25 protein-coding genes and 4 pseudogenes (1 of these 29 running past the window's edge) are annotated in these 57,671 nt (G+C 56.0%); 14 read left to right on the top strand and 15 right to left on the bottom strand.

Annotated elements, in window-relative coordinates; genetic code table 11:
- From TRM7615_RS21995 to TRM7615_RS21980, 4 genes are all read right to left on the bottom strand, one after another.
- Positions 1-1,692, bottom strand: partial view of a PqqD family peptide modification chaperone gene (locus TRM7615_RS21995; RefSeq protein ID WP_108791799.1) — the 5' portion only. 453 nt of this gene lie to the left of the window's left edge; only the first 1,692 of its 2,145 coding nucleotides appear in the window; the start codon lies at positions 1,690-1,692; the stop codon falls past the left edge of the window.
- Positions 1,693-1,698: 6 nt separating this feature from the next.
- Positions 1,699-3,570, bottom strand: a complete 1,872-nt coding sequence (locus TRM7615_RS21990; protein ID WP_108791797.1) for an efflux RND transporter periplasmic adaptor subunit — start codon at positions 3,568-3,570, stop codon at positions 1,699-1,701.
- A 100-nt stretch (positions 3,571-3,670) separates the two neighbouring features.
- Entirely contained in the window at positions 3,671-34,264 is a 30,594-nt protein-coding gene (locus TRM7615_RS21985) for a matrixin family metalloprotease (RefSeq protein WP_108791795.1), read from the bottom strand.
- A 313-nt stretch (positions 34,265-34,577) separates the two neighbouring features.
- Positions 34,578-35,405: a SapC family protein gene (locus TRM7615_RS21980; protein WP_108791793.1), complete on the bottom strand. Its 828-nt coding sequence runs from the start codon at positions 35,403-35,405 to the stop codon at positions 34,578-34,580.
- Between the two features lie 222 nt (positions 35,406-35,627).
- Here TRM7615_RS21980 and TRM7615_RS26270 point away from each other — a divergent pair, with 222 nt between their 5' ends.
- Complete coding sequence (locus tag TRM7615_RS26270) at positions 35,628-36,032, top strand: GFA family protein (protein ID WP_108791791.1); 405 nt, start codon at positions 35,628-35,630, stop codon at positions 36,030-36,032.
- Between the two features lie 545 nt (positions 36,033-36,577).
- Here TRM7615_RS26270 and TRM7615_RS21965 read toward each other — a convergent pair.
- Positions 36,578-37,129, bottom strand: a pseudogene (locus TRM7615_RS21965) (IS5 family transposase); the annotation flags it as partial.
- On the opposite strand from TRM7615_RS21965, the pseudogene TRM7615_RS21960 reads away from it, so the two are divergent.
- Positions 37,124-37,726 (top strand): annotated as a pseudogene (locus tag TRM7615_RS21960) (tyrosine-type recombinase/integrase); the annotation flags it as partial. The pseudogenes TRM7615_RS21965 and TRM7615_RS21960 sit on opposite strands and share 6 nt — an antisense overlap.
- Positions 37,727-38,063: 337 nt before the next feature.
- Here TRM7615_RS21960 and TRM7615_RS21950 read toward each other — a convergent pair.
- Genes TRM7615_RS21950 through TRM7615_RS21940 form a run of 4 tightly spaced genes read right to left on the bottom strand, consistent with a single transcriptional unit; the run spans position 38,064 to position 39,837 of the window.
- Positions 38,064-38,321: a type II toxin-antitoxin system ParD family antitoxin gene (locus TRM7615_RS21950; RefSeq protein WP_108791787.1), complete on the bottom strand. Its 258-nt coding sequence runs from the start codon at positions 38,319-38,321 to the stop codon at positions 38,064-38,066.
- 55 nt (positions 38,322-38,376) lie between these two features.
- Positions 38,377-38,568: a replication initiation protein RepC gene (gene repC, locus TRM7615_RS26010; RefSeq protein ID WP_235824179.1), complete on the bottom strand. Its 192-nt coding sequence runs from the start codon at positions 38,566-38,568 to the stop codon at positions 38,377-38,379.
- Positions 38,565-39,272, bottom strand: coding sequence for a helix-turn-helix domain-containing protein (locus TRM7615_RS21945; RefSeq protein WP_235824183.1), 708 nt, complete (start codon positions 39,270-39,272; stop codon positions 38,565-38,567). The genes repC and TRM7615_RS21945 overlap by 4 nt, the downstream gene beginning before the upstream one ends.
- Before the next feature lie 34 nt (positions 39,273-39,306).
- Complete coding sequence (locus TRM7615_RS21940) at positions 39,307-39,837, bottom strand: hypothetical protein (protein ID WP_181893221.1); 531 nt, start codon at positions 39,835-39,837, stop codon at positions 39,307-39,309.
- Positions 39,838-40,022: 185 nt separating this feature from the next.
- On the opposite strand from TRM7615_RS21940, the gene TRM7615_RS21935 reads away from it, so the two are divergent.
- The 8 genes from TRM7615_RS21935 (at position 40,023) to TRM7615_RS21900 (ending at position 48,583) form a co-directional block, all read left to right on the top strand.
- On the top strand, positions 40,023-41,123 hold the full coding sequence (locus tag TRM7615_RS21935) for an MHYT domain-containing protein (RefSeq protein ID WP_108791785.1): 1,101 nt from the start codon (positions 40,023-40,025) through the stop codon (positions 41,121-41,123).
- A 136-nt stretch (positions 41,124-41,259) separates the two neighbouring features.
- On the top strand, positions 41,260-42,114 hold the full coding sequence (locus TRM7615_RS21930; RefSeq protein WP_108791782.1) for an FAD binding domain-containing protein: 855 nt from the start codon (positions 41,260-41,262) through the stop codon (positions 42,112-42,114).
- A 13-nt stretch (positions 42,115-42,127) separates the two neighbouring features.
- On the top strand, positions 42,128-42,622 hold the full coding sequence (locus TRM7615_RS21925; RefSeq protein WP_108791780.1) for a (2Fe-2S)-binding protein: 495 nt from the start codon (positions 42,128-42,130) through the stop codon (positions 42,620-42,622).
- A complete protein-coding gene (locus TRM7615_RS21920; RefSeq protein WP_108791778.1) occupies positions 42,619-45,045 on the top strand; it encodes an aerobic carbon-monoxide dehydrogenase large subunit in 2,427 nt (808 codons plus the stop codon). The genes TRM7615_RS21925 and TRM7615_RS21920 overlap by 4 nt, the downstream gene beginning before the upstream one ends.
- Before the next feature lie 134 nt (positions 45,046-45,179).
- Positions 45,180-46,028 carry an AAA family ATPase gene (locus TRM7615_RS21915; RefSeq protein WP_108791937.1) on the top strand — a complete coding sequence of 283 codons (849 nt, stop codon included), beginning with the start codon at positions 45,180-45,182 and terminating at the stop codon, positions 46,026-46,028.
- Entirely contained in the window at positions 46,025-47,209 is a 1,185-nt protein-coding gene (locus TRM7615_RS21910; RefSeq protein WP_108791776.1) for a vWA domain-containing protein, read from the top strand. The genes TRM7615_RS21915 and TRM7615_RS21910 overlap by 4 nt, the downstream gene beginning before the upstream one ends.
- A complete protein-coding gene (locus TRM7615_RS21905; protein ID WP_108791774.1) occupies positions 47,206-47,994 on the top strand; it encodes an XdhC family protein in 789 nt (262 codons plus the stop codon). Before TRM7615_RS21910 ends, TRM7615_RS21905 begins: the two co-directional genes overlap by 4 nt.
- A gap of 136 nt (positions 47,995-48,130) precedes the next feature.
- Positions 48,131-48,583: an SRPBCC family protein gene (locus TRM7615_RS21900; protein WP_108791772.1), complete on the top strand. Its 453-nt coding sequence runs from the start codon at positions 48,131-48,133 to the stop codon at positions 48,581-48,583.
- A gap of 33 nt (positions 48,584-48,616) precedes the next feature.
- Here TRM7615_RS21900 and TRM7615_RS21895 read toward each other — a convergent pair whose 3' ends face one another.
- Positions 48,617-49,567 carry a formylglycine-generating enzyme family protein gene (locus tag TRM7615_RS21895; protein ID WP_108791770.1) on the bottom strand — a complete coding sequence of 317 codons (951 nt, stop codon included), beginning with the start codon at positions 49,565-49,567 and terminating at the stop codon, positions 48,617-48,619.
- A 178-nt stretch (positions 49,568-49,745) separates the two neighbouring features.
- Between TRM7615_RS21895 and TRM7615_RS21890 the strand changes: the two genes are divergently transcribed.
- Complete coding sequence (locus TRM7615_RS21890) at positions 49,746-51,356, top strand: GMC family oxidoreductase (RefSeq protein ID WP_108791935.1); 1,611 nt, start codon at positions 49,746-49,748, stop codon at positions 51,354-51,356.
- Positions 51,357-51,483: 127 nt separating this feature from the next.
- Here TRM7615_RS21890 and TRM7615_RS21885 read toward each other — a convergent pair whose 3' ends face one another.
- The 3 genes and pseudogenes from TRM7615_RS21885 to TRM7615_RS21875 form a co-directional block, all read right to left on the bottom strand.
- Complete coding sequence (locus TRM7615_RS21885) at positions 51,484-52,260, bottom strand: alpha/beta fold hydrolase (protein ID WP_108791768.1); 777 nt, start codon at positions 52,258-52,260, stop codon at positions 51,484-51,486.
- Positions 52,261-52,270: 10 nt separating this feature from the next.
- Positions 52,271-52,468 (bottom strand): annotated as a pseudogene (gene thmT, locus TRM7615_RS21880) (2-hydroxymuconate tautomerase); the annotation flags it as partial.
- 26 nt (positions 52,469-52,494) lie between these two features.
- Positions 52,495-53,535 carry an LLM class flavin-dependent oxidoreductase gene (locus TRM7615_RS21875; RefSeq protein WP_108791764.1) on the bottom strand — a complete coding sequence of 347 codons (1,041 nt, stop codon included), beginning with the start codon at positions 53,533-53,535 and terminating at the stop codon, positions 52,495-52,497.
- A 98-nt stretch (positions 53,536-53,633) separates the two neighbouring features.
- Between TRM7615_RS21875 and TRM7615_RS21870 the strand changes: the two genes are divergently transcribed.
- Positions 53,634-54,455, top strand: a complete 822-nt coding sequence (locus tag TRM7615_RS21870) for a LysR family transcriptional regulator (RefSeq protein WP_125133727.1) — start codon at positions 53,634-53,636, stop codon at positions 54,453-54,455.
- 112 nt (positions 54,456-54,567) lie between these two features.
- Here the strand turns inward: TRM7615_RS21870 and TRM7615_RS21865 are convergent, their stop codons facing one another.
- Both TRM7615_RS21865 and TRM7615_RS21860 read right to left on the bottom strand, forming a co-directional pair.
- Entirely contained in the window at positions 54,568-56,304 is a 1,737-nt protein-coding gene (locus tag TRM7615_RS21865) for a choline dehydrogenase (RefSeq protein WP_108791760.1), read from the bottom strand.
- A gap of 5 nt (positions 56,305-56,309) precedes the next feature.
- Positions 56,310-56,669 (bottom strand): cupin domain-containing protein, encoded by a 360-nt coding sequence (locus tag TRM7615_RS21860; protein WP_108791758.1) that lies wholly within the window; start codon positions 56,667-56,669, stop codon positions 56,310-56,312.
- 148 nt (positions 56,670-56,817) lie between these two features.
- Between TRM7615_RS21860 and TRM7615_RS21855 the strand changes: the two genes are divergently transcribed.
- Both TRM7615_RS21855 and TRM7615_RS26180 read left to right on the top strand, forming a co-directional pair.
- The gene (locus tag TRM7615_RS21855; RefSeq protein ID WP_108791756.1) at positions 56,818-57,396 is read left to right on the top strand and encodes a TetR family transcriptional regulator C-terminal domain-containing protein; all 579 of its coding nucleotides are present in this window, start codon (positions 56,818-56,820) and stop codon (positions 57,394-57,396) included.
- A 151-nt stretch (positions 57,397-57,547) separates the two neighbouring features.
- Positions 57,548-57,671, top strand: a pseudogene (locus TRM7615_RS26180) (sulfopyruvate decarboxylase subunit alpha); the annotation flags it as partial.

Raw genomic sequence — 57,671 nt, 5'->3', positions numbered from 1 at the left:
CAGTGGATGCTGCCAAGCGCCACCTCGTGGCGCTCTAAGCACAAGAGCTTCCTGCCGGTCCCGCATTCGCTCCAACTCATCTTTGGCTCGATTGACTTCTTCTTTCAGAATTCGGGCCGAAACAGGATCCGACACGCCGGCTGCAGCGAGCTGTAACGTTAACCCTCTTAGATGGATTTCCTGTACTTCCAGAGATGCTTCCAATCTCGGGTCTTCCAACCGAACAAGCGGATCACCCGCTTTTACAGGTCTACCCGGTTGCGCGATCACTTCGGCAACAGTACCGGCTGTACCCGCGCGGACCGCACTGTTCTCAGGCAACCAAACTACGCCTTGAGAAACCGTGAAATAAGGAAAAGGTAGTAGAAACAGGCCAGCAACCAAAAGCGCGGCTCCACCAAACGTGACCGTTACTGCACGCGTTCTGTGCCGCGACACAGCGCGTCCTGAGATCACAAACCAAAGCGACTTTAGAATAGGCAGAAGAGCCATGTTGAAGACAACGAGAATGCCAAGCAACACGCCGACGACGAAGAACTTCGTCGCCACAAACAATCCAATCGCGAGCATTACGGTCAGGCGATAAATGAATGCCGAAATCGCGTAGACGACAAACCATGTTCTCTCGCCTCTCGCGACAGCCGGGTTTTCTGCTTCGTCCATGCCAAATGCATACCGCTGCACCAAATACCCCAAGTACTTGTTGGACCTTGTACCCAGATTTGGAATGCCGATGAGATCACAGAATACGTAGTATCCGTCGAACCGAAGCAGAGGGTTACCATTAAAAAGAACCGTAGAAATGGAACCAATCAGAGCCACGTTGAACATTGCCGCCCGGGTCAGTCCGGGCTCCATCTGCGCCCAAATCAAAATCGCTGCTGCAGCCAGAGCAACTTCGACAAGAATGCCAGCGCCGCCAACAATGGCCCGTCGCCACCACTCTCTGAAGCTGAGTGACGCCGAAGCATCGACATACGGTACCGGCAGCAAAACAAGAAACATTATTCCGATTTCGTGAACCTCGCCGCCCCATTTCTTTACGGCATAAGCATGACCTAACTCATGCACAGCCTTCACGATCGGATAAACCAACAACAAGAGCGCAATGTTTTGAACAGAAAGCACCTGATCTGAGAGGTTGTTTGTCAATTCCGGCCAAACGAGAACTGCCTGCACTGTTCCCGCTATGACCAAAAGCAACCACAGAAAACCTCCGATTGGGGAAAACATCCAACCGACCAACGAAAGCGTCGCCGACAAAAACTTATCTGGATCAAAGATCGGCAGGCGAATGGCCATCGGGTTTTTGACGCGCGACATCAAAGTTCGCCGCGAGATATCGGATGCCCGCTTGTCGAGTTCACCAAGGTCGGGCAAGTTTCGACCGATCATAAGATCGGCGCCGTGCAACTGAGCCAACAGATGGATCACTTCGTCCTGAGTGGGACATTCGGAACCAAAGCGTGCTTCGGTCAGGTCCCAGATCTCTCTCATGACCCGCTGACCATCCATCATCGAAACGACGAAATATGCTGATGGCGTCAATCGATGAAACCGCTGCGCTTGGCGGTCTTCGATTATGCGCCAGGTTACGCCGCGATACTGATGATCATGAATTCGAACATGTCCACGCAAGCGAGGCGCCAATTCGGCGACACGATACCAGTTTTGCGAAAACATCGTGCGCATAATGAGTTACCCGAAGAAACGCCAGAATGTCAGTCTTGTCCAATCGATCAGGTTACGAGTCCACGTCCAGATCAATAGTTTTTCTCCGGCATCGACTTTTGCAACACCAACCAGCCCAGGTCGCATCCGATCCGAACTTTGTTCAAGCTTCGCCTCAAGCCTAAACATGTTACGCCCGTTGCGCACTTCGGCAACCGGGGTGACCCGAGAAACTTCAATCGGGAAAAATTCTGTTGGTAGGGCAGCCAGAACCACAACTCCGACTGAGCCAACTTCCAAGTCTTCAATTTGGGCTTCATCCACCCATAGCGCCACGCGGTACTCTCCCTCTGGCGCAATGCGGAACAGCGCGTCGCCTCGTGTCACAGACCCGCCGATGGACTGACTCAAATCACCGGCGACGATCAAACCATCAAACGGAGCTCGAATTTCAGCCCTCTCTATTTGGCCGTCGATAAGGGCGAGTTGCGCGTCAGCCTGTTCAATTCTGGCCCTCAGAATATTCAATCGTGACCTGTTTCGCTCTCCTACCGCGGTTGCATATTCCAGTTCAGCCCGCCGTCTTTCCGCAACCCAGTTCAGCCGTTCCAAAGCAAGATCACGATCGTCCAATCGAGCCAAAATTTCCCCGTGCGAAACTACATCGCCCGCCCGCTTATCGGCGCCAGCCACGAACCCGTCGAATGGGGCGATCAGCGCCCTTTGCGTGCGCCCTTCAAGAACCGCGTCAGCGGCAACTCGGTAAGTGGTGGTAATCTGGCTAAAGGCGACAGCTAGTCCAAGCAGTACAATCGAAGTCAGTTTGAGACCCAGATGCCCCTTTCCAAAGAAAGCTGTGAAAACCCCTAACAAGCTTTCCAGAGACTTTGAGATGAGCCATCTGTCGTTACGTCTCAGTTCTTCTAAGATAGGGCCGGTCAATCCAGCGGCTGCTTCAAGTAAATCGATCGTCGGTTGATCAAATGGATCACCAGCTTGGCGTTCAAAAGTAAAGGCCCCCCGAAACCGCCCACGGGACAGTACCGGTATCGTTAGAATCTGCGCACCATCCGAAACGCGGGACAACGCCTGTTGCGCCCGAGTGATCTGCGAAGTGGCCGGATCGCTGAGCGGCCAAAGAAGCGTGGCTTGTTGTTCCAAAGCTTCATCCATCGCGGCTGCAACACTACGCACAAGATCCATTCGCCGTCCGAATTGCGCGGTATGCGAGATAGCCGCGACCCGAGCTCGACCAGAACGCCTGAAACCGACTGCCGCCCTATCGCATTGCCCAAGATGAGCAATCTCAGTCACAGCCCGGCGCGCCGCTGCATCGAATTTGGCTTCATCCAAAGCCCCGGAAAGCATTTCCATGGCCAATCGGGCACGTTCGAGACTCGGCTTGTCATCCGTGCGCAAGGCATCCAGCGCAAAAGACCGTAACCAACCCGCGCCCCAACGAACGCGGGCAAGCAACGCTTCACTGCTCAAACCTTCCTCGGCAAGAACTGCAACAACCGCATGAACCCGATCATCGACAACCACAGGATAGGCGCCAAGCATGCCTTCGTCTGTCTGTCGGGCTACACCAGATTTGCGAGTAACGGCGGCTTCGACGGATGAGGATAACAACTGGTCATCCTCAAAGGAGTTAAACTCAGCAACGCGGGCCAACCCCTCACCCGGTCGCCGCAGCAGCAACCGGGCTGCGTAAACCTCTGGTGTCGCAGAACAAAAGAGACGCAACCACGCGTCGCCAAATTTTTCTGGGTCCCTGGTGCCCAGGTCCTGCCATGCAGGCGAGGCAGACGCAAAGCTAACAACTTCGACCGCTCCGTTGCCCGTTTGAGTGGTCGTTTCCGTCGTCGACGGAATAGAATTCGGGTCCGGCAAATTCATGCAATGACGCCCTTGTCAGAAAACCAACTGCAAGACTTCGGAATGTCCGTCTCGAAAGCTACCATTTGCTTAGATCTACCCTGCAAAGAGACCCAGCGCCCTATTTTTTGCGCCCATTTCCGTTCCCGCTTCCGCTTCCAGAATTGATCGTAGAAGCAGCACCAATAGCAAATGTTCCAGGAGCCAGTTGTGTACCGTCCGGCAATACTTCCCACACAGGCGCAATCGAGCCATCATCCTCTATCACGGTAAAGGCATCGGACCGAATTCGCGTTGTTTCTTCGATGCTGTCGGGCAAGCCGCCCTCATCCAAGGTGATAAGGTCTAGGCTTCTGGCCAACCGAATCTCCGAAATTGTCGCCTGGATCGCTACCGGATTTGACCCGGGTCTGGGGTTGTCCGGAGCACCGGTATTACGCTGCCAGTCATCATCTTGCTGTAACACCATACCAATTTCACCCGCCGGTTCACCGTTCCGGGCAGGATCGGTACCTTCATCCCCAGCTCGTGTTTGGTCAGCACCCGAAGCCTTGGACAGATCGTACCAAAACTGAATGGAGGCCGGGCTAAGCAACCGGTTGATTGTCGGTGCGCCCTGTTGATTGAAGGGCACAATAAAGGTGTCGAAATTGCCTGTGTGGTCGAACAGTCTGTCACCTTTTTGATTTGCAATCAAAATATCCCGTCCTGCGCCACCAAACACCCAGTCAGCGTATGATCCATCGGTATCTTCGACATTATTGGTACGCGGATCATCATCGGCGTTAATAAGGTCGAGCCCATATCCCCCCATCATGTAGTCACGCCCTGTTCCGCCAACGATCCAGTCATTCCCGAGATCGCCAAAAATCCGATCATCGCCGTCCGTAGGCGCACCTGTTTCACCGTCGACCGGAATGCCCTGCGGTCCACCGTCAAATGGAGCAAAATCCAGAAGGAAGGGCACATCAATTCCATCAGCCGAGTAACTAATACGCGCTTGCGATGCATTTCGGTCATATGCCGCGAACTTGAGCGGACGATCGGGGTCCGTGTCAAAGCCCAACATTCCACCAGCATTGCCCGGCAAGTCGAAACCACTCAGATACAGCACTCCGTTCACTGCAGCACCCACCAGTGGCAGCGCCTCTGCGCCTGAGATCGCATCATCTCCTGCGCCGCCATGCAAGAAGTCATTGCCAAGTCCACCGTAGATAACGTCGTCGGCAAAGTCCGGATCCGAGGCCCATAGCGGCTGGTCGCCAACCGGATCATCCGGGTTGAACGGCGTCAGGTTAACAGATTTCAGCAATTCACCGTCTTCATAGATGGTTACGCCGCCGATCTGGCCTTGGATACTGATCGAAACATCCGTTGCCGTCAGCGGGTCTACTCCGTACAGAGCTTCACCCAATCCAACCAGATTTCGGCTCGTGAAAATGCGACCATCATCGCCCAGAACACCATCCTGACCTGTTCCACCAGAGATCCAGTCGTGGCCCCAGCCACCGATCAGATCATCATTCTGAGCATCTCCGAACAGAATGTCATTACCGGTCATACCGTACGCAAAATCATCGCCACCTTCACCGTGAATTTCATCTGCGGCACCTTGATCCGTTGCAGCTCGTACCGGATCGAAGTCCGCTCCACCCGCGGTGTAATCAAGAAGTTCGGTTGCCCGAACGGCGATTTTCAGACCGGAAACCCCGGTATAGCTGTCATATGCAAAGCTAAGCGGAGTGCCATCTGCAGCTTGCAGCCTGTAAATGTTGCCGTTGTCCCCAAGGATGGTGTCCGCGTCTCTCGCGTGGATCTCGCCGAGCGGGTCATCGTTGAACAGACTCGCACCATCCGCCAGCAATGTCTCATCCCCGAAGTCATTGCGGCCAATTCGCGTACCAGCACCACCGAAGATCAGATCTGAACCGTCACTGCGGCGCGAACTCTCGGTGATGCCAAAGAGTGATGATGTACCACCGACGATGTCGTCCTGACCAAGGTTGCCAAAGATTACGTCAGATCCGCTGTTACCCTCGATATAGTCGTCGCCATCAGTTGACGCTTCGCTTGAGGCCACAACCACGAGCGTCCCGTCTTCGGCTCGATAGGCATCCACCAAAACATCACCAATACTACCATCACCTTGAATGGTATCGTTGCCCAGTTGCCCGAAAATGACATCGTTGTGGCCACCACCCGCGATTTGGTCGTTTCCGGCATCAACGTCGAGGAACTCTATTCCAATACCGCCGGCGCCTTCGCCCAGGAAGGTCGCCCACGATGGCTCTCCTGGCACGTTCCAAGCCGGATCAGCTTGATTGGTTTCGGTGATCTTCACTTCGCCGTCGCGTCCAGGTGCGATCGTCGGATCATAGATTTCACCGTCGGAAAGAGTACGGAACCGAGCCCAGACAGAACTGCCCAGATCTCCTCGCCGATCCAGCGATACATTGTCACCCAGAACAAGATCACGATCGAAACCACCGTCCAACAGGTCATTCCCGCTACCGCCGATAACAATGTCATCACCGGACTGACCGAAAATTCGATCATCAAACGCTAACGCCGTTTCGATTGTTTCGGCAAGCACCAGCACATTTCCGAGCAGCTGCACACGCGCTGCATCGCCAAGAGCCAGATCATCGCCCTGCCCGCCAAAGATTGTGTCGGCCCCAAAGCCACCAATTTGAACATCCGCACCATCACCAGAGATCAATTCGTCTCCATCGCCAATGCCCGGCAAAGCGGTTTCGATTGCGACGCCGGATGCGGTTACCACTACGGTACCATGATCACCCAGATCAATGTCGCTTTGATCTCCGCTACTAATGAAATCGGAGCCAGTACCACCGACATTGATATCGCGATCATTGCCGCTGACGATGGTGTCGTTGCCCGAAACATCACTGTGCTGGCTGCTCACCGAAACGGACGAGGCAGAAATTGTGACAATACCCAGATCACCAAGGTTCAGGTCGTCCCCGTCAGAAGTGATCAGTTGATCTCCGCCTGCGCCACCAAGGACGGTGTCTCCATTCATACCGCCCAGAACAGTATCATTGCCACCGATGGCACCGTCCAGAGTTTGAACGACGGTTTCAGAGGGATTGAACGCTACTTGACCACCATCGCCGATGAAAATGTTCTGACCGGAAACAGAAACCAACTGATCGCCGCCCCCTCCGCCGAATACAACGTCATCTTCGCTACCCGCGAAAACGGTATCATCGCCGGATACATCAACATTTTGGGTTCGAGCGATCTGAACCTGATCGTTTGTAAGCAGCGGATCCACACCAGGACCCTGAACGATTTCACCAAAGTCGCCAAAGATGAAGTCATTGCCAACATTGCCAAACAGTTCATCTGAACCAGCCTGGGTCAGATCATCGCCTGCTACTTCGGTTTGTCCTTCGTTCTCCCAGGTGATGGTTGCGATACGGGCTTCCAGATCAAGATTGATCCCATTGTCCCCGTAAAGGATATCAACACCACCGTTGCCGACCAGCGTGTCATCTCCGGAGCCCCCGGCCAGCTTGTCACCGCTGATGCCGCCAACGATGCTGTCATTTCCAGCCCCGCCGAAAACAATAAGAGTGTCCGTTGGGCCATTTGCAACAATCGTGTCGTTGCCAGCCTGAACACCCGCGCGTCCAAATCCCGGGTTGATTGCAGTGCTTTCGTCAGAATACCGCTCACCGCTCGCCGTCGTATCACCGAACACCACCAAAGGTGCAGCGAGCGTCGCAACCAATTCTCCAAAGCGGTCAAACTTCTGTTCCGTTGTGCCGCGATCCGTGACCGTGATGTGATCGTTTCCGCCGCCACCGTGGACAGCAGTAATAGACCCATTCTGGGTTGTAGTGACTTCAAAGGTATCGTCGCCACTGCCAAGCAGAATTTCCACCGCTTCAAGGGAACCGTAATCGATCCCTTCCGCACCCATTCCAAGCCCGTACACGTTGATCACGTCCGAAGGCGTCAACGAAGTCGAAGCACTTCTAATTCCGCCTGTGCTGCTGAGCGAATTGCCATCGTCGTAGATGGTCAATCGATCGACCGTAAACGCTTCATCAACAAAGAAATTGGCTGACGCCCGTGTGATGGCATAGCTGCTGGTTGCATCCGGCAATTCCGAATTCGCTTCGGTACCAGAAGGCCGTTCCAGAACCAGCGAAGCAATTCCGTTGTCTTCGGAGATTTCAGCAATACGCCAGAACCGTCGCAATCCGGGACCCGCCGAAATCTCAATAGTCAGGCCAACCAGATCAGAGATTTCATCAACACCGTCCGTTGCATTGATGTAGTCATACAGTTCGCTCGCCGGAACCGTCATCGCATCGAAAACAACACTCAAGCTGCCATCAAAGGACAGAACAGACCCCGTGGACGCCAGATCGCTGGTTTCACCGGGCAACATAACCGGTTCACCCAAACCGGTGATTGAACCATCTCCGCCAAATCCATCTAGGATAAGGCGTCCTTGGATCGCAGCAACTGTGTGCGGCCCTTCCCCTTGGAACATCTGCTTGTCAGCGCCTTCTACACCGGCGTAATCCCCACCGATTTCAAAGTTGTCGCTGCCCAGGCCGCCGTACAGTCGTGTTTCCGTCACCGAAGTTCCGGTGGACGTCACGAAGAAGGTGTCGTCGCCCTCTGCCCCATCCACTTCGAGAATTTCAATTTCGTCATATGTAATTTCGCGACCTGCGCCTGTGACCTTGGTCGCCGTGATCAGGTATTCATCGCTGAACTCGGTCCCAATCAAACGCAACGTGTCTATGCCTGCACCGCCGTTCACATTCACGGTGGCATTCGACACGTATTCAACCGTGTCAAATCCTTCACCGGCATCCACATCCGATTCAAAGGATCCTTCTTCAGCAAACGACCGCACGACGAATAGATCGTCATCGTCACCGCCACGAAGCGTCAACTCAGCGGTATTCCGGAAGACGACAAAAACATCTTCTCCCTTCTCGCCTTCAATTACGGTTGCAAAGCTTATGCCGTTGGACAAAAAGCCGCGCGTCGTTGCAATGGTTTCAAATTCGTCCGTAGCGGCAACATTGGCTGCAGCGTCGCGTTCACTCTTGAAGATTTGCCCCACCTGCGAAGTATCAGAACCCTCGCCGAGACGGATGGTTGTTTCCGTCCAGTTGTCATCCACCGAGACGGTATCATCACCGTCCAAGGTTTCCAGAACCAGGTGGTCAAGTGATTTACCGTAGTTAACCCGTTCAACATTATCATTTTCGCGAAGCGCCGCGGCAAAGGCGGTGCCGTTGGTTACGGTATCTTCGGCTGCGCGCAACAAGAAGTTGTCGCCCGCGTCCGCCCGATCAAGACCATAGATTGTCAACAGATCGCTTGTGGCAAACCCATCGCTGACGACATCGATCAGGTAGTTCGAACCCTGATCAGAGATGGTCACGAATACTTCGTCGTCACCCGCCTGACCTTCAACACGCAGGCTGTCACTTGTTTGCTGGGTTTGCAGACGCAACACTGTGATCACATCGTTCGAAGCCCCGCCATACACAGTCGCCGCGCCAGTGAACTCTGGACTATCGAGAGTAATCGAGTCCTCGTCGTCACCTGTTTGTACACTGATCACCGGCGCAGCAATGGAGCCTGCCAATAGAACCGCAGCACCATTGCCCGGATCTGCATCTTCGGACGGAAGGTCAGCGCCGACGAAAACCGAAACACCTGCATCAAGACGTCCGCCATCTGCAAGTGCAAGATCATCACCGGCAACAACAAAAATGTCCGTTCCGGCCTGAATTCTGGTCGCCGGGTCCAGAAGCAGATCGTCGCCAGTCCCCGCATTGTCGCGGACCTGAACCGACGCAACTCCATTTTGAGCTGTTACCGTCCCTGGGCGCAATGGCCCCGAAACTTCGACCAGATAGACATTGTTGGTTGCCTCAATCAGATTCAGGTAGGCGTTTCCTGTGTTGGAATCGATTTCCAGCGGATTCGCCGCCGTCCCGATGGAGTTACCCGCTGAAAGAGTGAGATTGGTTGCTTCGATATCTGTACCGCCATCCACGTCAGCATCCAAAATGGATCCCGTGTCAGAAACAACGGACACATCACCCGTTGTCCGCAACAGTGAGACGGTCACGTTCTGTGGGGCCAATACTTCGATCAAACCTTCTGCGGCATCAACTACGCTACCGTCATCCATCGAAATAGCGCCCTGACCGTCGCTTGTCGGATAACCTACCTGATTTCGCTGCGCGTCAGCCGTCATTCGAACCCCACGCGCACCGTTATTAACAGTAACCAGAGCACCTGCTCCAACGGCGATATCCAAACCGGCTTCTAGGTCGATACCACCTTCAACTGTCAGGATGCGCGACAGCGCTGACAGCGCCAGAGTCCCCGAAGCATGCAAGAGGATCGGAGCATCTGTTCCTGTCGCCTCAACCATTTCGTCTACAGTGATGTTTCCAATTGAAGCAACGTCCACTTCTTCAACGGCCAACAAGCCATTCAGGATTGCTGAAGATCCACCAATCCGCAGATTTCCAACATTCGCTATCCAAATTCCTCCAGTCCGGGCTTCCGCTTCGAGGTTCCCGAGCTGGGTGTTCAACGCGTTGCTGTCCTCACCGATATGAGTAGCATGCAAAGCTGCCCCGGAAGCATCGATGTTCGACAGACTGCCGTTTTCGTCCACAATCGCACCGGACGCCGACACCGTAACCACGCCGAACAACGCTGTAATCAAGCCAAGCCGAGCGTTCCCGGTGACAACCAAGTTCACATTTCCGGTCTCTGACGTGATTTGATCAAGCAGCTGCGCTTCAGTCAGGTTCGCAATACTGATGTGGCTTCCCGCAGTAGCCGATAGTGAATCACTGACCAATGTCTCCAGGAAACCGTCCGCGGCGCCGTTTTGCGCGCCAATTCGATCACTCGCCGAAAGATGCAAAACCGGTGTCTGTATGTTGAGCACCGCATCATCCAGCCCGTCCACAATGCTGCCTGACAGAGCCGTCAAAGTGGCACTGTTCTTAGCAAAAACAAAATCCAACCGCATATCACCGGTGGTTTCCGTCAGCCAGATATTGTCGGCTCTTGCGGTAAGCAGGCCGGTTCCAACCAAATTGGATTTGAGGGCATCGCTTACGGTACCAATATTGTTCCCGTCAGCCGCTTCCAGAATAATTCCATCACCTTGAACCAGCCCTGTGCCCACAGCATAAATTGCGCCATCGCCTTTGATCCGCAACGCTTCGCCTGCAACCACTGACTCTACATTGATGTCGACTTCGGAGCCCAAGAAGACCTTGTCAGTCGCATCGACAGTGACCGTGCCTCCTTCGAGTTTGATGTCGACATCTTCTCTCAAACTAACGACGAGTGTCACCGCAGGAACCACCGAGTCATTGCTCAACTCGTTGCCGTTGATGTCCAGGAACGTCAGGTCGTCGCGTTCAGCAGACGCCAAAGCGATTTTACCCGCCTCGCTGATTGTTCCAATGTTCGTTAGGTCAATTACAACTTCACCTTCGCTGATGCCGATATTCCCGTCTTGAGCAACCAGAGAAATCGATTGTCCGGTGACATTGGGTTCTTCTTCAGCAGCTGTGGTGTCAGTTACCGTCTTGAGGACGATGGATTTAGTGATCGAGTTCTTAAGCTCACTATCCGTCCACGTTGCACCTTCCGTAAGGTTCTGCCGCAGGGGATCGTTTGACGCCAATACGAAAGAGTAATCTGGGTTGTAGAGTTGATTGTCTGCGGACAAGGCCAATTCCGTCTCGATATCGGCCAATTCAGACGCTTCCTGAGCTTCAAGAGCGTCAATTTCAGCTGTGGTCAGCCCCGCATCCAGAAGTTGCTGCACCTTATCTGCGCTGAACTCGTAACTTCCTTGGTCAAACGCATCGGTCGAATATCTGGCGATCTGATGCTCGCTTAGGATTGTGAACTGCGGAGAACCAGATGGTGTTAAGCCCGAAGCATCGAGAGCGATAAATCCAATACCTGCAATGGCATCGTCGCTGGATGTTGCCAACTTGACTATCTGGTCTGTCACGCGATGAACGTAGTAAGTTTCACCCGCAACCAGCCCGAAGTCGGGAGCCCCTCCTCCACTGTAGATCACGGCATCACCACTCAGGAGCTGGTGTGCTGTGGAGAAGGAAAGAGTGCTGTCAATTCTGGTAAGTGTTCCACCGGTCGCCGTCGGATCGTCAACGGCGGTTGTGACAGCAGCCACGAAATTGTTTCCGCTCAGAGCATCGGCACGAGAAGCCGTCAACTTGAATGAAGCGTCGTTGATCACGTGAACGTAGTATGTGGTCGCGTCGGAAAGGTCGCCGACCGGTGATGAGCCCGCAACATCATCGTAACGCAGGCGGTCCCCGTCCTGCAGCTTGTGACCGCCGTTAAACACAAAGGTTTCACCGTCGCTCAAAACGTTCGCTTCGCTGATCGCGTAAGGCGTGAACTCCGCGTTGTCGACGGCGGCGGACACGTTCGTAATATCGATCGAACGGCGCTCGTTTGTTCCAAGGTCAACCAGGTTCGTTCCGGCAAGTGCATCGGCACGGGTATCAGCCAGCGAAATTGTGGTGCTGTTTACCACATGGACATAGTAATCTGTCCCATCCTGAACCCCAGACACCCCAGCCGGACCAGATGCAAGACGATAAGTTACCGCTTCGCCCGTCACAAACCCATGTTCATAACCCAGGTCAATCTGTTCAGCATTTGTATCCAGTGTTTCAGGTGCAGGCGTGAACAAACCAACCCCCATGTGGAACTTGGTGACGGCGTCGGTACCCGAAGGGGCCAGCGCTACGTCAGTAGTGCCGGACAAGGCAGCACTTCGCGTGGACGCGAATCCAATCGTCGTACCGTCCTGAACAACCACGTAGTAAACTGTGTCAGCGTTCAGGCCGACTGTTCCTTCGCCACCAGACAAAGCAACGCGTACAGCTTCACCGCTGGACAGGTTATGCTCCAGACCAAGGTCAACCGTGTCTCCCTGGATGTCTGCGGCTGCAAACTCGTAGCTGGCCTGAGCCTGCCGCAGATTCCGAGCTTCGCTCCAGTAACGTGAATAGGCAAAGTTTTTGCTGGCTTCATAAGCGATGATGGTGTTCTGACCGGAAACCGAGAATTCGTCGGCGACCACATCCACCAAGTCCATATCATTCCAGAGGTCTGTCAGAGTCGAAATCGCCCTTTCATCGCGCTGCTGAGCCGAGTTCTGGTCGCGGATACCGCCATCCGACACGATTGTGACATCGCCGCCCGCCCGCACAGTGATAAGGCCAAGATCACCGTCAATTTCTTCGACGTGAACACCACCCGAGGCAATCGCGACAAGGCCGTCATCCGCCTGGAAGTCTTCGCCGGTATCGATCAGCAATCGGTTCCCCACCGTACCGATGCGGCCCGAGTTTGAAACAATCTCGACACGTCCACCCTTAACGACGTTGCCCAAAGACTCGTTTCCAATGAAATTCACATTTCCTTCTGCCGTGATGAAAACATCTCCGTTGGATGCAACGGCTCTTTCGACATCGACCTTTGTATTCGAAACAAAGTTGATGTCCCCGCTTCCAACGGTTGCTGATAGCGTCGACCCGGTGAACGACACATTGAGCGGACGCTCGTTTCCGACACCATTTGCAGCGTTCGTCGTCAGGTTACGAGCAGTGATGAGTGCGGCTTCGTTGATCTGTTCGATTTCACCTGCAGTGGACGTAAGAGAGACATCCCCGCTAGCATTGGTAATGTTCGACGCGATGCGAATATCGCCGCCCGAAGTTACATTGATATCACCAGTCTCGTAGCCGGAGAACTCGATGTTAACGTCATAGTCCGCTTTCACAGAATGCCGGAAGTAGTCCGAATATCCGCTCTGGAACACGAAGTAGTACGTGTATGTGGTTTTCGAGAAGACCCACCAGCCGGTTGTTTTCTTGGTCGTATAGTTACCAATCTGACGCTCGGGTGAATCCAGGCTTGCCGTGTAGCCGAACTCATATCCTGCAGGCACAGCCGTCAGGTCATCGCCACGTGAATCGTTCGACTGAATATCGGCTATCGTCGCAACTATCTCGCCGTCAGGTGACAGGGGTCTCGGGTCAGACGGCGACACCGAGATGTTATCAGGATTTCCGCTGGGAGGAGTATTAATGAATCCGAGGTAAGTCGAACGCTCCCAGGACTTCGTGGTCGTTACGGTACGATCCTGACCTCGGTTCCAACGATAGATTTGACCATCGGAAATATCATACGTCGTACTGCGGCCACTGGTCTGTGTTGTCGTGGTGTTTCCGTCAGCTTCGACCCGTTTAAAGATCGTGTTGCCTACGCGGGTAAAGGTCGTCTTTATAGGAGCTCCGCCGGCGTCAAGCTTGGAAACATCCTGAATGACGATCTCACCCTCGATACCGTCCGCGCCACCAGTATCCAGGTTGTTGAGACGCATGGCGTAGTTGGTTTGGTTATCAATTGAAATGCGACCAAAGCCGTCAACCGCACGAATGGTTCCCCGATTGTTCGCGCCATTGCTGTCCCCTGTGGAAAGCATATGACCAAAGAGAGAGATGTAGCCCCCTGAAAGAGCGACGTTGTTTACAACAATCTCGCGCTCCTGTGCATCCCAAACCGCCGTGATGGTTGTGTCGTCGACAAGCGACGCAGCATCCAGTCGCAGAACACCATCTTCGTCCAAAGTCGGTTCCAGAACGAGATCGGTATAGCGGAACCGGGCTTTATTGGCGGCAGAGTCATAAGTACTTTGCGCGGAAGCAATTGTAGCATTGAGCGATGTCCCAAGCGTCAATACCCGATCCGGGCGGCCGCTTTGAATTGTTCCGTTGATGTTCAGGAATTCAGCATTGATGAAAACGTTACCGCCTGCAGAAATCGAACCACCGGATTTGGGGCCGGAAACCGTCGGCGTGGCTACGTTGACAGCGCGGTTCGCGGACAAATCGCCCAAGGCGTCGGCTTCAGCCGCGTTCCATTCGGTGAACCACTGGCCACGTGGATCGCCACCGATATGAGTGACACCGGTTTCAGTCAAAACAAAGTCCTGTCCGGCGTTGATATCGATGTTCGCAGCAATCAACTCGCCAGTGACATAGATGCTCCCCTCAAGGTTGGTCAGGAACAAGTCGCCAGTCAGGACATCAATCGTTCCGGCGATGTTGATCGACGGAGGCAAGGCATTCGCGAATTCCGCCTGCGCCGCAAAGGCAGGCTCAAAGGTCGAAATGACCGAGATACTTGGCGTTGCTGACGTTGCATCCGTCTCGATGGTGCCGAAAGACGCAGTGCGAATGTTGTTAATCTGATTGATCTCGGCGTTCGATGTTACGCTTACGCCATTGAAGAAGAGCTTACCGCCCTCCTCCGTCGGAATTGTCAGATCTCCGATCTGCAGATAGTACGGGCTGTCGTTGACAACGCTGATCTCGGCGTCACCTGGCGCAGAAATATTGCCACTGCCATAGAACTCATCAGCTTTTACAACCACATTGCCAACTCGTGCAGTAATCGAGTCGATCACAATTACGGCGACATCCAATCCTTCAAGGATCGCACCATCTGATCCCAAGAGCCCCAAGCTCTGTGCCTGTCGCTCGAGGTTGGAGATCTGCTGCTCAAGACTTGCCGACACAACCGGATCTCCGGCATTGGACGTCAACTGGCTTCTCAGTTCCGCCACGCGCGCGGCCAGATCGGCGCCCACGTTCTGACGTTCCAGCCTTGGGATATCGACACCTTCTGAAATCAACGGCAGACCGCTGTTCAGATCATTTGAGATCTGGAAGGGATAAGGATCGCCATTCTGAAGCGTAAAGAGGCCAACGGAATGGGAATTTCCTGTGAAGCCGGTGCTGATCAGATCCAGAACCTCAGGCGTACTCACCGACGGGTCGGAGTTTTCCTTTGCGAGTTGCAGCGTACCGGCAACTGTATCGACATTGACTGCGAAATAGACGCTACCATCTACTAGGAACCCTTGACTGGTTGTTTCCAGCGGGTCGCCTCCGTTGGCTCGGTAGACGACTTCGGCCCCTTCGGTTACGCCGTTCGGAACCCCGCCCGCAAAGGTGATCGTATTGGTATCAAAATCGATAGCAGAGGAAGGATCGAACGTTTTGGGAGGCTGGAAACCAGTGTTAGTCGGGATGCCTACGAATTCGTCGATCGTGATAAACTGCGTATTCTGAATACCTGCTTCGAGAACACCATCGTTCTGCACCTCGGCAACGCTGCTCTTGTTCGACGATCCATCCTTGATATCAAAGGACACTTCCTCGGCTCCGACCAACGAACCAAGACCGTTCACGATATCTTCACCGAGCTGTCTATAAAGGTCTTTGCCAATGCCTTGGCCAAACGGGGTCAAGGTTCCGGCGACTGCTTCGACTTCAACGTCTCCGACGCTGCGAAGCGCGCCGGTTCCGCTGATCAACACCTTGTTGACTGTGTTTGTGTAGGCGTCGGCATCCGGATCAGTTTGAACGGGGAATGCTGTCTTGTTCCAAAGATCAGTTCGCGCAGTGGCAATCAGCGAATTTGCCGTTCCACTGGCACTCCGCCCCGCGCTGACGGTTACCTTCTCATCAGAGCGCACTTCGCCGTTTACGGTGATCAGATGATCCGCTTCAACCCGAGATACAGAAGCGCCTTGTGCAGCACCAGCAAGGCCGTAGGTCTTCGAGTTGGCCGAGCTGGACACATCCGTGGTCGTATGTGCTGCGATGATGACATTTCCGGTCGAGTCAATCAGTGCACCCGCACCGATTGTGACATCTGCATCCATTGCGTCTGCAGTGGTGCCGGCCTGCACAACTGATGTGGCCTTGGCGATGGCAATTGCGCCACCTGAATCCAACTTGGCCCGATCCCGGGCAGTTACTGCGTTGGTAGACGCGATACGGACTGATCCCGGTGCAACCGAGGATCCGGCAAGAGTCAGAACGGCACCCGCGCCGATCACAACCTCGGTGTCTTTCAAAATCGTCGACGTGCTGCGCGTTGCCGGCAGATCGATTACGCCTCCGGACCCGGACTGAACGTTATATCCGCCACCGATTTGATTTTTGTCACTTCGGTTGATCGCTTCGATGACGATGTCGCCAGTACTCAGAACAATCGTATTGGCGGCCACAGTTGATGCGACGGTCGTGTTTGACGTGTTCGTCGCGTAGGCGCCTGACTTACCGGCGAGCGCTGCACTTGTGGAATCCGCTTGCCCGTCAAAGTCAGCGTCATGCGTCGAGCGCAACGTCAAGCCGCCTGCCACAACAGACGCAGCCGACAGAGTTGCTCTTGTCTGTCCGGTACTCCGTGTTTCGGCGTCAGCTGCAGATCCTACGATAATTCCGCCGGAACCCGACCGTGCTCTTGCGCGGACTTCATCGGATGCGGTCGCCTCCACGGCAAGTGCACCGCCGGCATTGATAACGACACCCGTTGCAATGCTGGCGTTTGTGGTGATCGAAGAAACAGCATCTGCCGGGTTAGCCCCGGCCGCCAACAGACCAATTGCAATACCAGTTGCCTCTGCAAACGACGTAGACGTGCTGAAAGCACTTACGTTTACATTACCGACGGACCCGATCTGCACATTGTCAGAAATGTAGGCATCGACAACACTGTCGGTCAGAGTATCGACGTTGGTTCCGTTGATTCCAACAAGACCCCCAGCGACACCCGATGCAAATGCCTGAGCGGAACGACCCGACGTCGGCTTGGACAGGATACCTTGTATGTTTAGGCTCCCAACAGTCAGTTGTGCACCTGAGCCTACAAACGCATCCACGTTTGCACCGGTGCGAGCGTAGGACTTTTGAACGCCAACAGTCACGCCACCAATCGCAAACCCACCCACATCGGACAGAGCTTGTGGCGTTGCATTGGCCGAAACTGTAAGGGCTCCTGTGACGTTGGCAGTCCGGTTCGCCGCAATGTAGGCCGAGGTTGTTGGCGTCGCGCGCGCGTCCCCATCGGCGCCAGAACCGGAAACAATGCCGCCTGCAGCAGCCGTTACATCAGTTCGAGCCGTATCAAGTGAAATTGCTTCGACGGTAGCATTGCCACCCGCTAGCAATGTCCCGTCCACTGATGCAGTCGTGATCCCTTCTGAGCGCGCGTCAGCCAAGGAAACTCCAATTGCAACACCGCCAATGGCAAGACCAAAGGCATCGGCCTCAGCGGTATTATCGGACACCGCACGAACAACGATGTTGCCACCGGCATCCAGTATCGCCCCGCTTCGGATTTCCGCGCTTACAACTGCCGCAGCCCGCGCATCGGCGTCGGCACCGGATCCTGCACCGAACAGTGCGCCGGACGAACTTTCCGCTGTCGCATATGCACCCCCGCCATTCGGCCTAAAGTCACGACCCACATTGTGCAGCGTTTCGATCGTGATGTTGCCTGCGGCATTGATCCTCGCGTTTTCACCAACGTAGGTTGTAATTGTCGGCGCAACTTCTGCATTCGCCAGAGCGACGCCAATGGAGGCGGCATAAGAGCCTGCAATGCCTGTGGAAACTGCTGTGGCGTTGGCCGTTGAAAGGGTTCTTAGAGTGAAGTCACCGCCAGTTGTGATCACCGAGTTGTTGTTAACAAAAACGTTTACCGTCGGATTGACCACCGCGTTGCTGCTGACACCAAATCCGGCAATACCGCCGACGGTCAAGGCAGCGCCCTTGGCGCTTGCCGAGCCAACGTTCGCCACTTCGAGAGTCAGCCCCTTGGGATAAGAGATCGTTCCGTCGAAACTGATGTTGACGGTGCCGCCGACATGCGCGTTTGCATCAATGACACCAACAGACGCGACGCCGATGCTGACACCGCCGCCTTCAGCGCGCGCAGTATGGCGGTTCAGTACGCCGATATACAGGTCTCCATTGGCGTTCTGTTCTCCAACCGACAACAGCGATCCTGCACCGAAGCTCAAATTCACGTTGGATTGGGAAACGGCGTTGAGTTCCTTGATCATCGACAGGCCAATCGAAGCCGCCTGATCACTCTTGTCTTCCTCGCCGCCAATAACAGTCGAACCGCCAGCACCCTGGAATGCAACATTGGCTACCGCGGTATGAATTTCATTGGGGTTGGACACCGCGCCTGCAGCGAGGCTGGTCGCAGGCAGCAAACGCTCACCTCGAGCAATGCCTTCGCCCATCAGATCATCGCCTTCGCTATGCTCAAGACCAAGCACGTGCCCCATCTCATGCATAAGCACGGTCAAAAGATCGATGCGAGACTTTGGCAGCCCGACAGTTGCCGTCAGCTCATTGCCGCTGCCCTCGTACTCTTCATCCTCATCCGGTGTCAGATCGATGAACCATCCGGTCGATGCAGCTGTTGGGTCCACCTGAATACGTTGCTGGGATGCCAGCGCCAAAATTTGGCCTGGCTGATCAACGACCTGAAAATCCATGCCATCCAGCAGCAACTCTTGCTCGACCGACAGTCCTGAGTTCCGCCAGCGATCCTTTGCAGCGGCAGCAATTGTCTGCAATTCCCCGTCAGTCAGGACAACCGACGAAACGATACCAATCTCTCCGTCCAGAAGTGCAGTCGTCGATACAATTGATACCGTCAGTGTTTTTTCAACGATGCCACCATTCAAATCGGCAACCGAGACTGTCACGTCATAGACACCTGTATTTCCGGCATCACCGGGATTGTTCAGGTCGGCAGCGGTCAGCAGCGTCAGGGTTGATCCAACGAACTCAAAGGCACCAGCATCTGCACCACCTGTCACCGAATAGACGAAATCAGTGTCACCATCCGCGTCGGTCACGTCCGAAGCAAAGTCCCGAACTGCAGTCTGCCCGTCTTGAACAGTAAGAGCAGCAGGCGTCGACAACGCGGGGCCTGTATTGGAGATAATCGTTTCCATCCGCGTTATCACAGCGTCGATGGTTGTTGGTGTGGTATTGAGGTTATTGTCTGACGTGAGGAAAGGCAGCACGTCCAATTTGTTTGGGGTCGCTACAATGGCTGAACCGCCGACATTGAGCTGCGCGCCTGCATCCAGGCCCGCGTTGTGATTGGCTTCATCCTCGTAGTCTTGAGGCTCCTTCGAAGCGATACCCCAACTCTTGGCATCTGCTGTCGCGGTCTCTTCCGCAATTGAAAGGAGAGCTACGTCTCCGTCAACATCGACATCTGCCGTGCCACCAAGCTTAGCTGTGATTGTCGGACGCGTGTATCCATTTGCCTTGCCGCGTGTGGTTCCCAGAGAAAGAGCAAAAGCATCTGCCACTGCGTTTGCTTTGTGGGTTGCACCACCGATCACGCGAAGGTCCGAGCCAACCATAACATCGGTCGCAGACACCTGCGCGGTCATGGTCCCGCTGGCCACGGCTTCAGAGACGGCGTCACCAACACCAATCAAGGCAACAACGTCACTTTCCGCGTCCGATTTGATGTTGGCTGCAGACAGCGCCAGAACATCAAGATCTCCGCTTACATCAATATCTGCATGTTCTTCGAGGTCAGCATCAACGGTCGGAGTGACACTCACGGTAGCAACCGCTCCGTCTGGATCATCTCCCCCCAACGGATTGAACGCAAACAACCCACCCGACGGTGCGTCCGAAACCGCTTCGCTCTTCACTTCGGCCTGCGCGAAGTTCAGCCCGTTCTGGCGCCAGTTGCTGAGGCCAGCAAGCACGACGCCACCGGTTGCATCAATCGTGGCTTTTTTCGAACTCGTTCCGCCAATTGACGCGCGTATTGTCGGTGATTGGGTGATTTTTGCGGTCGATGACGACACTGAGACACCCAACAACGTGAAAGCTCCACCAAAGCTTTCAGCATTTGCGGCCAAAATCGACCCTGCTCGCACGATTACGTTGCCGTCAATCGGTGCCAAATCGCTGCCGACCTGGCCTGACAAATCTGCGGTAACAGTTGGAGTGGCGGTTGTAATCGCATCCGAACCCGCAACATTAACCGACAAAAGCGCCAAACCGCCGGCCAACGCAAAACTCTTCGTCTTCAATGTTCCATCAAGCTCGCCAGACACGGTGACATCTGACGCATCAAGCACAACGCCTGCCATGCTTGCGTTTACCGTGCGCGTCAACGTGCTTTCAGCTTTGCTCGAGCCAACGGCCACCGCAGCCAGCGTTCCCGCCGCGACTGAAACACCCGTCGATCGGGCTTCGGCTTCTGCAGATGTGAACGCCGCAACAGTTAGGTCACCGTTGGTCGCGTGATCCAGATCAATACGCGAGTTTGCCGCAATCGTCGCCTGCACCGAGCCAGCAATGGTTGCTGTCGCCTTGGCACCCGCTACGGCAACCCCGCCACCGAACAACGCCACGGCAACCGCAACCGACGTTGCCAGACCTTTAGTGTAGATGAAACCCGCACCGTCGGCAGTTACTTCCATTCCTCCTAAGGTAACCCTGGCATCGCCTTCAAAATACGATGTCACAGACGTCTTAATGTCATTGATGTTCTCGGTCAGCCCGACGCTTGCCGAGAAGCCAAACTTACCTCCAGCAGCCGCCACTGCGATCGAATCCGTGTCTGACGTGATCGTGCTTTCATCGCGCGCTGTGACCGCGATACCACCGGATGCCAGAATATCCGCTGCAGCATTGCCAAGAATGCCACCGGTAGACGCAGAGCTTGTGTTCACAATGCGGGACAGAACTGAATTTGCGACTTCGTTATCGGCATACGCACCACCGCCAGAGAAACTCACGCCTCCCTTACCAGCAGCAACGCCGACCGACACCGCAATCGCCTCGCTGTCGATGAACATCCCAGACGGCGTCGACGCAGAAACTGTAATCTGGCCTGACGACGCGTCGAGCGTGCTGTCCAGAACTTCGGCCGACACCCTGTTTTTGATGATGTTGTCCGAGTTCACCCCGGCAATCGCGACGGCGACACCGACTTTGCCAAACCCGGCCGCGACAGCGCCACCATGCGCCTTACTTTCGATACGGCTTTGGTCCTGAGCGGAAACCGTGATGTTCTGCCCGGCTGTAATAGCATGCCCGGAACTGCCGTCTGTTTGCGCGTTATCGATCTGAGCCGATACCACACTCGTCACAGTGTTGGCAGAGCCAGCCCCGGCTCCAGCCACGCCACCGCCACCATCAGAGCCAACCGCAAGCGCACCCGCGCCACCAAACGAGAACGATTTGATATCGCTGGCAGAATCCGCTGTCACATTCACATCTGTTCCAGCAGAAACGACGGCATCTTCGACAACCGCAACGGTATGATTCCCAACAGTGTTTTCACTGAGAGCGAACCCAACAGAGATACCAACCCCTACACCACCCGTCGCGATACCCACGCTGATCGCAAAGCCGCCGGAATCTGAAACAATTGTACTGTCGTCCTCGGCTGAAACAGTTACGCCGCCAGAGGTCGCAATCACGTTCGAACCACCACCAATAGCGGCCAGAGCATCTACAGCAACCGTGTTCAGCGAACCGGCCCCAACGAAAGTTAAGCCAAGTGCAAATCCGGAGCCACCTGAGCCACCCAGCCCGCCAACCAACGTGAAGGAATCCACGCCCATCGAATTTTTGGCCGCAACATTTACGTCTTGATTTGCGGTAACATCCGCGTCTTCGATAAATGCACGGATGACAGAACCACCTGTTTCCAGGGCATATTTCGTAGACCCGTCAATGCCGGTGTCTGACAGCAAGATCGCGTTGCTGTTGTCGTTCAGAGAACCAAGTTCCGCGTCGGACTTAGAACGCGCCAGCTTGACCATATTGTCGTTGACACGAATGGCGTAATAATCTTGTCCGGAGTCAAGTCCACCAAGATCCGCTTTGTTGTTTGCCAGATCCAGATTTGTGAACCTCACCCTGTCTCCGGTGTTCAATCCGTGGCCGGATACATTGAGTGAATAGTTGTCACTGGACAGATTCGCTGCCGTAAACTCACGTTTGGTGGAACTGTCGCCGATCTTGTTTTCGGAAACGGAACCACCGACAGCAACGCCGATCCCTGCACCATCCAAAGAGATCCCTGCAGCAATCGAATATCCACCAGAATCCGTCAGGTGAATGCCTTCTTCCGTCGCCGACACTGTAACCGACCCAGATACCGCCTCGACATCAACGCCAGGCGCAGCACTGCGACCACCTCGAATGAAAGACTCTGTCTGCATGTCAGACAGATTTCGGGCCTCAGACCCGGCACCGGATATTCCAAGTGCGAACGTGGACTGGCTACTACCCGCAATTGCAACCGCCAAACCAAGCGCTTTCGCATTGGTTTTTTCAATAACAACCAACTTATGAGCAGCGGAAGTTGCTCCGCCAGTTATGTCCACGATATTTGCATCGCGGAAAAACACCTTGGACGTTATCGTCGCGTCGGCCAAAACCGGCGTGGACGCGGAAACGGTAATCTCCGATCCATCGTCACTAATATCTGTGACCAGATACGTCCCGGTTGTTCCACCGGAAAGGCGCACACGGTTGCCCACCGTCAGATCATCAAAGAACCCTTCAATTCCGCCACTGCTGTTCTTGGCCTTGATCGTGTTCTTTTCGGCGTTGAACACGACATCCTGTGTTGCCGGTGATGTCTCGTTCTCAAACACGACACCACCCGGCACCGTTTTCAGAAGTTTGATAGAATTATCACCGTTCTTGTAAACGATGTATTTTTCACCGTCGACCAACCCGCCGATGGCGGCCTGGCCGTCGGCCTGTCGATAGACAACTTGATCGCCAGATTTGAAACCGTGACCAGAGCTTTGCAACGTATCAAGAGTTGCTGAGTTGGCATTGGTTCCGATGGTTTTGGACTTGGTTTCTTGGCCGGTTGTCAGAGCATCAACCGTGACCCCCGAACTCCCTTCGACTTCAGAGCCGTCTATGTTGGCGGTGTTCAGTCCACCCAGATCGTTTTTGGCAAATGCAGCACCAATCGAAGCGCCGACGGTCGCCAGGCTTGCGCCACTCAGAGCCAATGCCAAGCTTACGCCGTATCCACCGGCATCCGTATCCAGGCTAGTGTAGTCTCTCGACAGAACGTTTACCGCGCCGCCCGTGCTGGTTACGTTGGCAGCACTCACAATGCTTGCTGACGTATTCTGTGTGACGACGTTGTTCGAAACTGCGAAAGCACCGGCGAAAGCACCGGTAAACACACCTTGGCTGGTCGAAACGCCGCCCGATCCCGCTCCGGCCAAAGACCATGCTTTAAAGCGTGTCTGATCGCTCTTTCCTGCCTGCGCAACAACGGAAACGTCACCTGACGCAGTGACATTTGCGGCGCTGATCTTGGCTGACGTATTATTCTCAACTGTATTCTCAGCGACACCGACGCCAATCGAAATTGCGCCTGCGCCCCCACCGTTCTGTGTCGCAACCGCAATCGCAAGCGCCACTCCGCCCGCGTCAGCATTCATACGGGACATATCTCGCGCAGTAATGCTTGCGGCCCCTGATGTCGCGGAAATCGTACCGCTACCGGTGATTTGGGCTGTCGTGTTTATCTTAGATCGGTTGATCGAAACGGCACCGGCACCGCCGAAAGCAAACGCAACTGAGGAATTGCCAAAGCCGCCAGCACCAAGCGCCCCGCCAATTGAAAGTGTGTCAACATAAAACTCGGACTCGGACGTCAGCGAAACGCTGTCGCCTACAACGTTGGACCCCTCGATCGACGCAGTCGTTGAATGCCCCGTACCATAGCCAACATCGGTCCGACTGAGAGACCAGCCAACGGCGAAACCCAAAGAGGCGCTGTTGCCACTCCCCGCCCCAACAGCGGCGAAGATTGCGACACCGCCGCCATCCGTTCGAACACGTCCTTGATCTTTGGCGATCAGATTAACTGCGCCGTCAGAGTGTATCGCAACATCATCGACGTTATCGCCATTGTTGTCGCGCACTGCAGTGGAGTTGGTGATCTTTGCACTGATACGTACGTCAATCTTTGCGGTCGCAAAAGCACCTGCGAAAGCCAGTCCACCGGATAAGGCCGACCCCTTGGCAACGCCAAGCGCGCCCGAGAATGCAACTGTATCATATTTGTCGTCAGAGCCTGGGTTATCTTCGGTGGTCGATATTGCCTCGACCGTGATGTCCCCCGTCGAATGAACCGTCGAGTTGTCAACCAATGCCATGACCGTTACATCGAAATTGGTTTCTGCAACCCCTGCGCCAACTGCGAGCGAGCCGGAACCACCATTGCCGGTCAAAGCTATCGCGAACGCCAATCCACCTGCATCCGCATCCGTTTCTATCCAATCACGTGCACGCACAGTTACAGGCGCGCTGGCATCTGTCGTCCGAAGCGCAGCATCATCACGTACTTCGGCCTCAACATCCATTCGAACGGTATTGTAAACGCCAGCACCTGCACCAGTCAGTGTAACGGCGGTTCCATTGGACGATTTTGCGCCAGATGCAGCTACCGAAATGGCCACGCCAGTCAGTTCACTGGACGCTGTTGCAAGAACATTGATCCCCGTACCAGCCGTCACCGGCATTCCCGAGATGAAGGCCTCAACACCAGCTCGCTTGTCGCTCCCTCCAAGCTCTCCCAACTCGTTGATTGTAACGGATGCACCGACGGATAAGGCAAACGCCCCTTTGCCACTGGCTGCCGAGACCCCAAGCGCGGCGGCGACCGCCGTCAGGTTCGATTCTTCGACCGCCTTGACCGTGACCGTACCGGTTGCAGCAACGGTTTCGGTTCTCGCGCTCCCCCTCTGAATTGATGCGGTACTTGTGTTGATGACCCGATTAACCGCGGCCGAACCGGCACCTGTGACCGCGGCCGTGCCTCCCTTGCCAAAGGCAAGTCCAATCGCGATCCCGACACCAACAGACAGAGCATTGGTTGAAGCGCGCGCTTCAACGGTCGGTGACCCTTTTACATCAACCGTGGTGTTCTTGATCCGGGCATCCAGAGTTTGGCGAACATCATTGAGTCCGATGCCAATGCCAATGGAAACTCCGACCGTGTTTGAAGACGGGTTCCCGAAGGCGTCCGCATAGGCGACCGCGGCCCCGAAACCCCATGCCGCAACTGACGACGATAGATCGAGAGCCTGAACGTTCAGCGCTCCGCCATTCTGCGATACTGGCGTGACAACTGTGCTGTTATCAATGAAGCCGTCGATGTCCCGGGTAATGATATTGATCGCAAAGCCGCCCGCGACGGCAATCGAGGTAGACGCACCGGTAGACACGGCAGTTCCCGCACTCTGCCGCGCCAATGCTCCGGCGACGGAAACAGCCAGAACTTCTGAATTCGCTCCAACGCTTCCCTTGACGGTCAATGCTCCGCCAACGTTCAGGACTGCATCTTGAACCCAAGCCTTGACGTCATGTTTATCCAGGGCCTCAGCATCGATCCACGTGGTCTGAACTGCCCCCCCAGACCCATCGCCGATTGTACCAATGGCATTGATCGCCAAAGAAATCCCCAGTGAGAACGAGGTATTTGAACCATTGTTAGTGCTGCCGCCACCCCAACTTACGGCAAGGGCTCCAGCGCCCGCAGTTACGCGCGCGTCATCGGTTGCTCGAACAGTAAAACTGTTGGTCGTGCTGATGCCACGTGTGTTCTTGCTGTCTACCGCGAAGGCCAAAATCTGATCGTTCAGCAGATTAACTGCGAACGCGCCCGCGATTCCAACGGCGCTCCCTTCACCTTTGGCAAGGGCGCCACCGACACTGACGGCCAGGACATCAGGAGTGAAAATCGAATCCACAACCACGTCGCTGGCACTGAGGTCCACGTTTCGCAAATATGCCCGGCTGTCATCCGTTACAGAGTTCAAAGCCAACGACACCGCGAAACTGACGCGCGTCTCTTCTGGCTCATCATCGTCTGGCGCGTCTGGCGTGGGCACCGTAGGTGTTGCTCCGGCTACCGAAATAGATCGGATATTGCCTGCTACTTTGCCTTCCACGGTGACCTGGCCACCAGCAGAGAACGTTCCAGTCCCATTGGGAGTTGCTTCATCCCACGCCGCGCCAATACGCGCATCCACATCACGATCAATAAAGTTCAGTGCGAAGGACCCGCCAATCCCGGTACGACGGGACATTGCAAGCGAACCCGCAACGTTCCAGATTTTGGTTGTGTCTGACGCCTTTACGTTGGCAGCTCCGGTGACTGTGACATTGGCATTGTCTTCGACATAGGCCGTTGCATCGTTCGACAGGATATGAGCAAGGACCACACCATTGCCGCTTGCCTCTTTCGATGCCCCACCAGACGCGGCTACGACAACCTGGACACCATCGTTTTCTGCCTCTACATCAAGGGTATCGGCAAAAACCACCGCCCCATCGGCGATCCCTGCCGTGGACTGATCTCGCAAATTATTTACCAATGCGGCGATTCCGACCGCGGTTTCGGTATCAGAGCTACCAGTCCCTAGAAGGGTGAATCCTTTTGCAGGATTTTGAAAACCCCAACTATTGATGCTTGTCCCGCTCCGCAGCAAAATATTGGGATTGGGGATGGTGAAATTACCACCAAGCTGCACTAGATCGTTTACGGTTCGCGCAAAGACGCTGACATTCTGCGTCCCCGATCGCGAGATGGAGGCAGTATCCTGATTGATCCGCGCACCCGATCTGATTTCCGCCGTTGCACTGTGGTTCGTTAAAAACAGCCCGGTAGCGATTGCGACAGCCGTTTCCTTCTGCCCTTGCGCCGTTGCCTGGCTCCAGGCATCAATCAGATTGTTGTCCAGACCCATGTTGTCGTCGAGATATGTCATCAGCTGTGAAAACGCTGCCGACGACCCTGACTCTTTGAGATTGACTACGCGCCAATTCGTTTTGTCCGAGTAATCTTCCTCGTCGAGCTTTCGCATGACGCCAGTCGCACCGACATACTCATAAGTCGTACCCACGTCGCCCCCGGCGGCGTGATTTTCAGATACTTTGACGACGTCGTCTTCCTTAAGCGTAACCTCTCCTGCCGAACCTGACTGATAGTCGGGAGTACGTTCAGCAAATGTTTTGACGAGGTTTGCACCGTACAAATCACTTGGCGTGATCTGATTGAGCGACAAGGCATTGACCGACAGGGTCCCGCCCGCATCAACGGACGCGTCGTCGATGAATGCAGTTGTTTGATTGTTGTACGACCCGACGTAGACAGAAATCGAAACACCGGTATCGACATCGCCTTTCACCTGTCGACCAGAAATGGATCGAACCGTGTTTCCGTCAGAGACATCCTCAGCAGTCGCACTCGCACTGGCTGTTACATCTGGGCGAGCTTCGACCTGGGCCAGCACTGTAATGTCACCGCCAGCTTCAACATCGGTGACAAATGCATCATTAGGATTGCCTATGCGCGCTTTCACCGTGTTGGAATCAACTTCAATCGACAAGGCGCCCGAGAATTGCCAGGACGCCCGTTGGCTGTCCTCACCACGAGCTGCAAACGTATCCCATTGCTTTCCACGCGCGTTCTGAATAACGCCTATCAGCAGATACAGCCCCGTGGTTCCTGTATTGACTGCACTCCCCCGAATGTCAGCTTCAAGGCTTCCAGTGGAGTTTGTCCCGACACCCGAGTTGGCCGCTGTACCGTTCGCAATCCCGGGGAAAATAAAGAAGTTCGAAGCGGAAACCGGCTGTCGTTGCTGCGTTGCGCGAACAATAACATTCTGCGCCGCACTTACGGTTCCATCCACGTAGGCTTCGGTGTTTCCGGTCTCAACACTGATCGCGATAGCGATGCCAATTTTACCATCTGTTCCCGTGGTGGATCGCGCCAGCGTTCTGTTGCGATCCTCGGTATCGGCCTGAACAATCACCGATCCTTGGGTCGAGGTGATTTGAGCGTCAGATCCAACATGGACGTGATTGACCGAGTTCACCCGGCTGATAGCCAGAGCATAAGCCTGCCGCTTCACCTTTTCAGAAGCAAACGCGAAATCAAATGGTCCAACGTCCGCAACAATGTCGGCAATATTGTCGACCGTGGATCGCAGGATCGTATCATTTGTCGACGTTATCTTGACCTGCCCGACATCCACCGTGGATTTCGAGTCCAGAACACCAACTGCGACACCAAACAAATACGAGTACGGAGCTGACTTTACGATCCCGGCTGCGCTGGAAATGATATCAACACTTTCAGCTTCAATGACCAAATCGCCAGCAGGGCTATCGCCCGCATTCAGGTTGATACTCGCTTCGGGCAAAGAGACGTGGACACCGACCCAGGCGCTCAACCCTTCGAGCCAGGACATCAGCTTTGACGCAACCGAAGAAGAATTGGTTGAAAGATGTATCGTTTCAGCTTCGGATCTGATCTCGACCCGACCGCCTTTGATTGTCGCGGCCCCAATATCGATCTCGGTCTTGTTGATGTCGACGTTGGCGAACCCAAAGGCGGTAAAGTCAGCTAAATCATCGATGGCTTCAATTGTGATAGCGCCACCTGCGACGCCTCCAACACTGGACGAGGCATCCAGAATGGTTCCATCCCCAATCGTGACTTTGCGCGGCCCGCTGAAGTCAGACTTCATGCTGATGGCGCCAACGTCAGTTTTCTTGGTTTCGGCCTTGATTTTGATATCACCGGGGTTCGACCCCGCAGTTGTGATGTCGTAACCCCGTGTGTCTATGCTTTCGGCGGCAAGGGTAATGTCACCATTAACGTTCGTCAGATCAGACGTAAGTATGATCTTGTTGTCGGAATCCTCGTCCGGAGTAAGCGTTGTCGAAACGGTGCCACTCACACTGACCCAGCCGGTCAGATCCGATTGGCTCACATTACCGCTGCTAAGTACAATCTGTACTTCATCTTTGTCGACAGTACCCGCATTCACGTTCACCGGCGGTGTAATTGTGTTCCGCGAAATATTGGAGGTATCAATCCGATAAACGTTCTCGACGGTTCCTCCGCTGAGAGTGTCGCCGCCACCGCCAGTTTCGAGAACCACTAGGCCAGATGAGAATGCGCTCGCGTCAATCGCTTCTGCCGCCTGAGTGCCGATCAACCAGGCTTGCTCGACTCCCGTCAGGGAATCGACGCCTTCGCTGCCAATCGTCAATCTGCTATTGGTAAGCGTGATAGACTTGGCAGTGCTTTCCGTAGAGCGATCCTCGACGATCGTATCAGTGCCAAGGCCGCCAATGATACTATCCGCCCCTTCGCCTCCGCTCAAAAGGTCACGTCCAGACGTACCGGTGATAGTATCGCTGCCGGCAGCACCATCAATCGTAACGAACCCAACCGCTAGCGGGGATCCAGTCAAAACGCGCGTTGCCCCAACGACAGTGCCGGTATTGCTGGCCTCAAAGCCCAGATCGGCCGCTGTATCAACACGGCTGTCAGGCTCGTTGGGTACGTCCACCTTGTTCAAAGAAGTAAGTGTCAGCGTTCCGGATCCATTGGAACTGTCGGTGACAACGATTGATCCAGCCGAGAAAGACGCCGTCAGATTTGCGTCGGCAGCGGAAATCGCATCCAACACATCCTGAATTGTCGCTTTGGCGCCCTGCGCTCCAAAATCGATGTCGATACGTCGACCATCGGTCGTTGTTATCCTGACGTCGCTGGCACCGTCAGCCAGATTGTTGCCTCGCAACACATTTGCTGAGACCCCTACCCCGACATTCAGAATGCCCAACGTATCGGCCGCGAGAGACCCGTTGAGCGCAGCAACCGAAAAAGCTCCGTTGCCACCACTGCTGTCGGTTAATTCAATCGCCAGTCCATCTGAAGACAAGGCTGCACTTAACTGCGCATCCGCACTCAGCAGTGTCAGTACGTCTTGCAAGGTGACTGCGCTGCTGAGATCGATATCAACGTCAACGCCGTCAGAACGAGTGACGCGAATATCCGCGCTGAGCGCTGCAGTAGCACCCTGGACGGCCTGCAGACCATTTTGGCCAAACAGGGTATTCAACAGGGTCGTTGCTTCTTGTCCGTTCAGGCTGGTCAGCTCACCTTCGGCAAAGGTCACGCCTCCGAAGCCATTTGCCGGGTCATAATTGAGGAAGCGCAATTCAGTTGTCGCAGCGGTACCAGCACCCGAGAATCCCGAGGCTGTGATTGTTTGCGCCGCGTTGCCCCCCGTTAATTCGGCGGTTTCAAATCCCGACAGACTATCAACCTGACTGCCACGCGTCAGAGTACTGTCTGTCAGAGTAATAGTCGTCTCATTTCCTTCCTCGATCAGAACGTCGTAGTCACTGCCGCCATCCAGCGAGTCATTTCCACCGGCACCGGTTATCCGGTCGAACCCAGCTCCGCCCAAAATCGTATCTGCATTCGACGTACCAACGACAACATCGTTGCCTTCATTCGCCGTGATTTTAACCGCTCCGGAGAAGCCGCTCGCATCAAAAGTATTCGCCCCCGAACCGCCGGTCAGATCCGCAAACTCTATTGAGGACAAGGTGTTGGGGCTTTCGGCTCCGTCAACTGTAGTTACATTTACAGTCACTCCGGTTGAAGCAGCTTCCTGCAAACGGGAACCGTCAACTGTAATCGCCTGGGTGATGTCTTTGCCTGCCAGATCACCTATGAAGGTAATCGTAAATGTGCCCGCCGAGGCGCCGTCAACAACATCAATGGTTTGGTCGTTCAAAAGGCCGTCGCTCAAGCCATACAGGCTGGCTTTGATCGTGGCGCTGTCGGCATCCCACGCGATATCACGGGAAACATCCGATCCAAAACTGATCGTATAGAATCCACCAACGACCGACGCCGGAATACTGAACGTTGCCGTTTCTGTGGCGCCTTCGCCTTGATCAATACTTGTATCGTCAAGAATAAAGCGCGAATTGCCCAGCTCAACAAGGCTATCGTCGCCCATACCGCCCACAATGGAGTCGATACCGCGATTTCCGGTAAACTGGTCATTTCCTGATCCACCGATCAGCGTATCATCACCAATTCCACCGTCCATTGTCACGCTGCCTGTAAACATGGACGCGTCAAATTCGTTGTCTGAATCCCCACCTGTCAGGTTGGCTGCGACGATACCGGACAAGCTATCATTTTCACCGACACTTGCGACAGTCATCGACGAGTCGGTGAGTACAATATCATCGTCTCTGAGAGCGAATACGGTGTCGTCACCCGAGCCGCCAACGATAGAGTCGCTGCCGCCACCGCCAATGAAGACGTCGGCCATGACTGTGCCTAACAGCGTGTCGTCGTCACTACGCCCATCCAACTCGGACCCAGCCGCCACAATCTGCGTTCCGGTGAGTACCCCTGCCGCCCCGGTGCCAGCAATTCCCAGAACAGTACCTGCGGTGCTGTTGTTGGCGTTTGCGATAGTAAATGACCCCAGGCCACCCGAATTATCTGTCAGAACAAATCCCCGACCATCGGATCTGAGTTCCATCTCAAGATCGTTGGACAAATCGGAGATCGTGGTCATCAACTCCCGAACTGTCGCTTCGGAGCTGAGGTTGACATCAAATACTGTCCCGTCAGACAGAGTGATCGTAACATCCGCGTCGACGCGTGATATTTCATCCCCAACCAATCCTGGTGAGAACGACCCGTCGTCAAGCACGGGGATGTTAACCGAAACCACGGACGGATCCGGTATCAGACCCAGATCATAGGCTGCACGGCTGCTTCCGGCGACTACGGTCATGTCCCGTGTCAGCGTCGCGCCTGTAGAATCCGCAAAGGAAATCCCGGTCCCATTGGCATTCAGCTCAACCCGGAAACGACTGTCGAAATTTTCGCTCGCCGCAGCTTCACGGATTTTTGTGAACACTTCCGCAACCGTCGTGGCACCATCAAGGTCTACTGCAAATTCATCTGATCCGCCCGTTGCCAATTGGATCGTGAAGTCAGTGCCCGTTTGAATGTCGACACCCCGACCCTGATTCAGGCTTGTCAGCGGTGTGTCGAAGGCGGTCGCCAAGTTTATTGTGTCTTCGTCAGTTGTCCCAAGCCCGGAACCACCATTAAGTTGATCCAAGTAAACATTGAAACCACCGTCCAGCGTTACGCCACCCAGCGTGAAAGCAGACGCCGACAGAACATTTTCCGAGAGGCCGCCAATCAATTCCGCAGTTTCAATCGAGGCTAGCGTCGAAACCGTCGACCCGATTGTGATCTGCGTATCCGTGAGGGTCATGCTGGCGTCGGACCGCTCAACCAAGCGGTCGATCTCGTCACCACCCATCAAAGTGTCGGTTCCACCCCCGGATCCCAATGTGTCGGACGCGCTACCGCCAATCAGGAAGTTTGCGCCACTGTCGCCATAGATCTCGTTGGCGGCCGTACTTGAACCGATAACGTGGTCAAATCCGCGAACAGTCCCAAGTCCCTCTGCGATCTCCTGCCCAAGGCTGACGGAAACCCCGGTTGTAAATGCGGCGTAGTCTAAAATGTTTTCTTGGGCAGCATTGACGAGAATATTTTCGACACCAATCGTCGTCAGCCCGAAACCATTCGCCTGCGAAGTCACAGTCGTCCCCGAGACTGTCACTTCGTCAAAGACCAACGTGCCGGAATCCGCCATGGTCAAGCGAACACCAAAACCAGTTGAGGACAGATCAATGGTGTCGATCTCGCCCTGCAAGGCCGCGTCGTTTTCCTGGATCGTTACCGCGCCAACGGTAGCTCCGAACTCATAGGTGTCCCGACCTGCGCCACCGGACAGACTGTCGTCGCCTCCACCGCTGACCAGCGTATTATCCAAAGCATCGCCGATAAGCGTATCGGCTCCGGAGGTGCCCAGAACAGCATCAAATTTGAAAACCTCAAATTCGGAACCGTCGTCAGCCCCCGGATCGATGTCAGCTGTGTTTTGCGTCAAATCAACACTGACCGCCGAGAAACCAGATATGTCGAGCGACGCGTAGCCCGCTCCACCTTCCAAACGTTCGACTTGGGTTACATTCGCCAGCAACGACTTGCTGGTCGTACGATCACCGTCGAAGATTGAAACTGCACCTTCTCCGGTCACCTCAACAGTCGAACGGTCCGAAGCTGGAGCGATAACCATATCGTCTCCGTCACCCGCGTCGATCCCCAGAGAGAAGTCCGCTGCAGCCGAAAAGGTGAAAACATCGTCAGCAGTGCCACCCTCGACACACTCTGCTCCAGAGAACGTGACATCGACCACGTTGTCGTTAACACCACCTGCCCCGACACCGTTTAGCTCGAAAGCTCCATCAAATGAGCCGGTCATGGCAAAAACGTCACCAGAGCCGTTGCCCATTGTCGCAGTAATCGTTGGCTCGAACGCTCCAGACAGGACCGTGTTGATAGACGTTGAATCGATTTCTATGCGATCGCTGCCTTCACCTGTCTCTATTGTCAGATCCAGGCTTAGAATGGAATCGGTCGGCGCATCTGTTGCCTCAAACAGAACGGTATCAGCGCCTCCTCCAGTCACCAGACTGACGGTATTGTTGGGGCCGAGTTCCCCCTGGGCCAGCAATGTTTCGCTGTCGTCATTTTCAATGCGCAGGATCTGAATGACTGCCACATCGGGAGTCAAATCATCGTTGTCGGTATCATCTGACGCGATGCGAACGGTGATTTCTTCGTCCGCAGATGTGGCAGTATAATTCAGAGCCAGATCAGCAGCCAAAAGAATGCGAGGCTCCATTGGCTCCAGAGCTGCGCGGGATGTACTGTCAACCGACCGTCTGAACAATCGATACAACGCTCTCCTAAACCTCCGGGACGGAGATGTATCGAAGACTGCACGTTCCTCACGCGTTGCAAACGGATAGGCCATTGTTCATCACCTGGGGTCATCGGTGCGAAGAAACGCTACACACCTAAAAGCGTAGATGAAATTTATGTTATCCGAAGATCGCCAAAACGAAAAATGAACCATTTCACACAACGTCGAAACATACTGTTTTCAGATCAAAGGCAATCCGCGGAGAACAAGAAAAAATCGTAAAATTTCAGATTCTTATGCCGCCTGAGCCGAGGTTAATTGATCACTGACCATCACAAATAACCGGCTCAAATCATCAATCATCTTTAGCCAGCGTGTGTTTCGTCAGTGATTCGCAAGTTAACTAGTTGGCCGGAGGCGGCACTTACCCCTCGTCTTCACCGGGTTCGATAGCAACGTCACCTTGTTCAGCAACATCCATTATTTTCCCCAGTGCCTGAGCAACAGTAGGCTCCTCCGGGGCTTCGCTGCCTCGGTCCGCAGCACGCTGCGCGATCGCCTCAATGTGACGTAGGGACGCGAGATGGAGATACACGCATTCCAGTTCGTCATTTGCGAACATTTCCCGCAGCTCGCCGTCATCAATGTTTTTGAGGGCCTCCCGATCAACGGTCAGGAATCCGCCGAGACGCTGCCCTTCTCCGTCAGGGTTTCGCCAATTGGCCTCGGCTGGACGAAGCAGCCCCAAGCGAGAAAGCCGACTACAGAATGCTTGCGTTCTGGCAAACGACGCCTGGTATTCCTGCAAGAAACCCAGAACTGTTTTCAGATAGCCCGTGTGATTGCCTTCAACATCAAAAAGCCTTTCACCACGCCCCTCAAAGTTGCAGCCTTCAAAAGCTTGATCAACAAAAAGTATGAGCTGCCCATCCTTTGTCTCGTCGCTGAAGACGAACGGGTATCGACGCAGAAAAGCCGGAACATAACTTCCTGTCCAACCTCCTTCAGCATCAACGAAAACATTCTCTTCTTTTCCGAAGCCAAGTATAGCAGCAGGAACGATGTTGTCTCCTTCACCGGTGAAAACGATTGGATAGCTGGCTGATGCCTGTGCAAATTCCGCGGCGGTCAAGGGCACCGAATTGATACTGGCGGCAAACTGAAAACTGGTTCCTGGCTTAATGCAAAGTTCTGCATGGTTCTGCGCGTTTAGCGGAACTGGGTCTTTGTAGATCAAAACCTGTGTTGGCATCTGCTCGTATCCTTTCCTTGTCCCTAGAAAACCTGTAAATTCACAGTTTGTCAGCTACCCAAACCGTTTGTCGCAGCATATGCAACAGAATATCTTTGTATAAGGCGCGCCAGAGCAGCCCAGCTTGCGACTTCCAAACAAAGAAACCAATCCCGTAATTGCTTTCTTTTTAGTCACATAGTCACCATGGCCGACAGGTTTCGCTGAAAGGGAGGATGCGCAATGGCAGAGATCATGCACCGTGGAGGATGCCTGTGTGGTTCAATCCGATTTGAGACAACCGCCAAGGCTGAAAACCCACACACTTGTTCTTGCAAAATGTGTCAACGACACACCGGATCTCTTAGCGCCGCTTGGGTCGAATTCCCAAAATCTGCTGTGTCCTGGACGGGAGAAGGTGGCCCCCCTTCGACGTACCGCTCATCCGCGATTTCCAGCCGCGCTTTTTGCCCGGCTTGCGGTAGTACAATCGGTGCAATTGATGACCAACCAACGATTGCCCTTTTGGTTGGGTGTTTCGACACAACGGAACACGACGATCTGATTGCCTCTTCACACAGCTTTCAATCCTATCAGCCGAAGTGGTGGAACATCAAAACTCAGCTGGCACAAGACCAGCCGGACTAAGCCCAATAGAGGCTGCAACAGGGAAACGATGTAGCAACAAGTTGCTAGAACCGCTCCTATTGATCAGAGTGTCAGCGATTGGGTTTGCGTGGTGGAACTAGTTTATCGATGAGACACAGCAAGAGTCTGACGCGAGCCTGATTGCCCTGGCAATCCGATCTGTCGGCACGCCCGTATTCATTCAGCATCTATTGGATTTCATGCGCAACGCTGCTTCATTTCATGGCGTTTTTGGGGTCTGATCCGGCTGGAGGCAGAATGCCACCCTAAGAATTTTCGCGATGACGTTTCATAATGTCGAGAACAGTGGTTTTGCTGTTGCCCAGATCGCGGGCAATTCATCAGTACGATCACCCAGCCAACAGGCTAGATTCTCAGGATCACTCGCAGCCTCAGCCTCCTTGATAATCTCACCATGCTCGCTGATCACCCAGATCGCAGTCTTGGCGAGTGATACATCCAATCTAAGGAACGGTCTCATCCCGTCGTCTTCCATATAGGTTCAATACGGGAATGGCGGCAGCGCGGTGCGGATCTGACAAATGCTAACGGCGGTGTGTGACGCAGGCCCCGTTACGGCATCTCATTGCGTTTCTTAGCCAGTAGATGACGGTTGCCACGAGAGCGATGGCTGACAGGAATACCTTCAGGCGCCTGTCGTAACCTGTAGCCACACGCCACCAGTTCTGGAGCCTTCCGAACATGAACTCGATCTGATTACGCCGCTTATAGCGTCGCTTATCGTATTTCACGGTCTTTACGCGTTGTTTTCGCCTTGGAATACATGCGCGTATCCCTTTGTCTTGCAACGCTTCTCTGAACCATTCGGCATCGTAGCCGCGATCCCCGAGTAGCTAATCGACCTTTGGGAGGCTAATGAGCAAAGCTCGCACGCCGATGTAATCGCTCACCTGGCCGGCGGTCACGAACAGATCAAGCAATCGCCCTGGGCTATCGCAGATGGCGTGCAGCTTGGAGTTCATGCCGCCTTTGGTTCGCCCGATCAGGTGTTCACGCCCCCCCTTTTTTACGACCATACTGGCCGCTGTGCGGTTTGCCTTCAGACAGGTTACGTCGATCATAACGGTCTTCTCTTCGCCATGGTGGCCACCCTGCCCTTTGACCTGCGCGGGTTGCGGGACCGGGCGATCCAGCTGCTGGGTTATGCCGGTGATCTCAGACGCTCGGAAATTGTCAACCTGGATGCGGGCAAGGACGACACCTTTGACAGCGGCGGCTGAATCGACATCCTCGATGATGGCGCCGTGCTGACCCTGAACGCCAAAACCGGCTGGCGCGAGGTCGAAATCGGACGCGGTTCCTCGGACCAGACCTGCCCCGTCCAAGCCCTAGAACAGTGGCTGCACTTAGCCAAGATCGACTTTGGCCCGGTTTTTGTGCGCACCTGCCGTGACGGCAAACGCGCGCTGGACACCCGCCTGTCAGACAAACACGTCGCCCGCCTGATCAATCAATCCGTCCTGAAATCCGGCATCCGGTCAAAGCTGCCAGAGCAGGAGCGCCTCGCGCTCTTCTCAGGCCACTCCCTGCGCGCCGGTCTCGCCACGTCGGCCGAGGTCGACGAACGCTATGTGCAAAAACAACTCGGTCACGCCTCAGCCGAAATGACCCGCCGCTACCAACGCCAACGCAACAGATTCCGCGTCAACCTCACCAAAGCCGCAGGGCTGTGAGGCGATCAGCCATCGCCTTTTCGGAGCGCTTCGAGAGCTGCAATATGGCGCGGAAGGTCACTGCGGGAATGCAGGATATCAACAAAGACGATGTATTCGAGCCGACCCAGGAACACCACAAAATGCTCCCCTACCCTGAAATACCTGAGGTCTGTGACCCCATCGACCAGAACCGAACAACTTCGGCTATAGGCCTGACCATTCACAAGCGCTTCGCAACGGGAAGTGAACTCTACCTCATAGATATCCCGCTAACGTGCTCCGAACGTTTCCACCGTCCAGCGTGCGATTTCGCCCAAGCTCGCTTCGGCGCGGCGGGTCAGCCGAAAGGGTCGGCTCATGACGTCGTTCGCGCCCTCGCAAAGGCCCTGCGAACCGCATCTGCGCCGCTACCGTCGGCCAGATCACCCGTGTCGGCCTGCCTGAGACCTTCAATCAGCCCGTTCCGAATGTCGGCAAGCTGTGCTTCTTCCTGCTCCATAAGCCGCAATCCAGCGCGCATCGCTTCGCTCACATTCTGATAGCGACCAGACGCGACCAAAGCCTGTACCAATTGATCCTGCGTATCAGTCAGGACAACGTTGCGAGTAACCATGTGATCTGCCTACTCCTTGGCAGTACATGGCAATGTCAGTCGCCCTTCAAAATCCTTACGCTGCTTGTTCACTCAATCGACCGTAGAAGCTACGCTCGAGATGCAACTCCCCTGCCCCAGCTTTTTGCACCATGCCACGCAGGTATCCGCCAGGAGAGGCAACTTCGTCGGCGCAATGCTTATCGCAGGTCAAAACCAGCGCTGCCGTCGCGATTTGAGGTCCAAGCCGGTCTTGCGCGACGTTCAAGGCATGCTGAGAACGCCGATCATTGGCCCGAGTTTTCCCGCCACCCGGTGAAGATCGCTCCAATCCTTCAGATATCCACCCATATTGCGCGCCCAGGATGCGGTTTCAGGAAAAGCCTGCATCACTGACGGCAAATCAAGCGCCGTTTCGCGCTTTTTGCGTGTTTCTTCCACCCATTCTTCCAACTCACTATCCGCCGGATCTTTGGTTTGAGACTTCGGCGCTGCGTCGGCCCTATGTTCATCTATTGAGCGAATACAGATTACAGGATTAAGTTGATTAGTAGTTAGTATGTGAGGTTCGGGAATGACCTCCGTGGGGTCCATTTCTTGAGTCTTACTAGGCACTTGTTCCTTGATTTCAGCGGGGTTATCCACAACTTCATCCGTTCCTTGTGCTTCGAAATACGTAGCCTCCACACGGTCCTGAAGCTCTTTGAACCCTGCCAATAGCTTTGAGAGTGTCTCAGAGGTCGTATTTCGGCGCGGAAGGCGTTTCAAAAGGTCTTCAAACAACTCGGCGAGATACGTCCAGGAGCCGCTCAGCGCTGCTTCAATCCGCGCGTGGATCATTCGGCGCGCAACCGTGATCTGACACTTCAGACGCATGCAGAGCTCACGTTCGCCTTGCAATACGGCCTGAAGCTGTTCGACCTCAGCAGCGCGTGCTGAAAGCGGCGAAAGGTCGAAGCCATAAGCCTCGATGATCGCTCCATTCTCGTCCCGACGCCCTCATCGCTTAGGCCATTGCGCCCATGGTGAACTTGGAAATCAGCTGACCCCTGTCATAGCCGTTGGCCGCATCATAGCCACCTTCGGACAGTGCTGCATGTTTGATCATGTGGGTCGGGACTTCGTGGCCGGTCATGACGCCGGGCCATGCAGGCATCGCACCGTCATAGAACTTGCCCGAGATGTTCTTGCCTTTGGAAATTTCGTTTAGCGTGGTCTGCTTGATCTTGAAATCGCCCTTGGAGGTCGGGGCGACAATGTCCAGATCACCTTCGGCGCCGTTGAAGTAGGACAGCAGAGCGCCCTCAACTTCTGCCGCGTTTGCGCCACCGTCACCTTTGCCGGCCAGTTTCTTCAAGCTGTCGTGCAGAAGATGGCGCGCCGCTTGACCGGAATAGGAAACCGATTTGGTTTTGTCGCCCGCATAGCCTTTGACCGTGATCGGGAACGGGCCATAGGTTTCAGCAGCGTAAGTGGCGCCGGCAAACAGGGTTGTTGCGACAAGCGCGGTTGTCAGTTTCAAAGACGTGCGGGGCATTTTTTTGCCCTTTGTGAATGCTTGAGTGATTTGCTCAAGACATAATTACCGAGTGAAACACTAAATTTTTACCCCTGCTATCAAGTCCGAATTCGATGCATGATGAAATTCATCGCGTTTTGTCATCCTCGAACCCGTGACTTCCTGAGTTTGCAAAGCCGCCTGTGGTGCTGCATTGTCCCGGGATGGAATTTCTGAACGTCGGACATAACCCCTGGCTGGTGGCCGTATCGCTGGTTGTTGCCTTGGTGGCTGGTGCCACCGGTCTGACCTTGACCAAGGACCTGTCGAGTAAATCCGTACCGCAGCGCAAGCTGGCTGTTTCTCTGGCCGCCATTGCGCTTGGAGGTGGCATCTGGTCGATGCATTTCGTGGCGATGCTGGGGATGCAGTTGCCGATCCTGTTCTACTACGATGCGGCGATCACGCTGACATCGGCCTTGATTGCGATCCTGATGGTGGGCTTTGCGCTGGTGCTGTTGCATTTCACCACGCGCAGCAAAGCGGTCATCGTGTCTGCCGGGGCAATCGTTGGTGCTGGCATCCTGGCGATGCATTATGTCGGCATGGCCGGTATGCAGTTGTGCCGCGCGGTTTACACACCCTTTGGTGTCCTCAGTTCGTCAGCGCTGGCCATCGGGCTTTGCATCCTGGCCTTTGGCACCGCCTATGGTGTGCGGTCGAACCGCAACATCATCATCGGTACGTTGTGTTTCGGATTTGCCGTGTTCTCGGTGCATTTCCTGGCGATGGAGACGACCAATTTCGTCGCTCTGCCCGAGATCCGCGAGTTTGGCCCTTTGATCAGCAACGAGGTCATGGCAATCGGCGTCATCCTGTCGAGCTTTGTGATCTTTGGCGCATTCCTGTGGGTGGGCTCGACCTATCTGATGCCCGCCCCTGCCCGGCCTGAAATCACTGATCCCCCGTTGGCTCCCGCTCCAGATCCGCTCCCGCATGACACGCGCATCCCCTGCGAGCGTGATGGGGGCAAGGTGTTCATTCCAGCCGCTGACGTGGCCTTTGTCCGGGCCGACGGGCACTACACCCAAGTCTACACCGACACTGAACGCCATTTCTGCGTTTGGCCGATCACCGAGGCCACCAAGCGCCTGACCTCGAACGGATTCATCAAGGTGCATCGCAGCTACATCGTGAACCCCAACAAGGTTTCCCGGTTCGAACGGGCCAAGGACAAAGGGCGCTGCACCTTTGAACCCGCCAGCTTGCCGCCCGTCCCCGTTAGCCGCTCGCATCTGAAAGAAGCGCAAGACGCCTTTCAGTGATCCAGCGGCGCAACTCGTGCAACCGACGGCGCATTTCGTGCAAAACACGCGAAAACAAAGCGTTATTTAAAGCCTTCTGCAGTTGCGCCATGCAGCCTTTCGCTCAGCCAGAAAATTGCTGAAGGGAGGAGAGGCAATGATTCCAGCGGCCTTTGAATACCATCGACCCAAGGATCTAGAGGGTGTTTTGTCCGTGCTTGTTGAGCATGGCGACGACGCCCGCGTCCTTGCGGGGGGGCACAGCCTGATCCCGATGATGAAACTGCGCATGGCAGACGTCGAACATCTGATCGACCTGCAGGATGTCGCCGGAATGTCCGGCATTGCCGTTGACGGCGGTTCGGTGCGCATCGGTGCGATGACGACGCAAAATGACATCATCACCAGTGACGCGCTCGCGGGTGCTGCTCCGATCATGCACGAAGCCGCTCTTCAGATCGCGGACCCACAGGTCCGGTACATGGGCACCGTCGGTGGTAACGTTGCTAACGGTGATCCCGGCAACGACATGCCAGGGCTGATGCAGTGTCTGGATGCGACATTCACATTGGTGGGTCCGGACGGGGAGCGCACGGTGGCGGCGCGTGAATTCTACGAAGCCGCTTATATGACCGACCGTGATGATGCAGAGGTTTTGACGGCCGTCAGCTTCGCAGCGCAAGCTGGTGGTTATGCCTATGAGAAACAGAAACGCAAAATTGGTGATTACGCGACAGCCGCCGCAGCCGTGCTGCTGACCAAAGAAGGCGGCGTGTGCACTTCTGCCTCGATCGCGATGACCAATCTCAGCGACACGCCGATCTGGTCTGAAGCAGCTGGCGCTGCGCTCGCCGGGACATCGGTCGATGACGCTGCAATCTCGGCCGCGGTCGGCGCCATGCTGGGCGACATCGACCCGACCGAAGACAACCGCGGGCCCATCGAATTCAAACGCCACGCTGCATCTGTCGTCTTGGGCCGCGCCATCGCGCGCGCCTGGTCGCGAGCCTGAGGGAGAGGACACCATGTCAGGTAAGAAACATATCACCATGACCGTGAACGGCGAAGCGCAAGAGTTTCTGGCCGAACCGCGCGAGTTGCTCATTCACACCCTGCGTGAACGGTTGAACATAACCGGGCCGCACATCGGTTGCGAGACCTCGCATTGTGGGGCGTGCACCGTGACGCTCGACGGAAAATCCGTGAAATCCTGCACTGTCTTTGTGGCGCAGGCCGATGGCGCGGACATCACGACCATCGAAGGTTTGGGTAATCCCGACAGCCTGCATGTGCTGCAAGAGGCATTCAAGGAACATCACGGGCTGCAATGCGGCTTCTGTACGCCGGGGATGATTACACGTGCGTCCAAGTTGTTGGAAGAAAATCCGTCCCCGACTGAAGAAGAAGTTCGCTTTGGCATGGCTGGCAACATCTGCCGCTGCACCGGTTATCAGAACATCGTCAAGTCCATCCTCGCCGCCGCGACCGAGATGAACGCAGCCAAGGAGGCCGCAGAATGAACAAGGAGCTTACACGCGAAGAACGCACTGACGCACTCGGCGGGATGGGTTGCAAACGCAAACGCGTCGAAGATGCCAGGTTCACCCAAGGCAAGGGTAACTATGTCGACGACATCAAGCTGCCGGGTATGCTGCACGGCGATTTCGTGCGCTCGCCCTATGCCCACGCAAAGGTCGTATCGATCAACACAGACGCCGCCATGGCGCTGGACGGGGTGGTCGCAGTTCTGACCGCGGCCGATTTGGCCCCACTAGGTTTGCATTGGATGCCGACGCTTGCGGGCGACAAGCAGATGGTTCTGGCCGACGGCAAGGTTCTGTTTCAGGGGCAAGAGGTTGCCTATGTTGTCGCCAAGGACCGCTACATCGCCGCTGATGCCGTGGAATTGGTCGAGGTCGAATATGAGGAACTGCCGGTTCTGACCGATCCCTTTGCCGCCATGGAGTCGGACGTGGTGCTGCGAGAGGATCTGATGGGCGAAGGCGGTGCGTTGCCGGACGGTGCCCATGGGCCACGCAAACATCACAACCACATCTTCACCTGGGAAGTCGGTGAAAAAGAAGCGACCCAACAAGTGCTGGATGAGGCTGATGTCGTCGCTGAAGAAATGGTCTATTACCACCGCACCCACCCCTGCCCGCTGGAAACCTGCGGCTGCGTGGCGTCGATGGACAAGGTCAACGGCAAACTGACCCTGCACGGCACCTTTCAGGCACCGCACGCGATCCGCACGGTCGTGTCGCTGATCTCAGGGATAGAAGAGCACAACATCCGCGTGATTTCGCCCGACATCGGCGGGGGCTTTGGCAACAAGGTGGGGGCTTATCCCGGCTATGTCTGCTCGGTCGTTGCGTCCATCGTGACCGGCGTGCCGGTGAAATGGGTCGAAGATCGGATGGAAAATCTGATGACCACGGCCTTTGCCCGCGATTATCACATGCACGGCAAGATCAGCGCCACCAAAGAAGGCAAGATCACCGGCTTGTGGTGTCACACCACTGCAGATCACGGCGGGTTCGACGCCTGTGCTGACCCGACCAAGTTCCCGGCCGGCTTCATGAACATCTGCACCGGATCTTACGACATCCCGACCGCCTATCTGGCTGTTGATGGTGTCTATACCAACAAGGCGCCGGGCGGTGTATCCTATCGCTGTTCGTTCCGCGTGACTGAGGCCGCGTATTTCATCGAACGCATGGTCGAAATCCTTGCGATCGAGCTGAACATGGACGCAGCCGAGTTGCGCCGGATCAACTTCATCAAAAAAGATCAGTTCCCCTATCAGTCCGCTTTGGGATGGGAATACGATTCAGGCGACTATCACACCGCTTGGGACAAGGCGCTGAAAGCTGTCGACTACGATGGTCTGCGAGCAGAACAGGCGCAGCGGGTCGAGGACTTCAAAGCGGGCAAAACCCGCAAGCTGATGGGTATTGGCCTGACGCATTTCACGGAAATCGTTGGAGCCGGGCCGGTCAAGAACTGTGACATCCTGGGTCTTGGCATGTTCGACAGCTGTGAGATCCGTATTCACCCGACCGGGTCAGCGATTGCACGGCTTGGCACCATCAGCCAGGGCCAGGGGCACGCCACGACATTTGCTCAGATCCTGGCAACCGAGATTGGCCTGCCCGCCGACAGCATCACCATCGAAGAAGGTGACACCGATACCGCGCCTTATGGTCTGGGTACTTATGGCTCGCGGTCGACCCCGGTTGCGGGTGCTGCCACGGCGATGGCCGGGCGCAAGATCCGCGCCAAGGCGCAGATGATCGCGGCCTATCTGCTGGAGGTGCACGACGATGACGTGGAATTCGACGTCGACCGGTTCGTGGTCAAAGGCGCACCCGAGAAGTTCAAGACGATGAAAGAGATCGCCTTTGCCGCCTACAATCAGGCCATCCCCGGGATCGAACCTGGTCTGGAAGCGGTGAGCTACTACGATCCGCCCAACATGACCTATCCCTTTGGCGCCTATGTCTGTGTGATGGACATCGATGTGGACACGGGCGTGACGGACATCCGCCGTTTTTATGCGCTGGATGACTGTGGCACCCGGATCAACCCGATGATCATCGAGGGGCAGGTGCATGGTGGGCTGACCGAAGCGCTGGCCGTCGCCCTAGGGCAGGAGATCGCCTATGACGACATGGGCAACGTGAAGACCGGCACGCTCATGGACTTCTTCCTGCCAACTGCGTGGGAGGTGCCCAACTATGAGACCGACCACACCGTCACCCCCAGCCCGCACCATCCCATTGGGGCCAAGGGCGTGGGTGAGAGCCCCCATGTTGGCGGTGTACCGTGCTTTTCGAACGCGGTGAACGATGCATTCCGTGCATTCGGACTGCGTCACACCCATATGCCGCATGATCATTGGCGGATCTGGAAGACTGCCAATGAATTGGGGCTGCACGGCTAAAGAAAGGGTTTCGGATCGGCAAAGCCGATCCGACCAATGCGGAGGGGGAGACCCCCTCCGCACCTCCCCCCTTTTTTGTCGCAGAACGAAACCTTGGGAAAAGCATTGTGACCTATTTGGACCTGAAACGGGACATGGCGAAGGCCGGTTATGTCGCCTCGGATGATCTGGCCATGGCGCTACATCTGTCGCTTTCACTGAGGCGACCCTTGCTCCTGGAAGGGGCCGCGGGCGTTGGCAAAACCGAAGTGGCCAAGGTTCTGGCCAGCTTGCGTGACACGCGACTGATCCGGTTGCAATGCTACGAGGGACTGGATGCAGCGCAGGCAATCTACGAATGGAATTATCAACGTCAATTGCTGGCCATCCGGACAGCGTCGGAGGCCGGAGAAACCGGGCAAACGGTCGAGGACCGCATTTTCTCACGAGAGTATCTGCTGGAGCGACCGCTGCTTGCGGCTATCTCCCAATCTGTCGCTCCAGTCCTGCTGATCGACGAGATTGACCGGGCCGACGAAGAATTCGAAGCCTTTCTGTTGGAAATCCTGGCCGACTATCAGGTGACTGTCCCTGAGCTTGGAACGATAACAGCTACCGCCACACCGCACGTCATCTTGACCTCGAACGGCACCCGCGACCTGTCGGATGCGCTGCGGCGCCGCTGCTTGTTTGCTTATGTCGATTATCCCGATCGCGATACCGAGCTTGCGATCCTGAATGCGCGCTGCGGGGGGATCGAGGCGCGATTGGCACAACAAATCATCGGGTTCGTGCAGACCTTGCGAAAAGAGGAACTTGAAAAAGTGCCTGGCGTCGCAGAGACGCTGGATTTTGCCGCTGCGCTGATGGGGCTAGGAATTGCCGATCTGACCGATGATCCGGCAGCCTTGCAGGCCAGCCTGACAACACTGCTGAAAACCCAATCCGATCGCGCCCACATCACCACCGAGGTGGCGCAGCGCATCGCGGGGAAAGCGGCATGAGCCGGGTCACCAAATTTGCGGGCCGCGATCCCGGCGCCACGGCGCGAATGGCGGGGTTTCTTGCGCATCTGCGTCACAACGGGATGCGCTTGGGTGTTCGGGAAACCGAGACAGCCATGTCCGCGTTGATCCATGTTGACGCCGCCCAGCCGAGCGAGGCGCGCGGGGCACTGAAGGCAGTTTGCACGGGCTGCAAGGAAGATGCTCGCCGATTCGACGACTTGTTCAACAGTTACTGGATGGACGGCGGTCGGGTGCATCAGAAAATCGTGGCAAAGCCCAAGCCACAAACCGGCAATGACGCGGTACATTCGTCCCGCGAGGCGGGTGGTCAGGATGGCTCTGGTGCGGGCCAATCCACCGCGCCAGAGGGTGGTCAAGGCGAGGCCGAAAGCGATGGTGAAGGCAAGCTGATCGCCAGCGAGGTGCGCAACCTGACCCGCAAGGATCTGCGTGATCTGGTCCGACCCGACGACATTGCTCAGGCCGAAGCCGTGGCGCGGCGACTTGGTGCGGCCCTCCGTGACAAGCGTTCGCGGCGGCGGATCGCGGCGCGCAAGGGGGACCGGTTGCATTTCCGCAAGACCATCCGCAGGAGCTTGGCAACAGGGGGCGAGCCTCTGCGTCTGTTCCGCAAATCCCGCCCCGATCGCGACCGCAAGATTGTTGCCTTGTGCGATGTGTCCGGTTCGATGAGCGTTTACGCGCAGGTGTTTCTGGCCTTTCTGGCCGGCTTGATGCGCGGCGATCCCAACGCCGATGCCTATCTGTTTCACACACGGCTTGTTCGGATCACCGACGCGTTGCGAGATCGTGATGCCATGCGGGCCATTGGGCGCATGTCGCTGATGGCCGACGGGTTCGGGGGCGGGTCCAAGATCGGCGAAAGCCTGGACCGTTTTGCCGGAACTTATGCCAAACGCTTTGTTGATGGCCGCTCGGTCGTGATGATCCTGTCGGATGGCTATGACACCTCTGATCCCGCGCGTCTGGACACGGCCCTGACCAAGCTGCGCAAGCGGGGATGCCGGATCATCTGGCTCAACCCGCTCAAAGGATGGCAAGATTACGCGCCTGTTGCCGCCGGAATGGCCGCAGCCTTACCGCATCTCGATCTGTTTGCATCGGCCAACACGCTGGATGATCTGGCGGCGTTGGAACGCGAGGTTGTCAAGCTATGACCCCGGCCGAGATCCTGTCCACCGAACTGGCCGAAGTCGCTCAATCCCTGCGCGACCGCGAAGAGCCGTTTGCCTTTGCCACCATCGTGCGAACCGCAGGGGTCACTGCTGCCAAGCCGGGCGCCAAGGCGTTGATCGGATCGGACGGCACCATCCTGCACGGGTTCCTGGGCGGTGGATGCACCCGAGGTGCGGTCAAACGGGCGGCTCTTGAGGCGTTGGCAACCGGGTCGCCCGCCCTGATCTCGGTAGCGCCCGAAGAGCTGCTGTCCGAGATGGGCGTTTCACCCGGTGAAGAAACCGACGGTGTAAAATACGCGCGAAACGGTTGCCCGTCGCGTGGCACCGTAGACATTTTTATCGAACCCTGCCTGCCGATGCCCGAGTTGGTTGTTCTGGGCACATCCCCGGTGGCCGAAGCCCTGGCGGAACTGGCCCCCCAATTTCATTGGTCAATCGCCCGAGACGTAGACAGCAACGCACGCGCACCCCGTACGCGCGCCATTGTAGTCGCCACGCAAGGACAAGGTGATCTTGCCGCACTGAAATCTGCCCTTGGGGTCGATGTCGTGCATCTGGCCTTTGTCGGCAGCAAACGAAAGTTCGCAACACTGGCCGACAAACTGCGAGGTGACACGCCACAAGACCGGATTAATCGGATTTCAGCCCCCGCAGGGTTGGATATCGGGGCTGTCACACCCGAAGAGATCGCATTGTCAATCCTGGCCGAATTGATCCAGGTGCGCCGGAGCGCCATCACGCGGGGGGCCAATGATGATCTCTGACCTCTTGCACCGGTGCACCCTGACTCTGGCTCGCGTGCTTACCCGTCTGAAACGACGTTGCGCACTGAGCCCCGAACAGGCGGACCAACTGGCCCGCATCAAATTTCCCTGCTGCTAAAGACAAGAAAGGAACCCCATGGAACTCTCTGATGAGATAAGGATCAGTGCGCCCAAAGACGTGGTGTATGCCGCCCTGAACAACCCCGAGGTGCTGCAGAAATGCATCCCAGGCTGTGAGGAATTGATCAAACATTCGGACGCTGAGCTTGAGGCCAAGGTTGTGCTCAAGGTTGGACCGGTGAAGGCACGGTTCAACGGTGACGTACAGCTGGACACCGCAGGCGCGCCGGATCAGTTTTCGCTGACCGGAAAAGGCAACGGTGGTGCGGCTGGTCACGCCAAGGGCGGCGCGGATGTGACGCTGACGGCAGACGGGGACGAGACGATATTGCGCTACGAGGCCAAGGCCCAGATCGGCGGCAAGCTGGCGCAATTGGGCAGCCGATTGATCCAGAGCACCGCCAAGAAGTTGGCCGCGAAATTCTTCAAGTCCTTCGCCGATGTCATGGCCGAAGATGGGGTCGCTTGATCCCCTGAATTAAGGCGTCTGGCCTGGTGGCGATCACTCAGCCATGGGCCAGACGATACGAAACCCGTGGTGGGTGGTGGCGCTGTCCGGCGACGTGCCCGAGCGTGCGGCCACCCGGTACCGATAGCAATAAGATCGGTGGCACAGGTAAGATCCGCCCTTGGACAGTTTGAACCCCTTCATCCCCGCCAGCCTTTGCCGGACGTGCTTTTTCAGGGACTTGATGCGAAACGGCTCGGATGTCCATTCCCAGACATTGCCGACGACGTTGTACAGGCCATAGCCGTTAGGTTCGAAACTACGCGCCGGCGCCGTGGCCAGATAGCCGTCGGCCCCAGTGTTAATCTTCGGAAACTGTCCTTGCCAGATGTTGCAAGGCATGAAGTCGGTGTCGTTGGGCTCTTGATCGCCCCAGGGAAACATCACTTCGCCCAAACCTCCGCGGGCTGCATGTTCCCATTCGGCCTCGGTCGGAAGCCGTCCGCCCACCCAAGCGGCATAAGCCTGTGCATCATTCCACGACACCTGAACAACCGGGTGATCCGGGAACCAGGCGTCTTTCTGCGTGCCTGGCCCGTTTATATCGCGCCAGTTCGCACCATCTTCGCGCCGCCACCATTCGGCACCTGGGACCGCTTGTTTGGGACCCACCCCAGCAGGCAGTTGTGACCAGAAGACAAACGACCAGCCGATCCTCTCGGCCTCGGTCACGTATCCCGTCGCCTCGACAAAGGCTTGGAATTGCGCGTTTGTCACGGCCGTTGCGGCCACGCGGAACGGTTTGACCTTAGCCTTGCGCAGCGGGTCTTCGCCATCATCGCGGATGATTGGCGTGTTGGTTCCGACCAAGGCTGTTCCGCCGGGGATCGATACAGCATCTTCGACGCGCAGCTGACCTTTGATTGGGCGGGTTTGAGATTTCGCCGTCTGTCGCTGTTCGGTCGCAGGCGGACAACATCGCGATTTTGGTAATTCTTGGGCCATACCAGTTCCTTATTGGCGCAAGCCGCCACGGTCCAGTCCGATTGCGTGTGTTTCCATGTCGCAATGGCGACCAAAACTTGGACAGAATGACGCGTGATGCTGGTAGCGGAACCTGTTGCGAAACCAAAGGGGCACGGTGATACTTGTCATGACAACTCCAATGGAAACAGGCAGGCGGATGACAGAACACAGTGTGCTGGACGGTGAATACGACTATGTCATCGTGGGGGCCGGGACAGCGGGGTGTGTGCTGGCCAACCGCCTGAGCGAAGACCCCGGCATTCGGGTTTTGCTGCTGGAGGCGGGGAAATCCGACAATTATCACTGGGTTCATATCCCGGTTGGATACCTTTATTGCATTGGCAATCCGCGCACCGATTGGATGATGAAAACGGCTGCCGAGCCCGGCTTGAACGGGCGCTCGCTTGTTTATCCGCGGGGCAAGGTCCTGGGCGGCTGCAGCTCGGTCAACGGGATGATCTACATGCGTGGTCAAGCGGCGGATTATGACGGCTGGCGGCAGATGGGGAATGCGGGATGGGGCTGGGACGATGTGCTACCCTACTTTCTGAAATCCGAAGATCACCACGAAGGCGACAGCGACATGCATCGCAAGGGTGGTGAGTGGAAGGTTCAGAAACAAAAGCTGAGCTGGGACATCCTGAAGGCGGTGCAAGAGGGCGCCAAGGAGTTCGGGATCACTCCGCGCGGTGACTTTAACGATGGCAACAACGAAGGGTCGGGTTTCTTCGAGGTCAACCAGAATAACGGCGTGCGTTGGAATACAGCCAAGGGGTTTCTAAGGCCGGCAATGAAACGCCCGAACTTACGGGTGCTGACCGAGGCCACGACCGACAGCCTGATCCTTGAGGGAAAGACCGTGCGCGGCATCCGCTTCCGCCGCAAGGGCCAGATGCTTGAGGCGCGGGCAAACCGCGAGGTATTGTTGGCGGCGGGTGCAATCAACTCGCCCAAGCTGCTCGAACTGTCAGGTATTGGTCGGGGCGATGTGTTGAACGCGCAGGGAATCGAGGTGCAGCACGAAAGCCCCGGCGTGGGCGAGAACCTGCAGGACCATTTGCAGATCCGCACCGTGTTCAAGGTGAAGAACGCGCAGACGCTGAACACTTTGGCCAATTCGATGTGGGGCAAGGCGCGGATCGCGTTGCAATACGGGCTGACCCAATCGGGGCCGATGTCGATGGCGCCCAGTCAGTTCGGCATGTTTACCAAATCAGACCCCTCACTGGCCACGCCTGATCTGGAATACCACGTACAACCGCTGTCGACGGACAAGCTGGGCGATCCGCTGCATCCGTTCCCGGCCATCACCGTCTCGGTTTGCAACCTACGCCCTGAAAGCGTCGGTCACTGCCACATCACAACCGCTGATCGCGATGCGCAACCCGACATCCGGCTCAACTATCTCTCGGCGCCGAGAGATCGGATGGTGGCGGCGAAATCGGTGCAGCAGGCCCGCCAGATCATGACCGCCGCCGCCCTTGAGCAATATGAGCCAGAAGAGATCCTGCCCGGTCCAACCGTTCAGAGCGACGCGGATCTCGTCAAAGCCGTAGGGGACATTGCAACCACCATTTTCCATCCCGTCGGCACGTGCAAAATGGGCACGGATGATTTGGCAGTGGTCGACCCAGAACTGCGGGTGCGTGGGTTGGACGGGCTACGTGTTGTGGATGCATCGATCATGCCCAAAATCGTCTCGGGCAACACTGCATCCCCTGTCATCATGATTGCTGAAAAAGCCGCAGACGTCATTCGGAAAGCGTAGACGCATCGTTTCAATCTCAGTTGACCGGTAAAATGCGGTTTTTCGCTCGGTCGAAATCGGAATGTCGACCACACACATGATCCCGCTTTCCGGCCCCACTCTGTGAAGCACACTGATCTTAAATCAACTAACGCAATGAGTTGACGAACCGGATCAGGTGTTCGGCCACAACCTCGCCCGCTTCCAGCAAGATCGAATGCCGCAACTCGGGCAGGATCACCAGGTCCGAGTGCGGCAGAGCCGCATTGATCAATCGGTTGAGGCGCGGATTGCAGCCACCATCGTTCTCTCCGGTCAGGACCAACGAAGGTGCGGAAACCTGATCCAGCCAAGGCGCCATTTCCGTCCCTGCATAGATGCGAAAGACGTTCAGAAAGACATCCGGATCGGTGTCCACGACCTGCTTCAGCCGGTTGCGTACGACATCCGGGTGAGAGGTCAGGAAATCATCGGTAAACCACCGCGCGGTCAGTGTTTCCAGCACTTGGGGAATGCCCTTCTCTTCCATCGCGTGGACAACACCCCAGACCTTGACGCTGTCATCATCGGTGCGGAAGGCGGCCGTAGACAACAGCCCCAGCGACAAAACCCGGTCGGGGTGCTTCAACGCGTACGCCGGACCGATCATTCCGCCCAGGGAATGCCCGGCGAAATGTGCCTGCTCAAACCCGGTGCGAGCGCGCAGAGCCTCGAGGTCGTTGACCAGCTCATCCAATCCGAATTCCCCATCAGGCATGGGAGAGGCCCCGTGCCCGCGCAGATCATAGGTGATCACGGTGAAATGACGTGTCAGCTCGGGCAACGCCCGTCTCCACGTATTGCGTGCGGCCCCGATCCCGTGGATCAGAAACAACGGCGGGCCGTCGCCCTGCACCGTGTATTCGCAGTCAATCACATCCATCATGATCACCCCACTAGTCCGGGAACTTTTCTGAACACAGTTGCCCACCCGATCCCCAGTTTCCCTTATCTACATCCGTAATCACCACATGGACACTGTCGGGGTTGCCTCCTGCCGCGCCCACAAAGGCCTCTGTCAGATCCTGGACCAGCGCGCGTTTTTGCTCTTCGCTACGGCCGGTGAACATTTCAACACGGATGATGGGCATAGTTGCCTTCCTTTTTCTTCAATACTCGATCACTCGGCGGCGACCGCTGGACGCCCGGTAAAATGGGGCATGACCTCTTCGCCGAAACATTGGATCGCCTCCAGTGTTTCCTGCGCATCGCAGCCAAAGTTGACGTTCAAGATAACCCGGTCAATGCCCAGATCAGCGTAAGGCGCCAGTTTGTCCACGATCTCTTGCGGTGTACCGATCAGCAGGCTTTCAGCCAACTCATCCATCGTCTGCTTGCGCGGCAGTTCACGGATCATGCCGCCGTCAACCTGCCCCGGCCCGGTGAAGACGTTGTCGAACCGGCTATAGTAACGGTGCGCAGCCTCGATCTTGGCTTGCCGGTCCGCCTGCGAGTGCGCGACAAATCCCACACGTGACAACGAGAGCGTCAGGTCACGCCCCGCGTCTCCCATCTCGTCCTTGGCACGATTGAACCCGCCCACCTGATCCAGCAGCAACTGATGATTGCCCGCAAGAGGCGTTGTCTGGATGTGAAATCCCCGTTTGGTGCAAGAATAGATCCCTTCGGGGTTCATCACCGCCATCATCATCTGCGGACCACCAGAGCGCAGCGGACGCGGCATGATGGTGATCGGCTCGAACTGATAGAACTCTCCATCCCAACTGACTTCTTCGCGGCTTAGAAGCGCCTGCAGCACATCCAGCGATTCATTGAACCGGGCCTGGGTCTCATCCATCGGGACGCCCAACCGCTCCATCTCGTACTTGAAGGCCCCTCGCCCGACTCCCAGCATCAGACGCCCCTCAGTAAAGATGTCGGCCACGACCACCTCACCCGCGTAGGTGCGCATATCATGCAGCGGCAGCACCACGATCGACGTCATGATCTTGATCCGCTGCGTATGCGCCGCAATCTTGACTGCAAATTGCAAGGGCGCGGGCATCATGAGGCAGTTGATCAGGTGATGTTCGGTGACAGACACCGCGTCGAACCCCAACCGGTCGGCCAGCTTGGCCTGCTCTAACATATCTGCATAGACCCGATCCCCGCCATAAGCCTTATCCGGATAATCGGCGGACAACTGAATGCTGAATTCCAATGTGAGGCCTCCCTTTCGCCCAAGGGTGCCAGAGATCTTTAAATCAGGAAAACGGATTTATTCTATCCTGTAATTCGAAATTATTGCACTATCGGCATATGAATATCACTGCAATCCAAACCTTTCTCAGCGTTGTGCGCACCAGAAACCTGAACCGTGCAGCAGAAGAGATGAACATTACCCAATCCGCCGTATCCGCCCGGCTGGACGGCTTGGAACACGCACTTGGCGCACAGCTTCTGATCCGGTCGCGCAAGGGGGCGACGCTTACGAAAGAAGGGTTTTCCTTTCTAGAACAGGCGCAGGTGATCGCGCGCGCATGGGACAATGCGCGCGCCCGGATCAGCCTGCCGCATGGCGTGACGACTGTTTTTAGCTTGGCATGTGATCCGGGCCTGTGGACTGGGTTGGGGCAGAGCTGGATTGACGACCTACGCAACCGCAACCCGGACACCGCGTTTGAAGTGTGGACAGCAGGAACAAGTGATGCTCGATCATGGTTGCAAAGCGGGATGAGCGATGCCGCTTTGCTGCCCGAGCCAATTACTGGACCCGATCTGAAAAGCCGCGTCTTCGACACGTACGAGCTGATGCAGGTTTCGACCCGCCCCCGCAAGGCAGTCGAGTGGCATCCAGATTATATCTATGTCAACTATGGCGAGGGTTTTCGGGCTCAACACGCAGAAACATGGCCCAGCGACGAAACCGCATCTGCATCCTTTTCCAACCCAGACTGGGCGTTGTCGCATCTTTTGGCGCACGGTGGCTCCGCTTACCTTCCCGAGCCGTTGATCACCTCGCATTTGCGCGATGGAACCCTGTACCAGGTTGAAAATGCCATAGCCTTTGAACGCCACTGCCACCTGTCTTGGCGTCTGGATCGTCAGGCCAGGTTTGCGTGGTTACCACAGGCGACATGACTACACCCAACACGTGCCGCTTGGGTGTGAGTCGCTTGCAATCGATGCGGATCTTCGGCCACGGCAAGGCGTTCATCGGCTTCGGCAGGTTCGGGGACATTGGGTCACCTGCTCACGAGTATGTAATGCCCCCTGTCATGGCCCTCTCCCGGGCAAAGATCGCCGCAGTGTCCGCTCCGTTCAAATCAAGCGCAATCTTGGCCGAGCGCTGCTGACCCTGCCAATCCCCATCCACCATTACAGGCGCTGTTTCGGCAACTGGCAGATGGGTGCCCAAGATCAAATCAGAAGCCCGTTCAGCCAACATCAGCGTGGGCACGTTAAGATCCCCTGCCGTGGCTTGCGGCATGACTGAGGCATCGACAACCCGCAGCCCGTCCACCCCATAGACACGCATGGTTTCGGGATTGACGACGGCCTGCGCGTCCGAACCCATCCGACAGGTGCCGCAAGGGTGATAGGCGCTTTCGACCTTGTCCTTGATGAACTGATCAATTTGGTCATTGCTGGTGCAGTCCGCCCCCGGCGCCAGCTCACGCCCGGCAAAGGCAGCCATGGCGGGTTGGGCAAAGATTTCGCGCGTCAGCCGCACACAGGCGCGCATCTCCCTCCAATCATCGGCGTGGCTCATATAGTTGAACTGCACACGAGGCGGCTTTGTCGCGTCGGATGGGTCCAACCGCACCCAACCCCGGCTTTTCGACCGTTTGGTGCCCACGTGGACCTGAAACCCGTGCCCCTTGGCCAAGGATTTCCCGTCATAGGAAATTGCCAACGGCAGGAAATGAAACTGAATGTCCGGATAGCTGACCCCTGCCCTGCTCCGGATGTGCGCTCCCGCCTCGAAATGATTGGTCGCGCCCAACCCGTCGCGTCGCAAAAGCCACCGCAGCCCGATCCGGGCCTTCCCGAACAGGCTCATATGCGGAAATAGCGACACCGGCTGCGTGCATTCCTGCTGAACGTAGAGTTCCAGGTGATCCATCAGGTTGCCGCCCACACCTGGCAAATCATGTACCACCGGAATTCCCGCTTTCTGCAGCTCTGCACCTGGCCCGATGCCAGAGCGTTGCAAGACAGCCGGAGACATGATCGACCCGGATGACAGGATCACCTCATCCCCCAAGGCTTTGATGATCTGCCATTTTCGCCCATACTCCACCCCAATCGCGCGGCGCCCCTCGGTCACGATCCGGGTTGTTTGGGCATGGGTCACGACCCGAACGTTGCCCCGCGCCATCGCCGGCCGCAAATAGGCCACTGCCGCGCTGCACCGCTCGCCGCCCTTTACGTTCATCTCCATCGGGCCGAACCCCTCATGCTGGAGATCATTCATGTTGGCACTGCGGGCATATCCCGCCTGAACACCGGCCTCGACAAACGCCTGATAAAGCGGGTTTGCCTCGACCCCGCGCGTGACATGAATCGGACCACCATGTCCACGCAACACGCCCATGTCAGTGGCGTGCTCCAACCTTTGGAAATAGGGCAGCACCGTGGACCAGCGCCATCCGACAGCACCATGATCGGCCCACAATTCGTAATCCATGGGATTGCCGCGCACATAACACATCCCGTTGATCGAACTGGACCCGCCCAGCCCCTTGCCACGGGGCAGGTTCATCACCCGGCCATCCAGATAAGGTTCCGGTTCGGTGACAAAACCCCAGTTGAACCGCCGGGTGTTCATCGGGATCGACAGCGCCGACGGCATCCGCACAATGGTTGCGCGATCATCGCCACCGGCCTCGATCACCAGAATGCGTTTGCGGGTGTCCTTGCCCAATCGATAGGCCAGCACACAACCCGCTGATCCAGCGCCAACGATGATGTAGTCGTAGCGCTCCATCCCGGTCAGCGGATCATCGCCATGAATTTGACGACCGTTTGCGGCTGCTTCCAGGTGCCGGTGAACCCTTTGGGCAGCAGGAACGCCTGACCGGGGCCAAAGGTGTCGGTTGTGCCATCCGGATAGATCAATTCGACCATGCCGCTGATCATGTACATGAACTCGTCATATTCGTAGTCGACGATTTCGTCGGTGTAGGGTTCACATTTCCAAGTCCCCACCCGCGCCTCGTCAGACGCCCGGTCGATCACCAGGTTCTCCCACTCGGTGGGAGACGCTTTTTCGGGCGCGGTCATTTCCATCTGACGCGGCTTGGCCAGCAAATCGTGGGAGTTGGCATCAGTCAGATCAAGAGCGCGGATCATGTTGGGCCTCTGGGTGGTGAGTTTTCAAAGTTGCTAGCATTGACTGAACTGCGGTTCAACGATTGATTGAACCACAGTTCAACAAACTGACTGGCGCTTGGTAGTGAGGACAGGTAACAACGGGACGACCCTGCCAGACGGAACGCCCATGTCACGCGCCTCGGACACAGAACATCGCAAGCTGCAGATCATCCACTCCGCCATGGATGAATTGGTTGAAAAAGGGTTCTGCGCCTTGAAAATCCGTGATGTCGCACAGAGAGCCAATGTTTCGGCCGGGTTGATATGCCATCACTTCGACACCAAGCATGGGCTGCTTCTGGCAATGATCCGACACGCGATCACAAGCTACGACTCCCAGCTCTCGGCGGTTTCAAACCAGGACGCGGCGCCGCGGGATCGTGTTCTGGCGTTGGTGCGGATGGCCCTGGCCCCGGAACTGTCCAACCGGCGACTGTCGTCCGTTTGGCTCACCCTGTATTATCTTGCCGGGTCAGATGCGGACTGCCACGCCGAGCTGCTGCGGTATCAGCGGATGAATTTGGATGTCATCACACAAGCGATCATCCCCTTGTTCGCGCCTGAAGTGGCAGAAAAGAAAGCACATATGATCGTGGCTTTGATGGATGGGGTCTGGCTGCAACATGCAACCCGCGCCGATCCCGTCGATCTGGAAGCCGCACAGGCACTCGTCGTCCAAATGACCGAACACGCATTGGTATCCTGATACCAAGCGTCTCTGACACCTCTCAGTCACCGTCAAATTTTCTGTTTTGCAATTTCCAATTAAGTGTTCTGCAATCGCCAAGTATGTGCTTTGAAACGCGCGAAAACTGCCTGAAAGGGAAGGAAACCTTGAAGCAGTCGAAAGGCGACCAATGACCATAGACAAGAGGATCACGGATGATCTGATCTCGAACGGGATCGAATTCGTGACGACCGTTCCGTGTAAACAACTGGCCGGGGTGATCGACGAGGTCGACAAACGCCCCGAGATCCAGC

It is taken from the genome of Falsiruegeria mediterranea M17, assembly GCF_900302455.1.
GTDB classification, from domain to species: Bacteria; Pseudomonadota; Alphaproteobacteria; order Rhodobacterales; family Rhodobacteraceae; genus Falsiruegeria; species Falsiruegeria mediterranea.
This window is presented reverse-complemented; position numbering and strand designations above follow the sequence as displayed.

Coding starts and splice junctions, on each gene's coding strand:
- TRM7615_RS21935 (WP_108791785.1), top strand. CDS start 40,023: ATGGAATTTCTGAACGTCGGACATAACCCCTGGCTGGTGGCCGTATCG.
- TRM7615_RS21920 (WP_108791778.1), top strand. CDS start 42,619: ATGAACAAGGAGCTTACACGCGAAGAACGCACTGACGCACTCGGCGGG.
- TRM7615_RS21985 (WP_108791795.1), bottom strand. CDS start 34,264: ATGGCCTATCCGTTTGCAACGCGTGAGGAACGTGCAGTCTTCGATACA.
- TRM7615_RS21890 (WP_108791935.1), top strand. CDS start 49,746: ATGACAGAACACAGTGTGCTGGACGGTGAATACGACTATGTCATCGTG.
- TRM7615_RS21870 (WP_125133727.1), top strand. CDS start 53,634: ATGAATATCACTGCAATCCAAACCTTTCTCAGCGTTGTGCGCACCAGA.
- TRM7615_RS21950 (WP_108791787.1), bottom strand. CDS start 38,321: ATGGTTACTCGCAACGTTGTCCTGACTGATACGCAGGATCAATTGGTA.
- TRM7615_RS21865 (WP_108791760.1), bottom strand. CDS start 56,304: ATGGAGCGCTACGACTACATCATCGTTGGCGCTGGATCAGCGGGTTGT.
- TRM7615_RS21900 (WP_108791772.1), top strand. CDS start 48,131: ATGGAACTCTCTGATGAGATAAGGATCAGTGCGCCCAAAGACGTGGTG.
- TRM7615_RS21905 (WP_108791774.1), top strand. CDS start 47,206: ATGACCCCGGCCGAGATCCTGTCCACCGAACTGGCCGAAGTCGCTCAA.
- TRM7615_RS21915 (WP_108791937.1), top strand. CDS start 45,180: ATGGCGAAGGCCGGTTATGTCGCCTCGGATGATCTGGCCATGGCGCTA.
- TRM7615_RS21910 (WP_108791776.1), top strand. CDS start 46,025: ATGAGCCGGGTCACCAAATTTGCGGGCCGCGATCCCGGCGCCACGGCG.
- TRM7615_RS21980 (WP_108791793.1), bottom strand. CDS start 35,405: ATGCCAACACAGGTTTTGATCTACAAAGACCCAGTTCCGCTAAACGCG.
- TRM7615_RS26270 (WP_108791791.1), top strand. CDS start 35,628: ATGGCAGAGATCATGCACCGTGGAGGATGCCTGTGTGGTTCAATCCGA.
- TRM7615_RS21885 (WP_108791768.1), bottom strand. CDS start 52,260: ATGATGGATGTGATTGACTGCGAATACACGGTGCAGGGCGACGGCCCG.
- TRM7615_RS21925 (WP_108791780.1), top strand. CDS start 42,128: ATGTCAGGTAAGAAACATATCACCATGACCGTGAACGGCGAAGCGCAA.
- TRM7615_RS21930 (WP_108791782.1), top strand. CDS start 41,260: ATGATTCCAGCGGCCTTTGAATACCATCGACCCAAGGATCTAGAGGGT.
- TRM7615_RS21855 (WP_108791756.1), top strand. CDS start 56,818: ATGTCACGCGCCTCGGACACAGAACATCGCAAGCTGCAGATCATCCAC.
- TRM7615_RS21860 (WP_108791758.1), bottom strand. CDS start 56,669: ATGATCCGCGCTCTTGATCTGACTGATGCCAACTCCCACGATTTGCTG.
- TRM7615_RS21990 (WP_108791797.1), bottom strand. CDS start 3,570: ATGAATTTGCCGGACCCGAATTCTATTCCGTCGACGACGGAAACGACC.
- TRM7615_RS21895 (WP_108791770.1), bottom strand. CDS start 49,567: ATGGCCCAAGAATTACCAAAATCGCGATGTTGTCCGCCTGCGACCGAA.
- TRM7615_RS21940 (WP_181893221.1), bottom strand. CDS start 39,837: ATGCCCCGCACGTCTTTGAAACTGACAACCGCGCTTGTCGCAACAACC.